Annotated in this window: 61 protein-coding genes and 1 tRNA gene (2 of these 62 cut by a window edge); 34 read left to right on the forward strand and 28 right to left on the reverse strand. The window is 62.1% G+C overall.

Going from position 1 to position 54,755, the window contains the following annotated elements:
• The 5 genes from HGO38_RS01940 to HGO38_RS01960 all read left to right on the forward strand — a co-directional run.
• Positions 1 to 301 carry the 3' portion of a Csu type fimbrial protein gene (locus HGO38_RS01940; protein WP_250954226.1) on the forward strand. 212 nt of this gene lie to the left of the window's left edge, so only the last 301 of its 513 coding nucleotides appear in the window; its start codon lies off the left edge, out of view; it ends in the stop codon at positions 299 to 301.
• Between the two features lie 24 nt (positions 302 to 325).
• The gene (locus HGO38_RS01945; protein ID WP_250954227.1) at positions 326 to 754 is read left to right on the forward strand and encodes a fimbrial biogenesis chaperone; all 429 of its coding nucleotides are present in this window, start codon (positions 326 to 328) and stop codon (positions 752 to 754) included.
• Between the two features lie 8 nt (positions 755 to 762).
• Positions 763 to 3,201, forward strand: coding sequence for a fimbria/pilus outer membrane usher protein (locus HGO38_RS01950; protein ID WP_250954228.1), 2,439 nt, complete (start codon positions 763 to 765; stop codon positions 3,199 to 3,201).
• A 19-nt stretch (positions 3,202 to 3,220) separates the two neighbouring features.
• Complete coding sequence (locus HGO38_RS01955; protein WP_250954229.1) at positions 3,221 to 4,162, forward strand: Csu type fimbrial protein; 942 nt, start codon at positions 3,221 to 3,223, stop codon at positions 4,160 to 4,162.
• 134 nt (positions 4,163 to 4,296) lie between these two features.
• Positions 4,297 to 5,040, forward strand: a complete 744-nt coding sequence (locus HGO38_RS01960; RefSeq protein WP_250954230.1) for a thermonuclease family protein — start codon at positions 4,297 to 4,299, stop codon at positions 5,038 to 5,040.
• 88 nt (positions 5,041 to 5,128) lie between these two features.
• On the opposite strand, the gene HGO38_RS01965 is transcribed toward HGO38_RS01960, so the two are convergent.
• From HGO38_RS01965 to HGO38_RS01995, 7 genes are all read right to left on the reverse strand, one after another.
• Positions 5,129 to 5,902 (reverse strand): amino acid ABC transporter ATP-binding protein, encoded by a 774-nt coding sequence (locus tag HGO38_RS01965; protein ID WP_250954231.1) that lies wholly within the window; start codon positions 5,900 to 5,902, stop codon positions 5,129 to 5,131.
• 15 nt (positions 5,903 to 5,917) lie between these two features.
• On the reverse strand, positions 5,918 to 7,078 hold the full coding sequence (locus tag HGO38_RS01970) for an amino acid ABC transporter permease (protein ID WP_250954232.1): 1,161 nt from the start codon (positions 7,076 to 7,078) through the stop codon (positions 5,918 to 5,920).
• Positions 7,079 to 7,081: 3 nt separating this feature from the next.
• Positions 7,082 to 8,275, reverse strand: coding sequence for an amino acid ABC transporter permease (locus HGO38_RS01975; RefSeq protein WP_250954233.1), 1,194 nt, complete (start codon positions 8,273 to 8,275; stop codon positions 7,082 to 7,084).
• Between the two features lie 101 nt (positions 8,276 to 8,376).
• Positions 8,377 to 9,402, reverse strand: coding sequence for an amino acid ABC transporter substrate-binding protein (locus tag HGO38_RS01980; RefSeq protein WP_250954234.1), 1,026 nt, complete (start codon positions 9,400 to 9,402; stop codon positions 8,377 to 8,379).
• A gap of 129 nt (positions 9,403 to 9,531) precedes the next feature.
• Positions 9,532 to 9,804 (reverse strand): hypothetical protein, encoded by a 273-nt coding sequence (locus tag HGO38_RS01985; protein ID WP_250954235.1) that lies wholly within the window; start codon positions 9,802 to 9,804, stop codon positions 9,532 to 9,534.
• Between the two features lie 85 nt (positions 9,805 to 9,889).
• Entirely contained in the window at positions 9,890 to 11,053 is a 1,164-nt protein-coding gene (locus HGO38_RS01990; protein ID WP_250954236.1) for an FAD-dependent monooxygenase, read from the reverse strand.
• A 28-nt stretch (positions 11,054 to 11,081) separates the two neighbouring features.
• Positions 11,082 to 11,327, reverse strand: coding sequence for a zinc-finger domain-containing protein (locus HGO38_RS01995; protein WP_250954237.1), 246 nt, complete (start codon positions 11,325 to 11,327; stop codon positions 11,082 to 11,084).
• A 184-nt stretch (positions 11,328 to 11,511) separates the two neighbouring features.
• On the opposite strand from HGO38_RS01995, the gene HGO38_RS02000 reads away from it, so the two are divergent.
• A complete protein-coding gene (locus HGO38_RS02000) occupies positions 11,512 to 12,294 on the forward strand; it encodes an alpha/beta fold hydrolase (protein WP_250954238.1) in 783 nt (260 codons plus the stop codon).
• A 47-nt stretch (positions 12,295 to 12,341) separates the two neighbouring features.
• Here HGO38_RS02000 and HGO38_RS02005 read toward each other — a convergent pair whose 3' ends face one another.
• The gene (locus HGO38_RS02005) at positions 12,342 to 13,145 is read right to left on the reverse strand and encodes an enoyl-CoA hydratase-related protein (RefSeq protein WP_250954239.1); all 804 of its coding nucleotides are present in this window, start codon (positions 13,143 to 13,145) and stop codon (positions 12,342 to 12,344) included.
• Between the two features lie 75 nt (positions 13,146 to 13,220).
• Here HGO38_RS02005 and cysE point away from each other — a divergent pair, with 75 nt between their 5' ends.
• The 7 genes from cysE (at position 13,221) to HGO38_RS02040 (ending at position 19,218) form a co-directional block, all read left to right on the forward strand.
• The gene (gene cysE, locus HGO38_RS02010; protein ID WP_250954240.1) at positions 13,221 to 14,039 is read left to right on the forward strand and encodes a serine O-acetyltransferase; all 819 of its coding nucleotides are present in this window, start codon (positions 13,221 to 13,223) and stop codon (positions 14,037 to 14,039) included.
• 107 nt (positions 14,040 to 14,146) lie between these two features.
• Positions 14,147 to 14,350, forward strand: coding sequence for a DUF3126 family protein (locus HGO38_RS02015; protein ID WP_250954241.1), 204 nt, complete (start codon positions 14,147 to 14,149; stop codon positions 14,348 to 14,350).
• 248 nt (positions 14,351 to 14,598) lie between these two features.
• Positions 14,599 to 14,949 (forward strand): phasin family protein, encoded by a 351-nt coding sequence (locus HGO38_RS02020; RefSeq protein WP_250954242.1) that lies wholly within the window; start codon positions 14,599 to 14,601, stop codon positions 14,947 to 14,949.
• Positions 14,950 to 15,201: 252 nt separating this feature from the next.
• Positions 15,202 to 15,549, forward strand: coding sequence for an ATP-dependent Clp protease adapter ClpS (gene clpS / locus HGO38_RS02025; protein ID WP_250954243.1), 348 nt, complete (start codon positions 15,202 to 15,204; stop codon positions 15,547 to 15,549).
• Positions 15,550 to 15,559: 10 nt separating this feature from the next.
• Positions 15,560 to 18,055: an ATP-dependent Clp protease ATP-binding subunit ClpA gene (gene clpA / locus HGO38_RS02030; RefSeq protein ID WP_250954244.1), complete on the forward strand. Its 2,496-nt coding sequence runs from the start codon at positions 15,560 to 15,562 to the stop codon at positions 18,053 to 18,055.
• 72 nt (positions 18,056 to 18,127) lie between these two features.
• Positions 18,128 to 18,880, forward strand: a complete 753-nt coding sequence (locus HGO38_RS02035) for an AzlC family ABC transporter permease (RefSeq protein WP_250954245.1) — start codon at positions 18,128 to 18,130, stop codon at positions 18,878 to 18,880.
• Positions 18,877 to 19,218, forward strand: coding sequence for an AzlD domain-containing protein (locus HGO38_RS02040; RefSeq protein ID WP_250954246.1), 342 nt, complete (start codon positions 18,877 to 18,879; stop codon positions 19,216 to 19,218). The genes HGO38_RS02035 and HGO38_RS02040 overlap by 4 nt, the downstream gene beginning before the upstream one ends.
• A 3-nt stretch (positions 19,219 to 19,221) precedes the next feature.
• On the opposite strand, the gene HGO38_RS02045 is transcribed toward HGO38_RS02040, so the two are convergent.
• The 4 genes from HGO38_RS02045 to HGO38_RS02060 form a co-directional block, all read right to left on the reverse strand.
• The gene (locus HGO38_RS02045) at positions 19,222 to 19,641 is read right to left on the reverse strand and encodes an HIT family protein (RefSeq protein ID WP_250954247.1); all 420 of its coding nucleotides are present in this window, start codon (positions 19,639 to 19,641) and stop codon (positions 19,222 to 19,224) included.
• Positions 19,642 to 19,702: 61 nt separating this feature from the next.
• Positions 19,703 to 20,893 (reverse strand): GNAT family N-acetyltransferase, encoded by a 1,191-nt coding sequence (locus HGO38_RS02050; RefSeq protein WP_250954248.1) that lies wholly within the window; start codon positions 20,891 to 20,893, stop codon positions 19,703 to 19,705.
• Complete coding sequence (locus tag HGO38_RS02055; RefSeq protein WP_250954249.1) at positions 20,890 to 21,621, reverse strand: glycerophosphodiester phosphodiesterase; 732 nt, start codon at positions 21,619 to 21,621, stop codon at positions 20,890 to 20,892. The genes HGO38_RS02050 and HGO38_RS02055 overlap by 4 nt, the downstream gene beginning before the upstream one ends.
• Complete coding sequence (locus HGO38_RS02060) at positions 21,618 to 22,088, reverse strand: RidA family protein (RefSeq protein WP_250954250.1); 471 nt, start codon at positions 22,086 to 22,088, stop codon at positions 21,618 to 21,620. The genes HGO38_RS02055 and HGO38_RS02060 overlap by 4 nt, the downstream gene beginning before the upstream one ends.
• Before the next feature lie 118 nt (positions 22,089 to 22,206).
• Here HGO38_RS02060 and HGO38_RS02065 point away from each other — a divergent pair, with 118 nt between their 5' ends.
• From HGO38_RS02065 to lpxB, 14 genes are all read left to right on the forward strand, one after another.
• Positions 22,207 to 23,034: a cell envelope integrity EipB family protein gene (locus HGO38_RS02065; protein ID WP_250954251.1), complete on the forward strand. Its 828-nt coding sequence runs from the start codon at positions 22,207 to 22,209 to the stop codon at positions 23,032 to 23,034.
• Positions 23,035 to 23,242: 208 nt separating this feature from the next.
• Entirely contained in the window at positions 23,243 to 24,013 is a 771-nt protein-coding gene (rpsB, locus tag HGO38_RS02070; protein WP_250954252.1) for a 30S ribosomal protein S2, read from the forward strand.
• Between the two features lie 265 nt (positions 24,014 to 24,278).
• Positions 24,279 to 25,205 (forward strand): translation elongation factor Ts, encoded by a 927-nt coding sequence (gene tsf, locus HGO38_RS02075; RefSeq protein WP_250954253.1) that lies wholly within the window; start codon positions 24,279 to 24,281, stop codon positions 25,203 to 25,205.
• A 94-nt stretch (positions 25,206 to 25,299) separates the two neighbouring features.
• On the forward strand, positions 25,300 to 26,022 hold the full coding sequence (gene pyrH / locus HGO38_RS02080; protein ID WP_250954254.1) for a UMP kinase: 723 nt from the start codon (positions 25,300 to 25,302) through the stop codon (positions 26,020 to 26,022).
• A gap of 52 nt (positions 26,023 to 26,074) precedes the next feature.
• Positions 26,075 to 26,635, forward strand: coding sequence for a ribosome recycling factor (frr, locus tag HGO38_RS02085; protein WP_250954255.1), 561 nt, complete (start codon positions 26,075 to 26,077; stop codon positions 26,633 to 26,635).
• A gap of 44 nt (positions 26,636 to 26,679) precedes the next feature.
• On the forward strand, positions 26,680 to 27,432 hold the full coding sequence (locus tag HGO38_RS02090) for an isoprenyl transferase (protein WP_250954256.1): 753 nt from the start codon (positions 26,680 to 26,682) through the stop codon (positions 27,430 to 27,432).
• Positions 27,429 to 28,262, forward strand: a complete 834-nt coding sequence (locus HGO38_RS02095) for a phosphatidate cytidylyltransferase (RefSeq protein ID WP_250954257.1) — start codon at positions 27,429 to 27,431, stop codon at positions 28,260 to 28,262. The genes HGO38_RS02090 and HGO38_RS02095 overlap by 4 nt, the downstream gene beginning before the upstream one ends.
• Positions 28,263 to 28,303: 41 nt before the next feature.
• Positions 28,304 to 29,425 carry an RIP metalloprotease RseP gene (rseP, locus tag HGO38_RS02100; RefSeq protein ID WP_250954504.1) on the forward strand — a complete coding sequence of 374 codons (1,122 nt, stop codon included), beginning with the start codon at positions 28,304 to 28,306 and terminating at the stop codon, positions 29,423 to 29,425.
• Positions 29,426 to 29,620: 195 nt separating this feature from the next.
• Positions 29,621 to 31,948, forward strand: a complete 2,328-nt coding sequence (gene bamA / locus HGO38_RS02105; protein ID WP_250954258.1) for an outer membrane protein assembly factor BamA — start codon at positions 29,621 to 29,623, stop codon at positions 31,946 to 31,948.
• Positions 31,949 to 31,998: 50 nt separating this feature from the next.
• A complete protein-coding gene (lpxD, locus tag HGO38_RS02110; protein WP_250954259.1) occupies positions 31,999 to 33,060 on the forward strand; it encodes a UDP-3-O-(3-hydroxymyristoyl)glucosamine N-acyltransferase in 1,062 nt (353 codons plus the stop codon).
• Entirely contained in the window at positions 33,057 to 33,524 is a 468-nt protein-coding gene (fabZ, locus tag HGO38_RS02115) for a 3-hydroxyacyl-ACP dehydratase FabZ (RefSeq protein WP_250954260.1), read from the forward strand. Before lpxD ends, fabZ begins: the two co-directional genes overlap by 4 nt.
• Positions 33,521 to 34,336, forward strand: coding sequence for an acyl-ACP--UDP-N-acetylglucosamine O-acyltransferase (lpxA, locus tag HGO38_RS02120; protein WP_250954261.1), 816 nt, complete (start codon positions 33,521 to 33,523; stop codon positions 34,334 to 34,336). Before fabZ ends, lpxA begins: the two co-directional genes overlap by 4 nt.
• A 4-nt stretch (positions 34,337 to 34,340) precedes the next feature.
• Entirely contained in the window at positions 34,341 to 35,219 is an 879-nt protein-coding gene (locus HGO38_RS02125; RefSeq protein ID WP_352230452.1) for an LpxI family protein, read from the forward strand.
• Positions 35,216 to 36,397: a lipid-A-disaccharide synthase gene (gene lpxB / locus HGO38_RS02130; RefSeq protein ID WP_250954262.1), complete on the forward strand. Its 1,182-nt coding sequence runs from the start codon at positions 35,216 to 35,218 to the stop codon at positions 36,395 to 36,397. The genes HGO38_RS02125 and lpxB overlap by 4 nt, the downstream gene beginning before the upstream one ends.
• A 14-nt stretch (positions 36,398 to 36,411) precedes the next feature.
• Here the strand turns inward: lpxB and fghA are convergent, their stop codons facing one another.
• The 9 genes from fghA to HGO38_RS02175 form a co-directional block, all read right to left on the reverse strand.
• A complete protein-coding gene (gene fghA, locus HGO38_RS02135) occupies positions 36,412 to 37,245 on the reverse strand; it encodes an S-formylglutathione hydrolase (protein ID WP_250954263.1) in 834 nt (277 codons plus the stop codon).
• Positions 37,246 to 37,309: 64 nt separating this feature from the next.
• Positions 37,310 to 37,969, reverse strand: a complete 660-nt coding sequence (locus HGO38_RS02140; RefSeq protein ID WP_502941480.1) for a DUF1345 domain-containing protein — start codon at positions 37,967 to 37,969, stop codon at positions 37,310 to 37,312.
• A gap of 43 nt (positions 37,970 to 38,012) precedes the next feature.
• Positions 38,013 to 38,453, reverse strand: a complete 441-nt coding sequence (locus HGO38_RS02145) for a YaiI/YqxD family protein (protein WP_168472876.1) — start codon at positions 38,451 to 38,453, stop codon at positions 38,013 to 38,015.
• A gap of 53 nt (positions 38,454 to 38,506) precedes the next feature.
• Entirely contained in the window at positions 38,507 to 38,905 is a 399-nt protein-coding gene (locus HGO38_RS02150) for a hypothetical protein (RefSeq protein ID WP_250954264.1), read from the reverse strand.
• 125 nt (positions 38,906 to 39,030) lie between these two features.
• A complete protein-coding gene (locus tag HGO38_RS02155) occupies positions 39,031 to 40,158 on the reverse strand; it encodes an S-(hydroxymethyl)glutathione dehydrogenase/class III alcohol dehydrogenase (protein ID WP_250954265.1) in 1,128 nt (375 codons plus the stop codon).
• A gap of 104 nt (positions 40,159 to 40,262) precedes the next feature.
• Complete coding sequence (locus HGO38_RS02160) at positions 40,263 to 40,880, reverse strand: GNAT family N-acetyltransferase (RefSeq protein WP_250954266.1); 618 nt, start codon at positions 40,878 to 40,880, stop codon at positions 40,263 to 40,265.
• Between the two features lie 56 nt (positions 40,881 to 40,936).
• Complete coding sequence (locus HGO38_RS02165; RefSeq protein WP_250954267.1) at positions 40,937 to 42,208, reverse strand: zinc metalloprotease; 1,272 nt, start codon at positions 42,206 to 42,208, stop codon at positions 40,937 to 40,939.
• A gap of 138 nt (positions 42,209 to 42,346) precedes the next feature.
• Entirely contained in the window at positions 42,347 to 43,054 is a 708-nt protein-coding gene (locus HGO38_RS02170) for a hypothetical protein (RefSeq protein WP_250954268.1), read from the reverse strand.
• Between the two features lie 96 nt (positions 43,055 to 43,150).
• Positions 43,151 to 44,098 carry a DMT family transporter gene (locus HGO38_RS02175; RefSeq protein WP_250954269.1) on the reverse strand — a complete coding sequence of 316 codons (948 nt, stop codon included), beginning with the start codon at positions 44,096 to 44,098 and terminating at the stop codon, positions 43,151 to 43,153.
• Between the two features lie 375 nt (positions 44,099 to 44,473).
• Here HGO38_RS02175 and HGO38_RS02180 point away from each other — a divergent pair, with 375 nt between their 5' ends.
• On the forward strand, positions 44,474 to 44,887 hold the full coding sequence (locus HGO38_RS02180; protein WP_250954270.1) for a helix-turn-helix domain-containing protein: 414 nt from the start codon (positions 44,474 to 44,476) through the stop codon (positions 44,885 to 44,887).
• Between the two features lie 3 nt (positions 44,888 to 44,890).
• Here the strand turns inward: HGO38_RS02180 and lipB are convergent, their stop codons facing one another.
• On the reverse strand, positions 44,891 to 45,613 hold the full coding sequence (gene lipB / locus HGO38_RS02185; RefSeq protein ID WP_250954271.1) for a lipoyl(octanoyl) transferase LipB: 723 nt from the start codon (positions 45,611 to 45,613) through the stop codon (positions 44,891 to 44,893).
• Between the two features lie 191 nt (positions 45,614 to 45,804).
• Between lipB and HGO38_RS02190 the strand changes: the two genes are divergently transcribed.
• Positions 45,805 to 45,889, forward strand: a tRNA-Leu gene (locus HGO38_RS02190).
• A 54-nt stretch (positions 45,890 to 45,943) separates the two neighbouring features.
• Here the strand turns inward: HGO38_RS02190 and HGO38_RS02195 are convergent.
• Positions 45,944 to 46,444: a peptide deformylase gene (locus tag HGO38_RS02195; protein WP_250954507.1), complete on the reverse strand. Its 501-nt coding sequence runs from the start codon at positions 46,442 to 46,444 to the stop codon at positions 45,944 to 45,946.
• Positions 46,445 to 46,672: 228 nt separating this feature from the next.
• Here HGO38_RS02195 and mgtE point away from each other — a divergent pair, with 228 nt between their 5' ends.
• Together mgtE and HGO38_RS02205 are read left to right on the forward strand one after the other, a co-directional pair.
• Positions 46,673 to 48,091 (forward strand): magnesium transporter, encoded by a 1,419-nt coding sequence (gene mgtE / locus HGO38_RS02200; protein ID WP_250954272.1) that lies wholly within the window; start codon positions 46,673 to 46,675, stop codon positions 48,089 to 48,091.
• A gap of 37 nt (positions 48,092 to 48,128) precedes the next feature.
• Positions 48,129 to 48,545 (forward strand): MerR family transcriptional regulator, encoded by a 417-nt coding sequence (locus tag HGO38_RS02205; RefSeq protein ID WP_250954273.1) that lies wholly within the window; start codon positions 48,129 to 48,131, stop codon positions 48,543 to 48,545.
• A gap of 28 nt (positions 48,546 to 48,573) precedes the next feature.
• Here HGO38_RS02205 and HGO38_RS02210 read toward each other — a convergent pair whose 3' ends face one another.
• The 3 genes from HGO38_RS02210 to HGO38_RS02220 form a co-directional block, all read right to left on the reverse strand.
• Entirely contained in the window at positions 48,574 to 49,050 is a 477-nt protein-coding gene (locus HGO38_RS02210) for a methyltransferase family protein (RefSeq protein ID WP_250954274.1), read from the reverse strand.
• Positions 49,051 to 49,062: 12 nt separating this feature from the next.
• On the reverse strand, positions 49,063 to 50,031 hold the full coding sequence (locus tag HGO38_RS02215) for a heparan-alpha-glucosaminide N-acetyltransferase (RefSeq protein WP_250954275.1): 969 nt from the start codon (positions 50,029 to 50,031) through the stop codon (positions 49,063 to 49,065).
• An 87-nt stretch (positions 50,032 to 50,118) separates the two neighbouring features.
• The gene (locus HGO38_RS02220) at positions 50,119 to 50,811 is read right to left on the reverse strand and encodes a DUF599 domain-containing protein (RefSeq protein WP_250954276.1); all 693 of its coding nucleotides are present in this window, start codon (positions 50,809 to 50,811) and stop codon (positions 50,119 to 50,121) included.
• A 22-nt stretch (positions 50,812 to 50,833) separates the two neighbouring features.
• Between HGO38_RS02220 and HGO38_RS02225 the strand changes: the two genes are divergently transcribed.
• The 3 genes from HGO38_RS02225 (at position 50,834) to HGO38_RS02235 (ending at position 53,305) form a co-directional block, all read left to right on the forward strand.
• Positions 50,834 to 51,220: a hypothetical protein gene (locus HGO38_RS02225; RefSeq protein ID WP_250954277.1), complete on the forward strand. Its 387-nt coding sequence runs from the start codon at positions 50,834 to 50,836 to the stop codon at positions 51,218 to 51,220.
• A gap of 185 nt (positions 51,221 to 51,405) precedes the next feature.
• Entirely contained in the window at positions 51,406 to 52,806 is a 1,401-nt protein-coding gene (locus tag HGO38_RS02230) for an L-serine ammonia-lyase (RefSeq protein WP_250954278.1), read from the forward strand.
• A gap of 61 nt (positions 52,807 to 52,867) precedes the next feature.
• Positions 52,868 to 53,305: a DUF1489 family protein gene (locus HGO38_RS02235; RefSeq protein WP_250954279.1), complete on the forward strand. Its 438-nt coding sequence runs from the start codon at positions 52,868 to 52,870 to the stop codon at positions 53,303 to 53,305.
• Positions 53,306 to 53,494: 189 nt separating this feature from the next.
• Here the strand turns inward: HGO38_RS02235 and HGO38_RS02240 are convergent, their stop codons facing one another.
• Both HGO38_RS02240 and HGO38_RS02245 read right to left on the reverse strand, forming a co-directional pair.
• Positions 53,495 to 54,583: an ABC transporter substrate-binding protein gene (locus tag HGO38_RS02240; RefSeq protein WP_250954280.1), complete on the reverse strand. Its 1,089-nt coding sequence runs from the start codon at positions 54,581 to 54,583 to the stop codon at positions 53,495 to 53,497.
• On the reverse strand, positions 54,580 to 54,755 hold the final stretch of the coding sequence (locus tag HGO38_RS02245; RefSeq protein WP_250954281.1) for a sensor histidine kinase. It continues 1,216 nt past the right edge of the window; only the last 176 of its 1,392 coding nucleotides appear in the window; its start codon lies off the right edge, out of view; the stop codon is at positions 54,580 to 54,582. Before HGO38_RS02245 ends, HGO38_RS02240 begins: the two co-directional genes overlap by 4 nt.

Consider the following 54,755-nt stretch of genomic DNA (forward strand, 5'->3'; position numbering starts at 1 on the left):
TGGCTCGGCCTACCAGATCTCGCTTAGCGACGGTGCTGGTGATGGTGCCACAACGGCTGCCCGTTTGCTGACCAACACGGTGACCATCGCCGACACGGCGACCTACTCGCTCTACCAGGATGCCGGTCGTGCCACCTTGTGGGGCAATACCGCCGGTACCAACACGGTCGACAGCGACACTGCAACCGGTGCCGATGAAGTCATCACCGTTTATGGACGGGTCGATTCGGGCCAGAACGTAGCCACCGGTACCTACCAGGATACCGTGGTTGCGACGATCAGCTACGGCACCGGTCTCTAAGCGACCAACGACGAGGATAACACTATGACCTACTTGCGCCTTATTGCTGCAGGCCTGGCCGTGTGCCTGTCGGTGGGTACCGCTGACGCAGCTACGCTGCGTGTTTCACCGATCGGGCTCGACCTGAAAATGGGAGCCTCGGCCTCCACCGTGCGGCTGTGGAACGAAGCGCGTACAGCGACCAGTGTCCAGGTTCGGATTTTCCGCTGGACCAAAGTCAATGGCAAGGAGAGGCTCGATCCGACCCAGGATGTGGTGGCCAGCCCGCCGATCACCAAGCTCGCCCCGGGGACCGAAAACCTCATCCGGGTCGTGCGCGTCAGCAAAACACCGGTCAGCGGTACCGAAGCCTACCGGCTTGTGATCGACGAACTGCCTGATCCCAGCAAGAAAGTCCCAGGTCAGGTCAATGTGATGATCCGGCACTCGATCCCCGTTCGCTTCTCCGAATAGGGCGTCCTGTGACAAGACCAATCGGCCGTGCGCTGGTCATCGGTGCGCTTGCCATGCTCGCCTGGCCGCTTGGCGCAGTGGCGGGATCAGGGACACAATCCCCGGATCCCGCCATCGTGGCGGATCAGGCCCCGGCTGCCACGGCGACCGGGCTCGATCTCTTTCTCGCCGTATCGGTCAACGGGGTCCAAACCGAACTTGTCGCGGCCTTCCATCAGGATGCTGACGGCACCCTTAGCATCGAGGCTACCCAACTGCGCAATGTCGGGATCCTGCCGCAGGCGAATGCCAAGATGGCCAATGGCCATATTCGGATCGACCGTCTGGCGTCGGTGCGTTACGTCTATGATGAACTCAACCAGAGTATTGCCTTTACCGCCGGTGACGGCCAGCGCGCGCCGCGGATTGTCGACGCAAAGGCGCCGAAGCGCGGTGCCGACAAGAAGCAGGCACGGCTGCAAGCCCAGTCCTCCTATGGGGCGCTGATGAATTATTCTCTGCGGGGCACCGTGGATAATTCCGGCAGCGACGAACGTTACGCCGTTTCCGGTGTCAGCGGTACGTTCGAGGCGCGGGCCTTCGGGCCAATGGGCGTGGTCACCAACAGCTTCATCGCCAGCACATCCGACAGTTGGTATTATGATTCCACCCGGCTCGAAAGCACCTGGAGCTATTCCGACGAGTCGTCGATGATCACGTATAATGCCGGGGATATCATTACCGGCGGACTGGGCTGGACGCGCTCCAGCCGCCTCGGTGGCGTGCAGATACAACGCAATTTCGACCTGCGCTCGGATCTGGTGACGTTTCCGGTGCCCTCGATGTCCGGCAGCGCTGCGGTTCCCTCGACGGTCGACGTCTATCTCGACAATGCGCGACGCTTCACGAGCCAGGTCGATTCCGGTCCTTTCGAAGTCACCAACCTACCGATCGTCGATGGCACGGGCACTGCCCGTGTCGTGGTGACCGACGCACAAGGAAATGAAGTCACCACCGAATCCGACTTCATCGCCTCCAATAAACTGCTGTCGCCCGGCCTGCAGGATTTCTCGGCCGAAGTCGGGTTCGCGCGGCTGAACTACGGCGTGAGTTCGAACGACTACGATCAGCGACCCTATGCCTCGGCAACGGCGCGGTCCGGCATCACCCGATGGATGACCCTGGAGGGCCATGCCGAGGGCGGCGAAGATCTGTTGAACGGCGGCTTCGGCGCGGTGTTTGCCTCGCGCTTGCTCGGCGTCGTGTCGATATCTGCCGCCGGCAGCCTCAGCACAGGCGAGCCGGGCAGGCAATTGGGCCTGTCGCTGGAGCGGGATTTCTGGGGCGTCCATCTTAATGCCCGGCTGCAGCGCAGTTTCGGCAATTATCAGGATATCGCCTCCATCACGGCGGATGATCAGGAGGCCGGCTCCCAGAGCCTGTCGAGGTCTTCCGATCCGCCGCGGGCGCTCGAACAGATCTCCGCCTCGGTGCCGTTGAGGTTCGACGAGTCCAATATCAACTTCAGCTATACCCATTACGAATATACCGACGGGGATGAAAGCCGCATTCTCGGCATCTCCTACAACCGCCCGGTCTTCAATGGCAGCACGTTCTCGGTCTCCGCCATCAAGGATTTCGAGGATCAGGGATTTGGGCTCTATGCCAGCCTGATCATTCCCATCGGCGCCAAGGAGACGGCGACAACCTCGGTTTCCAACCAGGATGGCGATCTCTCCATCACCGAGCGGGTAACCCATTCGCAGGGCCAGCAGATCGGCGACTATGGCTGGAGCGTGGCGCGGCAGCAGTCCGACGATGCGCTGACCTCGGCTTCGGCAAGCTACCGGACGCCCGCCGCCAATGTCACGGCGCGGGTCGATGTGCGCGACGATTCAAACCGTGCAACGATCAACATGGATGGCGCCGTGGTCGCCTCGGGAGGCGGGGTGTTCGTTTCCAACCAGATCCACGACGCCTTTGCCGTTGTCGATGCCGGTGCGCCTGGTGTCGAAGTGCAATATGAAAACCGCCCGGTCGGCGTGACGAACAGCGCCGGCAAGCTGCTGCTGCCGCGCCTTCGCTCCTATGAGAGCAACCGTATCTCGATCGATCCGACCAATCTGCCGCTTGATGCGGTGGTCAACAATACCCGCGACGTGGTCATGCCGGCCGACCGGTCCGGCGTTGTCGTCAAGTTCGACGTGGATACCGATGCCAATGCCGCGCTGGTGAGTTTTACCATGCCGAACGGCGAGCCGGTGCAGATGGGGGCCATCGGCAAGATGGCAGCGCAAGCGGAGCCGTTCATCATCGGCTACGACGGCCAGGCGCTGGTCGAAAACCTTGTGGCCGTCAATCATGCCAGCATCACCCTGCGCGATGGCAGCGTCTGCGTCGCGACATTCCGATACAAAGCCGATCCCGGCAAACAAGTGAGTATTCGCGATGCGATATGTCAGCCTTAAACTCCTCAGAGCCGCCGTCATGCTGGCTGCATTGCTGTCGGTCGTCCAGGGGGCGACGATCACCACGGCGGCCGCTGCCAGTTGCAGCGCCAGCATCGATGCGCTGAACTTCGGCAATGTCGATACGCTGGCGGGATCGAGTGCCGACGGCACCGCGCAGGTCACGATTAGTTGCGATGACGTCGATACCTCCGAGACGGTGGTGACGGTGTGCGGCAATTTAGGTGCCGGGAGCGGCGGCGCCTCCGGCAATGTCCGGCATATGCTGTCGGGTGCGGACGAACTCGACTACCAGCTCTATGGCGATAGCGGCCACGGCGCATCCTGGGGGAGCTACAATGATACGACGCTCGGGCAACCGAAGACCATCCAGCTTTCGGCATCCGACGGCACGGCCAGCGGCAGTGTGACGGTCTATGGCGCTGTCAGCGGCGGGCAGACATCCGCCTCGACCGGCTCCTACCTGTCGTCCTTCAGTGGTTCCAATGCGTCCTTCTACTATGCGGAAGGCAGTTCGCTGGATTGTGCCGCACCCACCAGTGGAACCTTGACCCAGGCAGACTTTACCGTGGAGGCCAGGGTGGATGCCAATTGCCTGATCGAGATCGAGGACATCGATTTCGGCACCCATGGCATCATCGACCAGGAGGTGACGGCAACCGGCGGCGTGGATGTCACCTGTACGCCGGGCACCAGCTACTCCGTCTCCATGGACGGCGGGCTGACCGGTGCCACCAATCCGGAACAGCGCCTGATGCAATCGGGCAGCGATACCATCGCCTATGGACTTTATTCCGACGCCAGCCACAGCACGCCGTGGGGCTCGGCCAGCACCGACCTGGTCGCAGGCACGGGAGCCGGCTCCGTGGAATCCCTGCCGGTCTATGGCCGGGTCGAACCGCAATCCGCAGCACCCGGCCAATATAGCGACACCGTCGTCGTGACCATTACCTACAACTGATAGAAAGCCACTTTGCGTGGCTCTCCCTCGGGTCCCGTTCGGCCCTGCCATCGGCGTCGATTATCCACAGGCCGTGCCAACCTTTCGGAAACCCTTTGGCGGTGATAATGGAGGGGTCCGAAAAGGGTTTCTCCATGTCCTCATCCGCCACAGCGAAAAGACGGCCGCGCAAGCGCCGCAAACCGACACCTGCGAAGACCGGCGGCGCCGGGCTGTGGCCCTGGCTGGCGGCGCTGGTCGTGGTGGCGGGCGGTATTGCGATGTACGAGAACCGCGCCGATGTCGCGGCCCTTGTCGCGCAGCACCTGCCGTCTGGCGACCGGAAAGAGCCGGTACGCAGCCGGGTGACCGAGCGATCGGCGGAGCGGCCCGCCAAGCCCGCGACAGCGCCGTCGCCTGTCAAGCCAACGCCGCCGCGGGCCAAGGATCCGGCCGTCGCGGATAAGTCACCCGTGCCGCCAGCGGCAATTGGGCCTGATCAGCCGCGGCCACCTGTGCCGGACGGCCGCCCGGTTGATACGCCGCCGCTCGGTCGCGGTTATACCGCCAAATTCTATTTCTGCGGCACGTCGGGGCTCGACAATTGCGTGGTCGACGGCGACACGTTCTGGCACCAGAAGACCCGGATCGAGCTTGCCGATATCGTGGCGCCAGAGACGGAGCGGGCCAAATGCCAGCAGGAGCGCGACCTCGGCTTTGCCGCCAAGGTGCGGCTGCGCGATCTGCTCAATGCCGGTGCCTTTGAATTGACGGTTCTGAAAGGCCAGGGCGATGCGTCGCAACGGGTCGTGACGCGCGGCGGCCGTTCGCTGGGCGCCATGCTGGTCTCGGAAGGGCTCGCCCATCCGAGACTGGGCAAGCCGCGGCCGTGGTGCTGATCGATACCTATCATCTCCACGAAAAAACCCGCCGCGGCAGGAGCCGGGCGGGCTGATGGTCAAAGCGGCAAAGCCGCACTGCAACAGGTCAGTGCAGGATCTGGCTCAGGAACAGCTTTGTGCGTTCATGCTGCGGATTGTCGAAGAATTCGGCGGGCGAATTCTGTTCGACGATCTGGCCCTGGTCCATGAAGATGACCCGGTTGGCCACCTGGCGGGCAAAGCCCATCTCGTGGGTGACGCAGAGCATGGTCATGCCTTCTTCGGCAAGGCCGACCATGGTGTCGAGCACTTCCTTGATCATTTCCGGATCGAGCGCCGAAGTCGGCTCGTCGAACAGCATGATCTTCGGGTTCATGCAGAGCGAGCGGGCAATCGCCACGCGCTGCTGCTGGCCGCCCGACAGCTGGCCCGGATATTTGTTGGCTTGCTCGGGGATCTTGACGCGCTTCAGGAAGTGCATGGCGATCTCTTCGGCCTGCTTCTTGGGCATCTTGCGCACCCAGATCGGGGCGAGTGTGCAGTTTTCCAGGATGGTCAGGTGCGGGAAGAGGTTGAAGTGCTGGAACACCATGCCGACTTCGCGGCGCACTTCGTCGATCTTCTTCAGGTCGTTGGTCAGTTCGATATTGTCGACGAAGATATTGCCGGACTGGTGTTCCTCCAGCCGGTTGATGCAGCGGATCATCGTCGACTTGCCCGAACCCGAGGGGCCGGCGATGACGATGCGCTCGCCGCGCATGACTTTCAGGTTGATGTCGCGCAGCACGTGGAAGTCGCCGTACCATTTGTTCATGGAGACGATTTCGACAGCCACGTCGGTGTCGGAGACGGTCAGTTTCTTGGGTTGGGCGTCAGCCATGGTTTTCCCCTTGAGTTATCGTTTGTGGCCGGTGTCGAGATGGCGCTCCATGAAGCCCGAATATCGCGACATGCTGAAGCAGAAGATCCAGAAGACGAATCCGGCAAAGACCAGGCCGGTGAGCGGCGTGACCGGAGACGCCCAGCTGGCATCGGTGAAGTTGAGGCGGACAATGCCAAGCAGGTCGAACATGCCGATGATCGACACCAGGGACGTATCCTTGAAGAGGCCGATAAAGGTGTTGACGATGCCGGGAATGACCAGCTTGATGGCCTGCGGCAGCACGATCAGCCGGGTCTTCTGCCAGTAGCCGAGACCGAGCGAATCGGCCCCTTCATACTGCCCCTTGGGGATGGCCTGCAGGCCGCCGCGGATGACCTCGGCCATATAGGCGGAGGCAAACAGGGCGACGCCGACCAGGGCGCGCAGGAAGTTGTCGATCGTCCAGCCGGTCGGCAGGAAGAGCGGCAGCATGACATTGGCCATGAACAGCACGGTGATCAGCGGCACGCCGCGGATGACCTCGATGAACACCACGCAGAGCGTCTTGACCACCGGCATTTGCGAGCGGCGACCGAGCGCCAGCAGGATACCGACCGGCAGCGACACGGCAATCCCGACGAAGGACAGGATCAGCGTCACCATCAGGCCGCCCCACAGCGGGGTTTCCACTTGGGTCAGGCCGAAGACGCCGCCCGACAGCAGGAAGAAGGCGATGATCGGGAAGACAACGAAGAGCAGAAGGGCATTGAGGCCCTTGCGCGGCAGTTTCGGCATCAGCAGTGGCGTCAGAAGCACGACGAACAGGACGGCCACCAGCATGACGCGCCAGCGTTCATCCAGCGGATAGCGACCGAACATGAACTGCTCGAAGCGATCCCCCACGAAGGCCCAGCAGGCGCCGCTCCAGCCTTCCGGCCGGATGCCGCCGCTCTGCACCACCGTGGCGCAGACCGAGCGATCCGAACCGATCCAGGCGGCCTGGATGAACAGCCAGTTGATGGCGCCGGGAAGCGAGGTGGCCAGGATGAAGATAGCAATCACCGTCAGGACGACGTCCTTGGGCGTGGCGAGCAGATTGGTCCTGATCCAGCCGGATACATTGCGGTTGCTCAAGGGAGCCGGCTCGGGTGCCAGCATTTCGGTTCTGACGAAGGAGATTTCCTTGGTTTTCATGGTCTATCTCTCCACCAGGGCCATCTTGGCATTGAACCAGTTCATGAACAGCGACGTGGCGATACTGATGGTCAGATAGACGACCAGCCAGATCGAGACGATCTCGATCGCCTGGCCCGTCTGGTTCATCGTCGTGCCGCCGGTCGATACCAGTTCGGGAAAACCGACCGCAACGCCCAGCGAGGAATTTTTGGTGAGGTTCAGATACTGGCTGGTCAGCGGCGGGATGATGATCCGCATGGCCTGCGGAACCACGACCAGCCGTGTGGTCGCCGTCGGCTGAAGGCCGAGGGCCGAGGCTGCTTCCGTCTGGCCCTTGGACACGCCGCGGATGCCGGCGCGGATGATCTCGGCGATGAAGGCGGCGGTGTAGAAGGACAGCGCCAGATAGAGGGCGACGAATTCCGGCGCGACGACCGATCCGCCGGTCAGGTTGAATTTGCCGGCAATCGGGTAATCGAAGCTGAGCGGTGCGCCGACGGCCAGAAAGGCAACGAGCGGCAGGCCGATGACCAGGGCTGCAACGGTCCAGACCGTATGAAACTGTTGGCCGGTCCTCATCTGGCGCTGCTTGGCCCAGCGGGCGATGGCAACCGAGGCGATGATGGCGACCAGGAGGGCGGCCGGAATGACCCAGCTGTTTTCGCCCCAGATCGGTTTCGGGAAGGCGAAACCGCGATTGTTGAGGAAGGTGTTGAAGGGCAGATGCAGCGAATCGCGCACCTGCGGCAGTGCGGACAGCACGCCGCTATACCAGAAGAAAATCACCAGCAGCGGCGGGATGTTGCGGAAGACCTCGACATAGACCGTGCAGAGCTTGGCGACGAGCCAGTTCTTCGACAGGCGTCCGATGCCGATGATGAAGCCGATGATCGTTGCGGTGATGATGCCGGTCACGGCCACCAGAAGCGTGTTCAGCAGGCCGACGATGATGGCGCGGCCGTAGGTCGAATCGCTGGAATAGGCGATCAGCGAGGTTCCGACATCGAAACCGGCGCGTCCGTTCAGAAAAGCGTAGCCCGATGCGGTGTTCGAGCGGGCGAGGTTGGTCGAGACGTTATGGCTGATCGTCCAGATGGCAAGAACGACCACAATGGCGGTCAGAACCTGGAAGAAGATGCTGCGCACCTTCGGGTCGTATATCAGGGAGCTTCTGGATGCCCCTGGCGACGATGCATGAATGGCATGATCTGTCATGCGTTGCCCTATCCCCTGTGACCACTTTGGGTCTTTTTGTTTTTGTTCCGACGTTTCAGACAAACAAGGCGGCCGAAGCCGCCTTGTTGTCTAACCGATGCTTAGCGGATCGGCGGTGCGTATTGCAGGCCGCCCTTGGACCACAGCGCGTTGAGGCCGCGCTCGATTTTCAGCGGCGTGTTGACGCCGATGTTACGCTCGAAAACTTCGCCGTAATTGCCGACGGCCTTGACGATGTTGTAGGCCCAGTCGTTGGTCAGGCCGAGGTCGGTGCCGATCTTGCTGTCGGCTTCGGCGCCGAGGAAGCGCTTGATGTCCGGGTTGGTCGAGGCCTTCATTTCGTCGACATTGGCCTGGGTGATGCCGAACTCTTCAGCCTGCACCATGGCATACTGCGTCCACGACACGATATCGAACCACTTGTCGTCGCCCTGGCGAACGGCCGGGCCAAGCGGCTCCTTGGAGATGATTTCCGGCAGGATGATATGCTCGTCCGGGTTGGACAGGGTCAGGCGGATCGAATAGAGACCCGACTGGTCGGTGGTGTAGACGTCGCAACGGCCAGCCTGGTAGGCGGCGTTCACTTCTTCGAGCTTTTCGAAGACGACCGGGTTGTACTGCAGGTTGTTGGCCTTGAAGTAGTCGGCAAGGTTCAGTTCGGTCGTGGTGCCGGACTGTACGCACACGGCAGCGCCCGACAGTTCGAGAGCCGACTTTACGTTGAGGCTCTTCGGGACCATGAAGCCCTGGCCGTCATAGTAGTTGACGGTGCGGAAGTTGAAGCCGAGCGCGGTGTCACGGCTGATGGTCCAGGTGGTGTTACGCACCAGAACGTCGACTTCGCCGGACTGAAGAGCCGTGAAACGGCTCTGAGCGGTCGTCGGGGTGTACTTGACCTTGGTTGCGTCGGCGAAGACTGCAGCGGCGATGGCCTTGCAATAGTCAACGTCGAAACCGGTCCAGTTGCCGGAGGCGTCTGGCGATGCGAAGCCGGCAAGACCGGTGTTCACGCCGCATTGTACGAAGCCTTTTGCCTTCACGTCGTCAAGGGTGGCAGCAGATGCAGCCGATGCGCCAAATCCCAGGACCGCAGCGCCCAGGGCGGCTGACAGGAGCTTATTGTTCATTTTTCCCAACCTTTTATCTGTTTTCTTTTCCATCTTACCGGCGGCCATATCGGACATAGTCCGGCCACCCGTCTGCTCGCGGCCCTCCCGGTGCGAGCAGACCTATCACAGTCTGAAATGGCCGCAGGGTCAAGTGTTGATGCCGATAATTGAGGCGAAACGGACAAAATCGGAAAAAGCGATTGAAAAACAGGCAGAAAATATTGGATTGATCACGGCTCTGATTAAAAAAAAGACGTTTGCAAGCGCTTTGGATGGCGTTTCTGTCCGGCCGGGCGGACGCCTTGATGGCGTGACCTGGCCGGAGCGGGCCATCACAAATCGGGGTTCTCCCATTGCCAAAAAAGGCTCTTTGGGACCATTGAAGACAGGAAAAAGGGCAGGGCTCCGTCGGGCGGTCACGTCGGTCTCAATCCGCCTGTCGGGCAAGCCTGCAAGGGCAGCAAGGCCGATCTCGAACGAGGGTTTACCGCCATGCCGTCTGAACTCAGCCCTTGGCCTGATAGCCGTAGAGCCAGTCCAGATCCTGGGCGAGGCTCTGGGGAGCGCGCAGCGACAGGACCAGATCCCGCCCGATCCGAATCGGACCACGGGCATGATAGGCAAATTTGTTAAAGGCGCCGCGGCTGCGCACCCGGGCGGCGCGCGCCTGCCGGATGGTTTCGTAAGCCGCAAGCGCTTGCGGCAGGGGCTGCGTGGCGACAAGCCCGGCAAGTTCGAAGGCATCCTCGATCGCCATGGCGGCACCCTGGGCGGAAAAGGGCATCATGGCATGGGCCGCGTCGCCGATCAGCGCCGTGTCCCGGCCGTTTTGCCAGCGGCCGGCACTGGCCTGATAGAGCGGCCACAGGTTGGGGCGCTCGGCCAGGTCGAGCAGGTCGCGAATCGCCCTGTTCCAACCGGCAAATTGCGCCATCAAGCCGGCGCGCTGGGCCGCAGATCCTTCGGCTAGAAAAGTTTCTCCCGGGCTGATGCCGGCGGCAATCGCCACGATGTTGAAGCCGTCGATTTCCTTCAAGGGATAGCTGACCAGATGGGTCTGCGGGCCGAGAAAGGCGGTGACGCTATGCCTGTCGAGAAAGGCCGGTGCCGTGCTGCCGGGAATGGTGAAACGCCAGGCGATATTGCCGGAAAAGGCAACGCTCGGGCTGCCGGGAATGCGGGCGCGAAGGCCCGACCAGGCGCCATCGGCGCCCACCAGCAGATCGGGCCTGTCCGGCATGGCGGCGAGCAGGTCGTCTGCGGTCGATGTCTCGATGCGGTGCCCGAGCTCCAACCGGCAGAGCGGATTGCGCAGCACAGCCGTCAGCAGGGACTGCTGCAAGGTGGCGCGGTGGACGACACCATAAGGCGCGCCCCAGCGTTGGCGGGCAAAGGCGCCGGAGGGAATGGATGCGAGCGGTTTCAGCGACACGCCGGAGACCAGCTGGATTTCAGCCGGTTCGAGCCAGTGCTGTTCAAGGTCTTCCAAAACCCCTAGCTGGCGCAGGATCCGCGACGCATTGGGGGAGATCTGCAGGCCGGCGCCGACTTCGCCGAGTTGCTGCGCCTGCTCGACAATACGCGATGAAATGCCGTGCCGGGCGAGCGATAGGGCAGCCGTCAGGCCAGCCATGCCGGCCCCGACGATCACCGCAGACTTGATGGACATGATGTTGCCGATCGAAATGGCTTCGGTGTCAGGCGGCCTTGACGTGGAAGATGCAGCCGGGCGGGTTGGTCTGTTCGGCCTTCAGGGTCGCATTGTAGCGATAGAGCGTCGAGCAGTAGGAACAGACCTTCTCGGTGTCGTGGCCAAGGTCGATAAAGATGTGCGGATGGTCGAACGGGGCGGATGCGCCCGTGCACATGAACTCCTTGACGCCGATTTCGATGACCTGGTGCCCGCCGTCGTTCTGGAAGTGGGGAATGGTATGCCCGGCCATAAGTGCGTCTCCGAATGCTTCATTGTTGCGGCGGACATTATCGTCCTTCCTTCAAAATGTGTAGAGCCAAACAGGCGATGAACCCACAGAAAATCGTCAGGTGCGGGGTTTGACCGCAGGGCATCAATCAATATTGTGCCGGCCAAAGCATCCTCTTCCCTCTCTCTGCATGCGGATCGACCTGATGAACCTGACAGCGCCGGCGTTTTCCCTCTTTTATCACGACGGGCTGCAACTGGCCTATTTCGACGAGGGCGACCCGCTCGGCCTGCCGGTGCTGATGATCCATGGGTTCGCCTCGACGGCTTTGGTCAACTGGGTCCATCCGGGTTGGCTGAAGACGCTTGGCGATGCCGGCTACCGGGTGATCGGCATCGACAACCGCGGCCACGGGGCCAGTGACCGGCCGCATGATGCCGAGGCCTATCATCCCTCGTTGATGGCGGCGGATGCGGCAGCCCTCTTGACCCATCTTGGCATCGATCGCGCCCATATCATGGGCTATTCGATGGGGGCCCGCATCTCGGCCTTCATGGCGATGGAGCATCCGCAGCGGATCCGATCCCTTGTATTCGGAGGGCTTGGCATTGGGCTTTGCGACGGGGTCGGCGACTGGGACCCGATCGCCGAGGCGCTGCTGGCGCCGTCGCTTGCCGAGGTGACCCACGAGCGCGGCCGGATGTTCCGGGCCTTTGCCGAACAGACCCGCAGCGACCGCTTCGCGCTGGCCGCCTGCATCCAGACATCGCGGGTTCTGGTCGACCGCGCCGATATCGCCAAGGTCGATCTGCCGACGCTGATTGCCGTCGGCACCAAGGACGATATCGCCGGATCGGGGCAGGAGCTGGCGGCGCTGATGCCGCATGCGACGGCCATCGACATTCCCGACCGCGACCACATGCTGGCCGTCGGCGACCGGGTGTTCAAGAAGGCGGTCCTCGAATTTTACCGGAGCGTCGGCAACTGAGCGGGGCAGGCGACGAACGGTGTTCCGCGCGGTCTGAGGCCAACGGTTCATCGGCCGGTAAAGACTGGTTTTCGACGCTCGGCGAAAGCGGCGCGGCCTTCGGCGTAATCGGCGCTGTCGAAGGTGGCGGCACCGATCACCTCAGCCTCGCGCAGCAGGTCGTCGTCCTGCTGCAGGGCGGCGCGCAGGGCCAGCTTCGAGGCCTGGACCGACAGGGGTGCGTTGCCGGCGATGGTCTCGGCCAAGGAAAAGGCTGCGGCGTCCAGGGCGTCCGCCGCCACCAGTTCCAGCAGGAAGCCGCTGCTGAGCAGTTCCGTCGCCTTCATCGGCTGGCCGGTAAACAGCGCCTTGCGGGTCAGTTGGACGCCCAGCGACTGGATGAAATCCTGGATGGCGTCGGCGGGATAGGCAAGGCCCAGCCTTGCGGCCGGCACGGCGAAGGTGGCGGTGTCGTCGGCAATGCGGATATCGCAGGCGGCGGCCAGCCCGAAACCGCCGCCGTAGCAGATGCCGCGAATGGCGGCGATCACCGGCACGCGGGCATCGCGGATGGCGGCGAAGGCGGCACTGTTCTGCGCCTCATAGAGGCGGGCTGTTGCGGCATCCTTGCGCACGGACGGAAACTCGGAAATGTCGGCGCCGGCGCTGAAATCCTGGCGCCCGGCGCCGGTCAGCACGATGGCGCGGGCCTGGCCCTCAGCTGTCAGCCAGTGGATCGCTTCGGGAATGGCCCGCCACATGGCCGCCGACAGGGCATTCTTGCGCTGCGGATTGTCGATGACCAAAATGCCGCTGCCGTGCTGGCTTGCGGCGCGAAGGGCGCCCGCTGCGAAATCGCGTGTCTGCTCCATTGGCAATTGGCCCATTTATGTTGTTTCAAGGATGCTCTATATAATAGAACCGTTGCGCACTTGAGGAGACCGACGATGGCCGCAAAGACCGAATACATGCTTGGCGAGCACGTCAAGTCGATGGACCCGATCTGGGACAGCCTGAAGAGCGAGGCGCGTGTCGCGGCGGATCGCGACCCGATGCTGGCAGCCTTCTTCCATTCCACCGTGCTCAGTCATCGTTCGCTGGAGGAGTGCGTCGTCTACCGGATCTGCGAGCGTCTCGATCATAGCGACGTTCCGGCGATCGTGCTGCGCCAGGCGTTTGAGGAGATGCTGGCGGACTGGCCGGAGTGGGGCGCCATTTTGCGCGTCGACATCCAGGCGTTCTACGACCGCGATCCGGCCTGCACGCGCTTCCTTGAGCCGGTCCTCTATTTCAAGGGGTTTCATGCCATCCAGACCCATCGGCTGGCCCATTGGCTGTGGAGCCGGGGGAGGCGCGATTTCGCGCTCTACCTGCAGAGCCGCTCGTCGAATGCCTTTCAAACCGACATCAACCCGGCCGCCCATATCGGCAAGGGCATCTTCCTCGACCACGCGACCGGCCTCGTGGTCGGCGAAACGGCGCGCATTGGCGACAATGTCTCGATCCTGCATGGGGTGACGCTCGGTGGGACCGGCAAGGAGGGCAGCGACCGCCACCCGAAGATCGGCGACGGCGTTCTGATCGGCGCCGGTGCCAAAGTCCTCGGGAATATCGAGGTTGGCTGCTGCTCGCGCATCGCCGCCGGCTCCGTAGTGCTGAAACCCGTCCCCAAGGGGTCGACGGTTGCCGGTGTTCCGGCACGGGTGGTGGGCGAGGCCGGCTGTGCCGAGCCGGCCCGGTCGATGGACCAGATCCTGCGGGACTGACCTGACCTGCCGCGCGCTGGAGGGCGAGAATGTCCTTTGCCGTCTTTACAGGCGGGTTTGGCCCATGCGACAAGCGGCGCGATTTGAATCGCGGATGGAGAATTCTCGTGAAACCAGAAGAAATCAAGAAACTCGACGCCTATTTCAAGCGCATGTTCGGTTCGACCATGGTGGTGAAGGCGCGGCCCCGCAAGGACGATTCCGCCGAAGTCTACCTCGGAGAAGAATTCCTCGGCATCGTTTTCCGTGACGATGAAGACGGCGACCTGTCGTTCAATTTCTCGATGGCCATCCTGGACGTCGATCTTTAATTCGGCGCAAGCTGTTCCCGCAAAGCCGCTTCCGATTTTTGCGGGACTTGGGACAGATGCCGGTTGTGTGCGCGTGCTGATATATCTTTTCCATAACAAGGCGGAGGGGCTGGCGCTGTGGTGCCGGCCCTTGATTTTGGTCAAGAATGCAACCTTCGGGTGATGCTGCGCCGCACAAAAACAATTGACATTTCTTGGGCAATTGCTACTTGTATTAGCAACTTCAACTGGGAAGAAGGAGTGCTGGCATGTTCAATTTCGATGAAGCCAATCAGAAGGGCAAGGAAGCCATGGAAACCATGATGAAGAACTATTCCGAGGTGGCCAAAGGTTTTCAGGCGATCGCTGCCGAGGCCACGGACTATTCGAAGAAGTCGTTCCAGAACCTCACGTCTTTCATGGAATCGCTGTCCGGCGTGAAGAGTGTCGAGACGGCGCTGGAATTGCAGTCGGGATTCATGAAATCGTCCTATGAGACCTTCGTATCCGAGGCGACGAAGATGAGCGAAATGTATGCCGATCTCGCCAAGACGGTCTACAAGCCATACGAAGCTCCGATCGCCAAGGCGACCGGCATAACCATGCCGACGGCCGCCTGAGGCTCTAACAGCCACTCATTTCGGCAGAAATGCCGGGGACCGGTCGCGGAAGCGGGGCCGGTCCTTTTATTTTGTGCCGCGTTTCCCGCTGATTTGCGGGCTTTGTCGCGCCATCGGATGCAATTCTGTTTGCACTCCGCCCTGGGGGGCTTAAAATCAGTGAAGAATGGACTACCTTAGTGGACTGAGCGTTCACCTGGGAGAATCGACTTTCATCAACGGCTGGGCTGGACGATTGGAGAATAGACTGAAATGATCGCTAAACCGGTCTTAATGCAGAACCAGCAGGACGGGGACAATGCCAATCGTGGCACCTCCGTCATTACGCGCACGAAGGCCAAGACCAAAAAGCCCAATTTGTACCGCGTTCTGATTCTCAATGACGATTATACGCCGATGGATTTCGTCATCCATATTCTGGAGCGTTTCTTTCAGAAGGATCGAGAGGCGGCGACACGTATCATGCTGCATGTGCACAACCATGGGGTGGGGGAATGCGGTGTGTTTACCTACGAGGTCGCCGAAACAAAGGTAAGCCAAGTCATGGATTTCGCCCGGCAGCACGAGCACCCGCTGCAATGCGTCATGGAAAAGAAATGAGGAATTGACCGTGCCAACATTTTCTCCCAGCCTTGAAAAGGCCCTGCATCAGGCACTCACATACGCCAACGAGCGGCATCACGAATATGCCACGCTCGAACATCTGCTTCTGGCTCTGATCGATGATGCCGATGCGGCTGCGGTCATGGGTGCCTGCAATGTCAATCTCGACTCGCTGCGCAAGACCGTCAGCGACTATGTCGACAACGAACTCGCCAATCTGGTGACCGGCTATGACGAGGATTCCAAGCCGACGTCCGGTTTTCAGAGGGTCATCCAGCGGGCCGTCATCCACGTGCAATCGTCCGGTCGCGAAGAAGTGACCGGTGCGAATGTGCTGGTCGCCATCTTTGCCGAGCGTGAAAGCCATGCGGCCTATTTCCTGCAGGAGCAGGAGATGACCCGCTACGACGCCGTCAACTATATCTCGCACGGCATCGGCAAGCGTCCCGGCACGACCCAGACGCGCACGCCGCGCGGTGCCGAGGAAGGCGAAAGCGACGCCAAGCAGGCCCGCGAACCGGACGAAGGCTCGGCCAAGAAACAGCCGGAAGCCCTGAAGGCCTATTGCGTCAACCTGAACGAAAAAGCCAAATCCGGCCGGATCGATCCGCTGATCGGCCGCCACAACGAGGTCAACCGCACCATCCAGGTGCTGTGCCGTCGTTCGAAGAACAATCCGCTTTATGTCGGCGATCCCGGCGTCGGCAAGACGGCGATCGCCGAAGGTCTGGCCAAGCGCATCGTCGAGGGCAAGGTGCCCGACGCGTTGAAGGATGCGACGATCTTCTCCCTCGACATGGGCACGCTTCTGGCCGGTACCCGCTATCGTGGCGATTTCGAAGAACGCCTGAAGCAGGTGGTCAAGGAACTCGAGGACTATCCGGGCGCCGTGCTGTTCATCGACGAGATCCACACGGTGATCGGTGCCGGTGCGACCTCGGGCGGCGCCATGGATGCGTCCAACCTTTTGAAGCCGGCTCTGTCGTCGGGGGCGATCCGCTGCGTCGGTTCGACCACCTACAAGGAATATCGCCAGTTCTTCGAGAAGGACCGGGCGCTGGTGCGTCGTTTCCAGAAGATCGACGTCAACGAGCCGTCGATCGAGGATGCGATCGAGATCATGAAGGGCCTGAAGCCCTATTTCGAGGACTATCACAAGCTCCGCTATTCCAACGAGGCGATCAAGTCGGCCGTCGAACTGTCGGCCCGCTACATCAACGACCGCAAGCTGCCGGACAAAGCGATCGACGTGATCGACGAGACCGGTGCGGCGCAGATGCTGTTGCCGGCCTCCAAGCGGCGCAAGCTGATCACCGAGCGGGAAATCGAAGCGACGATCGCCACCATGGCCCGGATTCCGGCCAAGACCGTGTCCAAGGACGACGAGATGGTTCTCGCCAACCTGGAGAAGGAATTGCGCTCGGTGGTCTACGGCCAGGACGCGGCGATAGATGCCCTGTCGACATCGATCAAGCTGGCCCGTGCCGGCTTGCGCGAGCCCAACAAGCCGATCGGCTCTTACGTGTTCTCCGGTCCGACCGGCGTCGGCAAGACCGAAGTGGCAAAGCAGCTCGCCGCCTCGCTGGGCGTCGAACTGCAGCGCTTCGACATGTCGGAATATATGGAGCGCCATACGGTGTCGCGTCTGCTTGGGGCACCTCCGGGCTATGTCGGCTTCGACCAGGGCGGCCTGCTGACCGATGGCGTCGATCAGCATCCGCACTCGGTGGTGCTGCTCGATGAAATCGAGAAGGCGCATCCGGATATCTACAATATCCTGCTGCAGGTCATGGACCATGGCTCGCTGACCGACCACAACGGCAAGAAGATCGACTTCCGCAATGTCATCCTGATCATGACGACCAATGCGGGCGCTTCGGAAATGGCGAAATCCGCCATGGGCTTCGGCTCGTCGAAGCGCACCGGCGAAGACGAGGAGGCGCTCAACCGCCTGTTCACGCCGGAATTCCGCAACCGTCTCGATGCGACGATCGCCTTTGCGCCGCTGCCGACCGAGGTGATCCACAAGGTCGTGCAGAAGTTCGTCATGCAGCTGGAAGCGCAGCTGTCCGAGCGCGGCGTCACCTTCGACCTGTCGCCGGAATCGATCGCCTGGCTTGCGGAACGCGGCTATGACGAGAAGATGGGCGCGCGGCCGCTGTCGCGGGTCATCCAGGAGCACATCAAGAAGCCGCTCGCCAACGAGATCCTGTTCGGCAAGCTGAAGAAGGGTGGCCTGGTCAAGGTCGGCGTGGTGACCAAGGATGACGGCACGACGGATCTGCACCTGGAAGCATTTTCCGATGCGCAGCCGGTCAAGCCGAAGCCGGAAGTCGAGCTGCTCGCCGAGGATCATGATGAGCTGACGACCATCACCAAGCCGAAGCGCAAGGCGAAAGCCAAGGCTGCTGCCGTGGTCGAGACGGTCGTCGAAGAACCGAAGGCCGATGTGGAGGCGCCGCGCAAGCGCAGCGCCGTTCCGAAGGTGCCGAAGAAGAAATAAGCCGATAGGCTTTGCAACAACCAGTGCCGGGCCAAAGCCCGGCACTTTCTTTTTGTCCACTGCGGAAATGCAATGTCTGTCGAAATAGAAGAGCGTTCCGCCGGTTTCTGGTTCGTGCGCGGCATGGGAGGAATTTTCTCCCTGCCGGCCCTGATCCTGATGGTCTCGTTTGTCGGCTTCAGCGCCTATGCTTTTGAGGCCGGCCTGACCCGCGGCGAGGCGGTGTTCATGACGGTGACGATCTGGGCGCTGCCGGCCAAGATGATCCTGGTCGGCATGATGGCGAGCGGTGCCAATATCGCCGCCTGCTTTCTCGCCGTCACCCTGTCGTCGATCCGCATGATGCCGATGGTGGCGTCGCTGATGCCGGAGATCCGCACGGAGAAGACCCCGACCTGGGTTCTGCTGTTCCTGTCGCATTTCATCGCCATCACCGCCTGGGTGTTTACCATGCAGCACGTCGGCGCCGTGCCGCGCGAGCGCCGGGTCGCCTATTTTGCAGGTTTCGGGATCACCCTGACGCTCTCCAATACCGCGCTGGTCGCCGTCTGCTACGGCCTGGTGGCGAGTTTTCCGCCGCTGGTCGCCGGCGCGCTGTTTTTCCTGACGCCGGTCTATTTCGTCGCCTCCATCTGGGCGACGGCCCGCCAGACGGCGGTCAGAATTGCCTTTGCCATCGGCATTGTCGCCGGTCCACTGTTTGCTGTGCTGACGCCGGGGCTCGATATCCTGATTGCCGGCATCGGCGGGGGTACGCTGGCCTATCTGATCGACCGATTCGCGATCCGCGGGCGGCGTCGTGCGGTTGCGGAGGATCTGCGATGATGGCGGAGTGGTGGCCCTATATCGTGATCATCGTCGCCGGCTGGCTTGCCACCGATGTCTGGCGCTGGCTGGGGGTGGTGGCCGGCAACCGGCTGCGGGAAGACTCCGAAGCGCTCACCTGGGTCAAGGCGGTCGCCACCGCGCTGGTGATGGCGGTGACGGCCAAGCTCATCGTCTTTCCAAGCGGTACGCTTTCGGCCTCGCCGCTATGGCTGCGGCTGGCGGCGGCGGGTCTTGGCTTTGCGGCCTTCCTGCTGGCCGGCCAGCGCGTCGCGGTCGGCGTCGGGGTCTCGCTGCTGCTGCTGGTCGCCGGGCTTTACGGGCTCGACGTCCAGTAGACCTCAGAGCGCTGCCTTGATCTTCTCGGCATGGGCGGTCAGCACGGCGATGTCTTCCATCGTTCCGGAATGCGGCTTCAACGGCTGACCGTCATGGCGCGGCACGACGTGGAAATGCAGGTGATAGACCGTCTGACCGGCCGCCGGCTCATTGAACTGCGCGACATAGACGCCATCGGCGTCAAAGGCCTCCTTGGCCGCTACCGCCAGCTTCTGCACCACCGGCAGCAGTTTGGCCAGCACCGCCGGATCGGCATCCAGCAGGTTGCGCGAGCCGATCTTGGGAATGACCAAGAGATGGCCGGGCGCCTGGGGCATGACATCCATGAAGGCCAGCGTGTCCTCGTCCTCATAGAGCTTGACGGAGGGGATCTCGCCTTTGAGGATCTTGGCGAAGATGTTGTTGGGGTCGTAGGCGGTCATCACATGTCTCCTCGTTGTCGCGTCTACATACGACTTCCCGCAGGCCTCAATCAAGCGTCCGTCAGTCCTCTTCCTGCTGGCGTTCTCCCTTGCGGAAGGGTGTGTGCTCGCTCAGATATTCGCCGATCTGCTCGACCTCCTGGCGTTCGCGCTGCAGATAATCGGCAACGGCATTGCGCAGGCCGGGATGAGCGATGAAATGGGCGGAATGGGTGGTGACCGGCTGGTAGCCGCGCGCCAGCTTGTGTTCGCCTTGCGCGCCGGCCTCGACGCGCTTCAGGCCTTTTGACAGGGCGAAGTCGATGGCCTGATGGTAGCAGACTTCGAAATGCAGGAAGGGATGGTCCTCGATACAACCCCAATGCCGGCCATAGAGCGCATCGGAGCCGATGAAGTTGATGGCGCCGGCGACATAGCGGCCATTGCGCTTGGCCATCACCAGCAGGATGTCGTCGGCCATGCGCTCGCCGACCAGGGAGTAGAAGGCCCGCGTCAGGTAGGGCTTGCCCCATTTGCGGCTGCCGGTGTCCATGTAGAAGGCGAAGAACTGGTCCCAGATGTCTTCGGTCAGATCCTTGCCGGTCAGCCAGTCGATCGTCAGGCCGTTTTCAAGGGCGGCACGGCGCTCCTTGCGCAGCGCCTTGCGCTTGCGCGACGCCAGCGTTTCGAGGAAGGCCTCGTGATCGGCATAGCCTTCGTTGATGAAATGGAATTGCTGGTCGGTGCGGTGCAGGAAGCCGGCATCCTCGAAAGCGTAGAGCTCGTTGTCGGGCAGGAAGGTGGCATGGGCGGACGAAATCTTCAGCTCGCGCGTCACCTGCTGCAGGCCGGCCGCCAGCAGGGCCTGGGTCGCGTGCAGATCCTGGCCGTCTGCCACCATCAGCCGCGGCCCGGTGGCCGGCGTGAAGGGAATGGAGCATTGCAGTTTTGGATAATAGCTGCCGCCGGCCCGCTCATAGGCATCGGCCCAGCCCTGGTCGAAGACATATTCGCCGCGGCTGTGGTTCTTGAGGTAACAGGGCAGGGCGCCGAGCAACTCGCCCGCCGCACTCTCCATCAGCAGATGATGGCCGAGCCAGCCGGTGTCCAGGGTGGCCGAGCCCGACTCCTCCAGCGCCGACAGATAGGCGTGCGAGTTGAACGGATTGTAGGGCGAGGACGAGCGCTGGGCGGCGCCGGACAGCGTTGCCCAGCGGTCGGCCGGTATGGTCTTGAAGGATCGCTCGATGCGAATGGTGACGTCCTGGCTCATACGGTCGCGATCTGGCTCTCCCTCGGGTCGAAACCCTCGAATGTCATCTGGTCGGCATATTCAAAGGTCCGGGCGCGCATCGGCTCGTCGCGCACGGTCCAGGTGATCACCGGAATGCCGCGGGCACGCTCGGCGGTGATGAAGTCGTTGGGCAGATGGGCCACGGCATAGGAGATAAAGTCGAGCCCGAGCTTCATGGCCTTCTGATGGGCAGAAAAGCTTTCCGCCGTGGCGCCTTCCGCCGTCAATCCGACCGGGTAGGGGCACTCCTGAGCTTTCAGGTCCTTCAGCAGATGGGCATCGAAGCTCATCAGCGCCACCGGCCCCTGATAGCCCTTCAGCACCTCGAGCACGTCTTCGGCAAAGCCTTCGTCGTCGGCGCCGCGGCCCTTGAGCTCAAGCACCAGGGGCACGCGGCCCTTGGTCAGATCCAGCAATTGCTTCAGCGTCGGGATCTTGTCGGCGGTGGCGCCGACCGACAGCAGCTTCAGCTCGCCCGAGGTCTTGGCCCGCACGTCGCCCTTGATGCCGCACAGCCGCTCCAAGTCGTCATCGTGGAAGACGACCGGTACGCCGTCGGAGGCATATTGCAGGTCGCATTCGATGGCAAAGCCGGCATCGATGGCGCGCGAGAAGGCGGAAAGGGTGTTCTCCCAGACGATCTTGTTGCGGTCGTGAAAGCCGCGATGGGCGATCGGCTGGGCTGTCAGCCAGGAGAGGTCGCTCATGGGGCGATCTCGATGATGGCATCGATCTCGACGGCGGCGTTGAGCGGCAGGGCGGCCATGCCGACGGCGGCGCGCGCATGCTTGCCGGCCTCGCCCAGCACATTGGCGATCAGGTTCGAGGCGCCGTTGATGACCAGGTGCTGGTCGGTGAAACCGGGCGCCGAGGCGACGAAGCCGTTCAGCTTGATGACCCGGACGATGCGCTCGAGCTTGCCGTCGAGGGCCGATTTGGCTTGAGCGAGAATATTGATCGCGCACAATTCGGCGGCGCGCTGGGCCGCGGCCAAGTCGACGTCCTGGCCGACGATTCCCTTCACGGCGATGCTGCCGTTTTCCATCGGCAACTGGCCGGACAGGTAGAGCAGATTGCCGCTGATGACGTAGGGAACGTAGTTTGCAGCCGGCGCTGCTGCGACAGGCAGGGTGACGCCCAGCGCGCTCAGACGGCTATCGATGGTATCGGACATTTTCGCATCCTGGATTGATTGTAAAACTGGTAAGAATATTGCATTCAAGGCAATCGCGCCTCGCTTTTGCCCTGACTGTTCATATAGCATCGAAGGCCGAACCAACAGGAGATATTGAATGCTGCGGTCGAGCTTTGCCGCTGTTCTGGCCCTTTCCGCCGGTGCCGTCAGTCCGGCATCCGGGCTTGCAGCTCCTGTTGTGGCGCCGGGTCTGGCGCCGCATCGTGCCATCTATGATATCGAGCTCAAAGAGGCTTCCGAACAGTCCGGCATCGAGAGCATGCGCGGCCGCATGGTCTATGAATTCAACGGTTCGCAATGCACGGGCTATACGACCAGCTTCCGATTCGTCACCGAGATCGAGAGTGGCGAAGAGGTCAGCGTCACCGATCAGCAGATCAAGACGTTCGAGGACCTGGTGACGCGGCGCTTTGATTTCGATTCGAAATCCTACACTGACGACAAGCTCGACAAGGGTGTCCGCGGAGCGGCGGTGGTGGCCGGCAGCGGCATCAAGGTCGAGCTGCAGGAACCGGCGTCGCGCAATGTCGAATTGGCCGATGCCAAATTTCCGGCCGAGCATATGGTCGACCTGATCCGCCAGGCCCGCAACGGCGCGCGCTTCTTCGAGGCGCGCATCTTCGACGGCACGGAAGACGGCGACAAGAGCTATCTGACCACGACGATCGTCGGTCGCTCCGAGGCCGCCAAAGGCGGCGATCATGCCGGCATCGTCGAACAGGCGCTGGCCGAGGCATCCTACTGGCCGGTCTCCATCGCCTATTTCGACGACAAGGCGATCGGCGACCAGCTGCCGGTCTATACTCAGTCGTTCAAGCTCTACGACAATGGCGTGACCCGCGATCTGACGCTCGACTATGGCGACATCGTGCTCAGCGGCCGGCTTGCCAAGCTTGAAATGCTCGAGGCCGCCGGCTGCAATTGATCGCCACCCGGAGTGGTGTTCGGGCCGCAAGGGCGTATTTGTTCGGCATTATGCCTTGATTTCCCGCGGGATTGGTTATATGGCCAGCCGCATTCCACACGTGTGGCTTGGGACTGATCGGGAGAAATCCGATCCGTTCCGCCGGTGGCATCTCGAAAGGATGCTGTTTGTCACGCGGAGGTTCAACCGGAAAATGGAGACTAAAGGCATGTCACTGCCCGATTTTAGCATGCGTCAGCTTCTGGAAGCTGGCGTTCACTTCGGCCACCAGACGCACCGCTGGAACCCGAAGATGAAGCCGTACATCTTCGGCGATCGCAACAACATCCACATCATCGACCTGGCACAGACCGTTCCGATGCTGTCGAAGGCCCTTCAGGTCGTGTCCGACACCGTTGCCCGTGGCGGCCGCGTGCTGTTCGTCGGCACCAAGCGTCAGGCGTCGGAACTGATCGCCGACAGCGCAAAGCGCTCGGCCCAGTATTACGTCAACTCGCGTTGGCTCGGCGGCATGATGACCAACTGGAAGACCATTTCCAATTCGATCCAGCGTCTGCGCAAGCTCGACGAGATCCTGAATTCGGAAGCTTCCGGCTTCACCAAGAAGGAACGCCTCAATCTTGAGCGCGAACGCGAAAAGCTGGACAAGGCTCTTGGCGGTATCCGTGACATGGGCGGCACGCCGGACCTGATGTTCATCATCGACACCAACAAGGAAAAGATCGCGATCGACGAAGCCAAGCGCCTCGGCATCCCGGTCGTTGCCATCATCGACTCGAACTGCGATCCGGATCTCATCGACTATCCGATCCCGGGCAACGACGACGCATCGCGCGCCATCTCGTTCTATTGCGACCTGATTGCCCGCGCTGCCATCGACGGTATCGCCCGCCAGCAGGGCTCTTCCGGTCGTGACATCGGCGGTTCCGCCGAAGCTCCGATCGAGCCTGCGCTCGAAGAAGAAGCAGCAAGCGTCTGATCGCGCTTGGCGGCTGAGCCCTTCGAGGGCTCGCCGCCTTCCCGAAATGGGACCGGGCCGCCCGTCAGTTCTGCTGCCTGGCGGCCCGCTCTTATCGGGGCGTCCCGGCATTTTTGAGTGCCGAACGGGACGATGGAAATTTCCGTGATGGCCGATCTTCATCACGTTGTCACATATCCGGGTACATTTCGTGCCCCAAACAGGAACGCCGGCTGCACCACCCGCTGAGGGCAGGCGTACCGCTTGAAACGACAAGAGGCAAACAATGGCTGAAATCACTGCAGCACTGGTAAAAGAACTGCGCGAAAAGTCCGGCGCAGGCATGATGGATTGCAAGAAGGCTCTGCTGGAGACCAATGGCGACATCGAAGCCGCGATCGACTGGCTGCGCGCCAAGGGCATTGCCAAGGCCGACAAGAAGTCCGGCCGCACCGCTGCCGAAGGCCTGATCGGCATTGCCAGCGCCGGCACCAAGGCGGTTGTCGTTGAAGTCAACTCCGAAACCGATTTCGTGGCCCGTAACGACGCCTTCCAGGACATCGTGCGCGGCATTTCGACGGTTGCCCTGTCCACCGACGGCACTGTTGAGGCCATTGCAGCGGCCACCTATCCGGCGACCGGCAAGTCGGTCACCGACACGATCAAGGATGCCATTGCCACCATCGGCGAGAACATGAACCTGCGTCGTGCCGCCCTTCTGTCGGTCGAAGACGGTGTGGTTGCGACCTACGTCCACAATGCCGCTGCCGAAGGCCTCGGCAAGCTCGGCGTTCTGGTTGCCCTGAAGTCGACCGGCAACAAGGATGTGCTGACCGCCATCGGCCGTCAGGTCGCCATGCACATCGCTGCCACCAACCCGCTCGCCATCCGTTCGGAAGAAGTCGATGCAGCGGTTGCCGAGCGCGAACGCAACGTGTTCATCGAGCAGTCGCGCGCTTCCGGCAAGCCGGATGCCATCATCGAAAAGATGGTCGAAGGCCGCATGCGCAAGTTCTTCGAGGAAGTTGCCCTGCTGAGCCAAGCTTTCGTCGTCAATCCTGAGCTGACGGTCGGCGCTGCGATCAAGGAAGCCGAAAAGGCAGCCGGTGCCCCGATCGAAGTGACCGGCATGGCGCGCCTGCTGCTCGGCGAAGGCATCGAAAAGGAAGAAACCGACTTTGCAGCCGAAGTGGCGGCTGTCGCCAAGGGCTGATCGGCTCTTGTCCTAATGTGGGAAAACTCGGGGCATCGCGTGACAACGCGGTGCCCTTCGTGTATCCGGCATCTAGTTCATTCGAGGAGCCATTATGACTTCAACGCCTCTCTACAAACGCGTGCTTTTGAAAGCCTCTGGCGAGGCACTGATGGGCAGCCAGGGCTTCGGGATCGACGTTACGGTGGCCGACCGGATCGCATCCGACATCGCCGAGGCGCGGGCGATGGGTGTCGAGGTCGGCGTCGTCGTCGGTGGCGGCAACATCTTCCGCGGCGTCGCCGTGGCCTCCAAGGGTGGCGACCGGGTGACCGGCGACCACATGGGCATGCTCGCCACGGTGATCAATGCACTGGCCCTTGCCACGTCGCTGCGCAAGCAGTCGATCGATACGGTCGTGCTGTCGGCGATTGCCATGCCGGAGATCTGCGAGAGCTTTTCGCAGCGCGCCGCATTGCATCACCTGGCCCAGGGGCGCGTGGTGATTTTTGCGGGCGGCACCGGCAACCCGTTCTTCACCACCGATTCGGCTGCAGCGCTACGCGCCGCCGAAATGGGCGCCGAGGCGATCTTCAAGGGCACGCAGGTCGACGGTATCTATACCGCTGATCCGAAGAAGGATCCGACGGCCACCCGTTTCGACCGGTTGACCCATAGCGAAGTGCTCGACAAGGGCTTGGCCGTCATGGACGTCACAGCGGTTGCCCTGGCGCGCGAAAATTCCATTCCGATCATTGTCTTTTCCATTCACGAAAAGGGCGGTTTCGGCGAAATTCTGATGGGCGGTGGCCTCAAGACCATCGTCAGCGACAATTGACAGGCTGCAGGCGCAGGTCTTTGCGACTTCGCGCGGATTACGGGAGAAAGCCATGAGTGCAGGTATCGAACTCAGTGACATCAAACGCCGCATGGATGGTGCCATCAATGCGTTCAAGAGCGATATTGCTTCGCTTCGCACCGGGCGCGCTTCGGCCAACATCCTCGACCCTGTCATGGTCGAGGCCTATGGGTCGCGCGTGCCGCTCAACCAGGTTGCCAATATCACGGTTCCCGAGCCGCGCATGCTCGGCGTCTCGATCTGGGACAAGTCGATGGTGCATGCCGTCGATCGCGGCATTCGCGAGTCCAATCTCGGCCTGAACCCGATCATGGATGGCCAGAACCTGCGCATTCCTCTGCCGGAACTCAACGAGGAGCGCCGTCGCTCGCTGGTCAAGGTTGCCCATGACTATGCCGAGAAGGCCAAGGTGGCGATTCGCCACGTGCGCCGCGATGGCATGGACGACCTGAAGAAAGCCGAGAAGGACGGATCGATCGGCCAGGACGACAGCCGTTCGCTCTCGGAAAAAGTGCAAAAGATGACGGATGAAACGATTTCTGATGTGGATCGCTTGCTCGTCGAAAAGGAAAAGGAAATCATGCAGGTTTAGAGATCCCTCTTCGCCCTGCTGCGATGCCATCGACCGGACCCAATATGAAGACACCTGACAGACAGAGCATACCCGAGCATGTCGCGATCATCATGGATGGCAACGGTCGTTGGGCAAACGAGCGTGGACAAAGCCGCACGGTTGGACATCGCAAGGGCGTGGAATCTGTTCGCACGGTCGTGCGGGCGGCCGGGGATGTCGGTGTCAAGTACCTGACGCTGTTTGCCTTCTCTTCGGAAAACTGGCGTCGCCCGGAAGCCGAGATCAACGATCTGTTCGGTTTGCTGAAAGCTTTCATCCGTCGCGACCTGGCCGAACTGCATGGCCAGAACGTCCGCATCAAGGTGATCGGCGACCGGGTGGCCCTGCGCAGCGACATTCTGCAGCTTCTGCTCGAAGCCGAGGAGACGACCAAGCACAATACCGCCTTGACCCTGGTGATCGCTTTCAACTACGGCGCACGCGACGAAATCGCCCGGGCCGTGGCGAGCCTGGCCCGTGACGTGGAGATCGGCCTTCTGAAGGCGTCGGCGATCGACAGCCAGATGATCGCCGATCGGCTGGATACCGCCGGAATGCCGGATCCCGACCTGATCATCCGCACCAGCGGCGAGGAGCGCCTTTCCAATTTCCTGCTCTGGCAGGCAGCTTATGCGGAACTGATGTTCGTGCCGGAATATTGGCCGGATTTCAGCCGCGAGCTGTTCTTTGCAGCCCTTGAGCGCTACGCCATGCGCAGCCGCCGGTTTGGCGGACTGTCGGCCGCGGCGGTCGCCATGAGGTCGCAACCGGCATGACGCGTGAACTCACGCTCCGCATCTATTCGTCCATCGTCATGATCGCGGTCGTGCTGTCGGCCACCTGGTTCGGCGGGTTGCCGTTTCGGGCGCTGGCCGCGCTGATCGGCCTGCTGATGTTTTATGAATGGTCGTCGATCACGCGCTCCTACGAGCAGAGCCCGCGCGGCAATGCCTGGGGCTGGCTGTCGATCGTGTCGATCTGTGCCAACCTGCTGTTCGGCGATCCGCAATTGACCGTGCCGTTGTTTTCCGGCCTGTTCCTGACCGCCTGCATACCGGCGCTGCTCGGCAAGTGGACGTGGTGGCAGCCTGGCGGAATTTTTTATGCGGGGCTGAGCGCCATCGCGCTCTCGGCCATTCGCGGCGAGGATGCGCTGGGATTTGCCGCCATGCTGTTCGTCTTTGCGATCGTCTGGGGCACCGATATCCTGGCCTATTTCGTCGGCCGGGCGATCGGCGGTCGCAAGCTTGCGCCGCGCATATCGCCGGGCAAGACTTGGTCCGGAGCCATCGGCGGAACGGTTGCCGGCGTCTGTGGCGGCCTGCTCGTCACCCTGTCCTACTTTCCGTCGATCGGATGGTGGATTGCGGCGGTTGCTCTGCTCCTGTCGATTTCGAGCCAGATCGGCGACCTTTTCGAATCCTTCGTGAAGCGCCGATTTGGGGTCAAGGATTCGAGCCATCTGATCCCCGGCCACGGGGGAATCATGGACCGCGTCGACGGGCTTGTTTTCGCCTGCTTTGCGGCGTTCTTTCTTGCTGTGCTGTTTTCCCTGTTCAGCGGCAGCCCGGTTGACTCAATCGGCGGCTTCCTGTTCGGCTTTTGAACCCGCGTTTCGGACCTTAGGATTGTGCGATGGATGGACTGATGGCTGTGTTCGGCTTCCTCACGGGCTATATCGTGCCCTTTGTCCTGGTCCTGTCGCTGCTGGTTTTTGTCCATGAAATGGGCCATTATCTGGTCGGCCGCTGGTCCGGTATCCGGATTTTGGCCTTTTCCATCGGATTCGGGCCTGAACTCGTCGGTTTCAACGATCGCCATGGCACGCGCTGGAAGCTGTCGGCCATTCCGCTCGGTGGCTATGTGCGCTTCTTCGGCGATGCCGATGCGGCCAGCAAGCCCGACGAGGCGGAACTCTCAAGCCTGACGCCGGAGGAGAAGGCACAGACCTTGTCCGGCGCAAAGCTGTGGAAAAGGGCGGCGACCGTGGCAGCCGGCCCGATTGCCAATTTTCTGCTGGCCATCGTGATTTTTTCGGTGATCTTCGCCATCTACGGTCGGCCGCTTGCCGATCCGGTGGTCGCCGAAGTGAAAGCCGATAGTGCGGCGGCGGCCGCCGGCGTCATGCCCGGCGACGTGCTGGTGGCGCTTGACGGCAAATCCGTGTCCACCTTCGACGATGTGGTTCGCTATGTCAGCGTGCGGCCGGAACTGCCGATCGTGGTCACCATCCGGCGCGCCGACATGACGCTCGACCTGCAGATGGTGCCGCGCCGCACCGAAATGACCGACCGTTTCGGCAACAAGATGGAAATCGGCCTGATCGGCATCGTCACCAACCAGCAGAGCGGCAATTTCCGTGTGGAAAAACTGACACCGCTGCAGTCGGTGGGCGAAGGCGCCCGCCAGACCTGGCACGTGGTCACCGGCACCTTCGATTATCTCTCCAATCTGCTGACCGGCCGGATGAACGCCGATCAGCTTGGCGGGCCGGTCCGGGTGGCGCAGGCATCGGGCCAGATGGCGACGCTCGGCATTGCCGCGCTGCTGCAACTGGCAGCGGTTCTCTCTGTATCGATCGGACTTTTAAACCTTATGCCGATTCCAGTGCTTGATGGCGGCCATCTTATCCTTTATGCGCTTGAGGCACTGCGCGGGAAACCGGTCAGTGCCAATGCGCAGGAAATCGCCTTCCGGATCGGTATGGCGATGATCCTGTCGCTGATGGTTTTTGCAACGTGGAATGATATTAGCAGGCTGATCGGGTAGGGCCTTCTTGCAAAGCCGGATAGGATTTGTTTACGATGTTTCAAGTTGATAGTGGCGATTGGGTCACGGGTTGAAACGAAGTAAACAGAAATTAACCGGCAGCCTTGCTTGTAGGGTAAAACCGGTTAAAACCACCAAAGGGCCGGAGTCGGTCTCCTGGACTGACGGACAACGGAAAAAAGGTTAGTAGTTCACATGAAGGCTGGTTCAAGATTTTTGAACGCGGTATCGGCGGTCGCGCTGTCTGCTGGTGTTGTATCTTCGGGCGCTGGCGTCCTGGTCCTCGGATCGGCGGTGGTGGCTCACGCGGCTGTCATCCAGCGTATCGATGTGCGCGGGGCGCAGCGGGTTGGCGTTGAAGCGGTTCGCTCCAACATCACCATTCAGCCGGGCAAGAGTTTCTCCAATACCGATATCGATGAATCCGTGAAGCGTCTCTACGCGACCGGCTTCTTCTCCGATGTCCGCATCTCGGTTTCCGGTGGCAGCCTGGTGGTTTCGGTTTCTGAAAACCAGCTGGTCAATCAGGTCGTGTTCAACGGCAACCGCAAGATCAAGGACGACAAGCTGGCCGCCGCCGTCCAGACCCAGCCGCTCGGTCCCTACAGCGATACGCTGGTCAATGCCGATATCGAGCGCATCCGCGATGCCTATCGGACGATCGGCCGCAGCGACATCGAAGTGACGACGCAGGTCGTGCCGGTTGGCGAAGGCCGCGTGAACCTGGCTTTCGTGATCAACGAAGGCGATCGCACCAAGATTTCGCAGATCAATTTCGTCGGTAACCAGGCCTATGGCGATGGTCGTCTGGCAGCCGTGCTGACCACCAAGAAGTCGAGCCCGCTGTCGTTCCTGACCCGCAAGGACGTTTATAACGAAGACAAGCTGCGCGCCGACGAAGAAGCGCTGCGCCAGTTCTACTACAATCACGGCTACGCCGATTTCCGGGTGATCTCGTCGGATGCGACGATGAACGAGGAAACCAACGAATACGCCATCACCATCACCGTCGATGAAGGTCAGCGCTACAAGTTCGGCAATGTGGCCGTCGAAAGCACGGTCGAGGGTATCGACGGCAAAGAGCTCGGCGGTCTGCTTGAGACCCGCGCCGGTGACACCTACAGCGCCCGCGACGTGCAGAAGTCGATCGAAGCGATCTCGCAGCGGGTTTCGGCGGCAGGTTATCCCTTTGCCCGCGTCGTGCCGCGCGGCGACCGCAATCTTGAGAACAACACGATCGGCGTCACCTACCTGGTTGACCAGGGTGATCGGGCCTATGTCGAGCGCATCGAAATTCGCGGCAACACCCGCACCCGCGATTATGTCATCCGTCGCGAGTTCGACATCAGCGAAGGCGATGCTTTTAACCAGGAAGTCATTTCCCGGGCCAAGCGTCGGCTTGAGGCTCTGGGCTATTTCACCTCGGTCAATATCGGCACGGCTGCCGGTAGCGCTCCCGACCGGGTTGTCATCGTCGTCAATGTCGAGGATCAGTCGACCGGTTCGTTCGGCATCGGTGCCGGCTATTCCGTTGGTGGCGATGGCCTGATGGTCGAAGCCTCTGTCGAGGAAAAGAACTTCCTCGGTCGCGGCCAGTTCATCCGCGTTGCCGCAGGCGCCGGCGACGAAGACAGCCAGACCTACAACTTCTCCTTCACCGAGCCGTATTTCCTCGGTTATCGTCTGGCGGCCGGTTTTGACCTGTTCAAGAGCAATACCAGCAGCAACGACTATTACGATTACGAAGAGCAGGGCGGCACGCTGCGCATCACCGCGCCGATCACCGAAGAGCTGGCGACGACGTTCCGCTATACCTACAAGGAACTGGACTACACGCTCGATGGCGATATCGACAATCTGTCGGCTCCCTATCAGGATCTCGTCAACCAGGGCTCCTTCACCCAGTCTGTGTTCGGTCATTCGATTGTCTATAATACGCTGGACGACCGTATCCTGGCGCGCGAAGGTGTCTATGCCACCTTCACCCATGAATTTGCGGGCCTCGGTGGTGATTCCGAGTTCTACAAGCTCTACGGCAAGGTCAAGTATTATCAGACGCTGTCTGACGAAGCCGATATCATCGGCTCGCTGTCGGGTAGCGCTGGCCATGTCATCGGCACGGGCGACAACCTGAACATCTTCGATCAGTTCATGATCGGCGGCAAGGAAATCCGCGGCTTTGAAAATGGCGGTATCGGTCCGCGCATGGCGAATGGCGATGCACTGGGCGGTACGACCTACTTCACCGCTTCGGCTGAGGCGAGCATGCCGATCCCGGGCGTTCCGCAGGACTTCAACCTGCGCGCCGCGTTCTTTGCGGATGCCGGTACGCTCTATGGCAACGACGTTGCCAATTCGGCCGGTGTTCAGGGCACCGACATGAGCCTGCGCGCTTCGGTCGGCGCCGGCATCATCTGGATCTCACCTTTCGGTCCGCTGCGCTTCGACTATGCTATTCCGGTTATGAAGGAAGACTTCGACGAAACGCAGGAATTCCGGTTCTCCATGGCCAATCAGTTCTGATCTCAGACATCTGAGCCTCAGGCAAGAAAACCGGTCTGGGACGATTGTTTATGGTGCATGATCATTTCTTCCCGCCCCATGAGGGGGTCAGCCTTTCAGCGCTGGCTTCCCATCTTGGGGCGGAACTTGTTGACGAGACCACCGGTGATCGCAGGATCCGCTCGGTTTCGCCCGTTCATCGGGCGAAGGATGGCGATCTCTGCTATATCCTGTCGCGCAAGAACCGCGGCGAACTGGCGACCTGCCAGGCCTCGGCCATTCTCTGCGATGCGTCGCTTCGCTCGCTGGTTCCCGACCACATCCCGGTCCTGTTGACGGCCCATCCGCATGCGGCCTTTGCGATTGCGGGCGCGCTTCTGCATCCGCTCGCCATGCGTCCGGTTGCCATCGTCGATGCCGTCTCCGACATCGCGCCGTCCGCTTTCGTCGATCCATCGGCGCGGCTGGAGCCGGGCGTGGTCATCGAGCCGCTGGCGGTGATCGGGGCGGATGTCGAGATCGGCACGGGCAGCCATATCGGGGCAGGGGCGATTATCGGACGCGGCGTCAGGATCGGCCGCGACTGCTCGATTGCCGCCGGTGCCAGTGTGCTGTCGTCGCTGATCGGCAATGGCGTGATCATTCATAACGGAGCCCGGATTGGCCAGGACGGTTTCGGCTATGCGCCGGGACCGCGCGGCATGCTGAAAATCGTGCAGATCGGCCGCGTCATCCTTCAGGACCATGTCGAGATCGGCGCCAATACCACGATCGACCGCGGCACCATGGATGACACTGTCATCGGCGAGGGCACCAAGATCGACAACCAGGTGCAGATTGCCCACAACGTGCGGATCGGCCGCCACTGTGCCATTGTCAGCCAGGTCGGCATTGCCGGCAGCACGGTGATCGGCGACGGCGTGCAGATCGGCGGGGCGACCGCTGTCAACGGCCATATCCAGATCGGCGCCGGCGTACAGATCGCCGCCATGAGCGGCGTCGTCGCCAGCATTCCGGCCGGCGAACGCTATGGCGGCATCCCGGCCCGTCCGATGAAAGACTTCCTGCGCGACATCGCTGAAATCGCCAGTCGCGCCGACAACCGCGCCAAAGCCAGAAGGGGGGATACATGACCGTCGAGCCAAAAGAAGCACTGGGTGCTGCCGACATTCTCGAGATCATGCGGCTCCTTCCCCATCGCTATCCCTTTCTGCTGGTCGATCGCATCATCGACATCGATGGCGACGATTCCGCCATCGGCATCAAGAATGTCACGGCCAACGAGCCGTGCTTCACGGGGCATTTCCCGGAACAGCCGATCATGCCGGGTGTGCTGCTTGTCGAGGGCATGGCCCAGACGGCAGGCGCCATCTGTGCCCGCAAGCAGGGCGACGGTGGCAACCTGGTCTATTTCATGACCATCGACAATGCCCGCTTCCGCAAGCCGGTGGTGCCCGGCGACCGGGTGGAGTATCATGTCACCAAGCAGAAACAGCGCGGCAATATCTGGAAGTTCCATTGTGACGCGAAGGTCGATGGTGTTCTGGTGGCCGAAGCGGATATCGGCGCGATGATCGCCAACAAGGACAAGAAATGAGTTCGATAGCGTCCAGCGCAAGAATTCACCCCCTTTCGGTGGTGGAAGACGGAGCCGTGATCGGCGAGAACGTGTCGATCGGCCCGTTCTGCCATGTCGGCCCGAAGGTGGAGCTGAAGGACGGCGTGACCCTCCTGTCGCATGTCGTGGTCACCGGCCGCACGGTGATCGGCAAGGGCTGCACGATGTTTCCCAATGCGGTCATCGGCGGCGATCCGCAGAGCATTCATCATGCTGGCGAAGAGACGACCTTGAGCGTCGGCGACCATTGCACGATGCGCGAAGGCGTGACGATGAACACCGGTACCACCGAGGGCGGTGGCAAGACGGTGGTCGGCAGCAACAACCTGTTTCTGGCCAATTCCCATGTCGCCCATGATTGCCAGCTCGGCAATCACATCATCCTGTCGAACAATGTCATGCTGGCCGGCCATGTGTCGATTGCCGATCGGGCCATTCTCGGCGGCGGCTGCGCCGTGCACCAGTTCACGCGCATCGGCCGCCAGGCCTTTATCGGCGGGCTGTCGGCCGTCAGCTACGATGTCATCCCCTATGGCATGCTGAACGGCAATCCGGGCCTGCTCGGCGGGTTGAACGTGGTCGGCATGACCCGGGCCGGCATCGAGCGCTCGGTCATTCACCAGGTGCGCCGGGTCTACAAGCATATTTTCGAAGAAGAAGGCGCGATCCGCGCCAAGGCGGCAGCCATTCGCGACGAGCATGCCGATTGCCCGCAGGCCATGGAAATCCTCGATTTCATCGCCGCCGACAGCGATCGCGCCCTGTCGTCGCCCTTCCGGGGCAAGAGCTAAGCGCGTGGCGGAGACGGCCGCCAGGCGAACGGGCCGGTTGGCGGTCATTGCCGGCAGCGGCATGCTGCCGGTCTTCGTGGCGGAGGCGGCCCGCGCGGCGGGCGAAAATCCGTTCGTCTTCCGGCTGAAGGACGAAGCCGACCAGCGCTTCGAGGCGTTCGACGGCGTGTCGATCGGCGTCGGCGATATGGCCGGACTGTCGGCCTTGCTGAAGGCCAAGGGGATTGGTCGGGTGGTGATGTCGGGCGGTGTCCGCCGGCGGCCGCATTTCGGCGAGATCCATGTCAACCTTCGCTCGATCCTGAAACTGCCATCGGCGCTGCGCACGCTGTTGGCCGGCGGTGACGATGCCGTCTTGACCATGGTCATCAAGCTGATCGAGGCGCAGGGCGTCGACGTGGTGGGGGCGCAGGAGATCGCGCCGGGCCTGCTGGCGACCACCGGGCCGCTGGGTGCGCATCGTCCGGGCGACGACGATCGGCGCGATATCCAGACCGCGGCAAAGGCGGCCGAGGTGCTGGGCCGTCTGGATGTCGGGCAGGGGGCGGTCAGCGTTGGCGGACGCATCGTCGCGCTGGAAGGGGTCGAGGGCACGGACCGCATGCTGAAGCGGGTGGCGGAGTTGCGCGCCGAGGGCCGGATATCCAGCCGCCGCAAGGGAGTTCTGGTCAAGCTGTGCAAGCCGCAGCAGGATGTCCGCGCCGATCTGCCGACCGTCGGTCTCTCGACCGTTGCCGAGGCGTCCCATGCCGGCCTGGCCGGCATTGCGGTGGAGTCCGGCCGGGCGCTGATCATCGAGCGCGAGGCCATGCTGGCGGCGGCCGATGAGGCCGGCCTGTTCGTGTGCGGCGTCGATCTTGGCCTACCGGGAGACCTGATGTGAGCGCCAGGGCCCTGAAGGTTGCCGTCATTGCCGGCGAAGTGTCGGGCGATCTGCTCGGGGCGGATCTGATCGTTGCGCTGAAGGTTCAATCCGGGCGGGATATCGAGCTGGTCGGTGTCGGCGGCGAGGCGCTGGAGGCGCAAGGGCTACGCTCGCTGTTCGATTTTTCCGAATTGTCGGTGATGGGCATCACCCAGGTGCTGGCGCGTCTGCCGCGCTTCATCCGGCTGATTGGCGAGACGGCCAGGGCCATCGTCGACGCCAAGCCAGACCTGCTGCTGATCGTCGACAGCCCGGATTTTACCCATCGGGTGGCGCGCAAGGTGCGGGCGGCCCTTCCGAATCTTGTGGTGGTCAATTACGTCTGCCCGAGCGTCTGGGCGTGGAAGGAATACCGCGCCAAGCAGATGCTCTCCTATGTCGACGAAGTCTTGGCCGTGCTGCCCTTCGAACCGGAGGCGATGCAGCGGCTTGGCGGGCCTGAAACCCATTTCGTCGGCCACCGGCTGACCACCGTGCCGCAATTGCTCGAGACGCGGGCCAAACGGGCGGCCAGAGGGGCGCCTGCGGCGGGTACGCCCAAGACCATCATGCTGCTGCCGGGGTCGCGCCGCGCCGAGATTTCATCGCTGCTGCCGGTCTTCGGTGAGGCCGTGCAGGATTTCGTCGCCCGCAATGGTGAAGCCCGCTTTGTGCTTCCCACCGTGCCGCGCCAGGAAAAGACCGTTCGGGAGATTGTCGCGGCCTGGCCGGTGAAGCCCGAGCTGTTGATCGGCGATGCCGCCAAGTGGCAGGGCTTTGCCGAGGCCGATGCGGCGCTGGCAGCATCCGGCACGGTGCTTCTGGAGCTGGCGCTGGCCGGCGTGCCGGTTGTCTCGGCCTACAAGACCGATTGGCTGATCAAGCTGCTCAATTTCAAGATCCGCATCTGGACGGCAGCTCTGCCCAACCTGATCGCCGATTATCCTGTGGTGCCGGAATATTTCAACGATTCGGTCCGGGCCGGCGCTCTGTCGCGTTGGCTGGACAGGCTGTCGTCCGACACGCTGCAGCGCCGCGCCATGCTGGAGGGCTTTGACCGCGTCTGGCAGACCCTGCAGACGCAAAACCCCTCCGGTGAGGAAGGGGCTCGGCTGGTTCTGGACCTGCTGCGGCGGAAGATGCCTGGGCTGGTCTGACGGTTGCGGCAGCTCTATCCCAGCCGCTCGGCATGCCATTTCAGATGGTCGTCCATGAAGGTCGAGATGAAGAAGTAGGAGTGGTCGTAGCGCTCGTGCAGGCGAAGCGTCAGGGCGATATCGGTGTCCTTGACCGCCTCTTCGAACAGCCAGGGCCGCAGGCCCGTATCCAAAAAGCTGTCGGCTCTGCCCTGGTCGATCAGGAATTCGGGGAAACGGGCACCATCCTTGACCAATGCACAGGCGTCATAGGGGCGCCATGCTGACGTGTCGGCGCCGAGATATTTTTCAAAGGCGTCCTGCGTCCAGTCGGCGGTGCTGGGCTCGACGATCGGTGCGAAGGCCGAGCAGCTCTTGAAGCGCTCGGGGTTCTTCAGCGCAATCGTCATGGCGCCATGGCCGCCCATGGAATGGCCGAAAATGCCCTGGCGCGCCATGTCGGCGCGGAACTGTTCGCCGATCAGGGCCGGCAGTTCCTCGGTGATATAGCTGTACATCCGGAAATGCTCAGACCACGGCTGCTCGGTGGCATCGAGATACATGCCGGCGCCCTTGCCCATTTTCCAGTTGGTGAGTTCGTCGGGCACGTCATTACCGCGCGGGCTGGTATCGGGGCAGACGATGATCAGCCCGAGCTCGGCGGCCATGCGGCGATACTCGCCCTTGTCCATGACATTGGCATGGGTGCAGGTGAGGCCCGAGAGATACCACAGCACCGGCCGCTTCTCGGCGATCGCCTGGGGCGGGACAAAGACCGCAAAGGTCATGTCGCACTGGCAGGTCTCGGAGGCGTGGGAGAAGACGCCCTGCATGCCGCCAAATGCGGTGTTCTGGGAAATGACATTCATCGGGATTTCCTTGTCGTGAAATTTGGGTCGTGAAATTCGGGTCTTGAAGCTTGGGGTGTTGAGGTCAGGCTGCCAGCGACACCGCGGCGTTGACGGCGGCGGCGATCAGCACGGTGTTGAAGAAATAGGAGACGGTGGCGTGCACCAGGTTGAGCTTGCGCATCGCCGTGGTGGTGATCTGCACGTCCGAGGTCTGGGCGGTCATGCCGATGACGAAGGAGAAGTAGACGAAATCGTAGCCCGACGGTTCCGGCGTGCCGGGAAATTCGAGCCCGCCGCGATGCTGTCGCTTGCCGTCTACCGGCTTGCCGACCGGCTTCCAGAACACATGGGCATAATGCATGGCCGCCATGGTATGGATGGCCAGCCAACCGAACAGCACCGAGCCGAAGGCCAGCAGCAGCTCGAACACACCGCCGGTCACATCTCGGTTCAGTGCCAGGAAGAGCGAGCCGATGGCGGCGACGATCGCCAGTGCGGTGGCAACGAAGATCATGAAGGCCGGCGCATCGGCCGCATCGGCGTGCACCTTCAGATAGGCCGGCGTCAACCGCTTGAGCCTTAACCAGGACAGCAGCAGGTAAACGGTGAAGAACAACAGCGCCGGGCCTTCGATGGCAATGTCGGGCGCCCAATAGGCAATCACCGGCACGGCCAGCAGCGCCAGTCCACCGGCGGCCATGAAGGAGCGGTAGCGGTGATCGAGAATCCAGTTCAGGGTCATGCTTTCACCCGGCATCGGCCATTCAGAGCCCGGACGGGCGCGGTCATTTCTTGACGCGGCGGCACAGCCTGTCAAGGGTTTCCAGGAAGGCGGAGCGGTCGCGCGGCGAAAAGGCGGCATTGTAGCCCTTGCTCTCGCCGGTCTCGCGCAAATGGGCGCCAAGGTCGCGCATGGCGGTTGCCATGCCGATATTGGCCTGATCAAAGACACGGCCGGTCGGGCCGGTGACCGATGCGCCGGCCCCGACGCAACGACCGGCCAGCGGCACATCGGCCGTCACGACGATGTCGCCCGGTCCGGCGCGCTCGGCGATCCAGTCATCGGCGGCATCGAAGCCACTGGAGACGATGACATTCTTCACCATCGGATCACGCGACGGGCGCAGGCCGGAATTGGCGACCAGGGTCACCTCCATGCCATGGCGCTCGGCGACTTTGAGGATTTCCGGTTTGACCGGGCAGGCGTCTGCGTCGACATAGATCACGGAGTCTCGTGCCTTCCTTGCTCGCGAACGCCTGCTCCTTTGCCTGACAAATGCTAGCGCGTCCAGTTCTCGGCGATCACCTTTTCCGAACCGCCATAGGTCCAGACACCCTGCCAGCTGCCGTCCGGCTGCTCGAAATACATGGCGATGCCGAAATTCTCCTTGGAGACATAGCCGACCGAGATGGCCGTGTCATCGTCGGACGCCGGACCCATTTCGAAACGGTCGCCGATGAATTTGGCGCCAAGGCCGGTTCCGACGAATTCATCGCCGGCAATCGTCCAGTAGACCGCATAGGTCTGTCCGGTGCGGACCACTTTCACGGTGCCGGTATATTCCTCGGTCGCATCCTCGTTGCTGCCGGTCACTTTGAAGGTGCCGGTCGGGTCGGCGAAGGCTGCCGCCGGAACCAGGATCAATGCGCATGCTGTCAAAAGTGCCCGTATGGACATAGGTCTACCCCCCTCAAGAATCGTTGAATGCCAACGGCGTTACATTAGCATCCGATCGACTGTCTGGGGCGCTGGCGCGGCCGATCCGGGCTGACTTTTACCGGGTCAACCGCGCCTTCGATCGATCAATAGATCACGACGCCGCGGATGCTTTCGCCCTTGTGCATCATGTCGAAACCCTTGTTGATGTCGTCGAGCGGCATGGTGTGGGTGATCATCGGGTCGATCTGGATCTTGCCGGCCATGTACCAGTCAACGATCTTCGGCACGTCGGTGCGGCCGCGGGCGCCGCCAAACGCCGTGCCCATCCAGTTGCGGCCGGTGACCAGCTGGAACGGACGGGTGGAGATTTCCTGGCCGGCGCCGGCCACCCCGATGATGATCGACTTGCCCCAGCCGCGATGGGAGGCTTCCAGCGCCTGGCGCATCACCTTGGTATTGCCGGTGCAGTCGAAGGTGTAGTCGGCGCCGCCGATCAGGTCGCCATTGCGCTTGGTCAGGTTGACGAGGTACGGCACGATGTCGTCGCCGACCTCCTTCGGATTGACGAAATGCGTCATGCCGAACTTTTCGCCCCATTCCTTGCGGTCATTGTTGATGTCGACGCCGATGATCATGTCGGCACCGGCCAGCCGCAGGCCCTGCAGCACGTTCAGCCCGATGCCGCCAAGCCCGAAGACGATGGCCGTCGCGCCGATCTCGACCTTGGCGGTGTTGATGACGGCACCGATGCCGGTGGTCACGCCGCAGCCGATATAGCAGATCTTGTCGAAGGGGGCGTCGGGGTTGACCTTGGCGACCGCAATTTCCGGCAGCACGGTGAAATTCGAAAAGGTCGAGCAGCCCATGTAATGGTGGATCTTGTCCTTGCCGATCGAGAACCGCGAGGTGCCATCCGGCATCAGGCCCTGGCCTTGCGTCGAGCGGATGGCGGTGCAGAGATTGGTCTTGCGGCTAAGGCAGGAATAGCACTCGCGGCATTCGGGCGTATAGAGCGGGATGACATGGTCGCCCTTCTTCACCGACGTCACGCCGGGGCCGATGTCGACGACGATGCCAGCGCCCTCATGGCCGAGAATGGCCGGAAACAGGCCTTCGGGGTCGGCACCCGACAGGGTGAAATCGTCGGTATGGCAGATGCCCGTCGCCTTGACCTCGATCAGCACCTCGCCGGCCCGCGGGCCTTCGAGTTGAACGGTCATGATTTCAAGTGGTTTTCCGGCCTGCACGGCAACGGCGGCGCGAACGTCCATGGTGCTTACTCCTCGATTGATGGGTTGGGGCGACTTTTGCACGGTGAGGCGTTCCGGCTCAACCCGGAAAACGGCCCGCCGATGTCGCAATCCGGCAGGGATGGTCAGGGCTCGATCAATGGCACATGCGGCGCCGCCTGGCGGGGCATCACACCTTTCAGGCGGGGATCGTCAATGACTTCGACCAGGGTGGCAAAGGGGACAAAGCCGGACCGGCAATAGAACGGCAAGGCGGCCTGCGAATCATGGGTGCAGGTATGCACCCAGAACCGCCGGATCGGCCGGCTCCAGGCCAGCTCGATCGCATGGCTCATCATCAGGCGTCCCGCACCCTTGCCGATGGCATCGGAGACCAGGCCGAAAAAGGCCAGTTCGCATTCGCCGTCGTGCCGGAAATCCAGCTCCAGCAGGCCGATTGCCCGGTTATCGTCCATCAAGCGGTATATCTCAACGCGCGGCTCAGCAAGGATCGCAGCGAGCCTGTCGTCGGCCATGACCAGTCGCGACACCCACATCCAGTTCTGGCCGACAGCGCGGAACAGCGCCCGATAATCGGCGAGGGTCGGCGCTTCCCAGCGGTGCAGGGACAGCGAGGCGGCGGCGGGAGGCGGCGCTTTCGCAGCCGGTCTTGCCAGCATCTCGAGACGCGTTTCGACATTGGCGATCTTGCCGGGCGGCACCGGCGAATAGCCGGGAAGGAGCGGGGGATTGCGATTTTCCATGAGCGATCTTGAAACAATCCAGGGCACGCCTGTCAAGCCGTGGATCCGTGTTGCCCTCAGCGGATCAGGTGATCGCAGGCATAGATGACGGCATAGGCGTGGATGGACACGGCCGCGTAGAGGCCGAAGCCGGCCATCAGCCGTTCCGGGTTGGTCATTTCGACGAGCTTGTGGCGCGGCTTGATGCCGACCGCGGCCATCAGGCTCATCAGGGTGAAAACCGACAGGGCGGCCAGCAGGGCGGTGGTCGGCACGCCGATTCGCCATCCGGTCCACAGGATGACCGCGGTGATGCCGAAACTGCCGGCCGCAAGCGCGCCGCGGCTTGGAAAGATCTGGCGCAGGACCTGGCCACCATCGAAACGGTACATCGGCAGCAGATTGAGCAGATTGAAAGCGCCGAGGATGAGCAGGAAGACCAGCAAGTGGCCGTCGACAGCCGGCGGCAGAAGGTGGACGCCGACGGATTGCTCGGCGGCAATCAGGATCGGGACCAGGAAGGCCGAGATGCCGGGTCCCATCAGGGCGCAGGTCGCGACCTCGAAATGGCTGTTATAGGGCCGTCCGCCGATCGCAATGCCGCCCAGCAGCGGCACGAAGACCATGCGTGTGCTGCGGTGACCGAAGGCGCGATAGGCAGTCATATGGCCGAGTTCATGCAGGATGATCACCACGGTCAGCATGGTCGAGATCATCAGCCCGTTGCGGGTCAGGCCGAAAAACGGCCAGAGCATCAGGGTGGAGGCGACCGCCAGCAGGACGGTGACGGCCGGATGTTCCAGCCAGCCGGTGCTTGCCCGCTGGCCGCTGTCGAGAAAGCGCTCCAGGGCGCCGATTTCGCGATACAGCGTCAGATAGCGGTAGAGGTAGAAGGCCATGCCGCGATAGTGGTCGGTCTGCGCGACGGTCAGGCGGGCGCCTTGGCCGGCCGGCGTCACGGTTCGGCGATCGCGAAACTCCTTCCAGAAGGCCATGTCGAGACTGCTGTCGGCGACGACCCGTGAATCGACCCGGTAGACGCCACCCTCCGGCTTTTCCTCGATATCGACGGCCAGGGTTCGTTTGATCGGCTGTCGGTGGCGATCCGGCTGGCGCAGGGATTGCTGTAGCCGGTCGGCGGAGGGGTTCGGCATGCGCTCTGCCGTGATCGAGGGGTGCCAGTCTGCGATACCGCCGGCCGGTCGGATGGCGTTCCACAGATCGAGCGGACTGGCCCGCATGGTGCGGGTGAGCGAAATGGTCCGCCGGCCGAGCGGGGCGGCCATCAGCAGCCAGAGCAAGCCGATATTGATCGCGAGCAATAATAGCGCCGGGGCCATCGTCTGCATTCCCATTCCTTCCGGACAGAGCCGGTTTCTGCTGGATGGAGCTTAGCAGGACCTGCCTATCGGGAAGGTTTCCAAGCGATGTTGCATTTTAGCAAAAATCAACAGGTGGGCCGGCTGGCGGGCCGGCCCGTCCTCGGCTCAAGCCGCGGCTTCGTCGAGCAGGAATGCGTCGCTGACCCGCAGCCAGCGTGACCGGACGGGCTCGACCGGTTGCGGTGCCAGCGTTCCGAGCGAGGCGGTGAAGGCGTGCCAGTCGGGATGGCTGCTGCCGTGAACGGCAGCCCGGTCGATGCGCTGGATGGCACTGGCCTGTTCCGGGCTCAGAGCACCAATGTCCGGGCCGCAGCCACCGCGCAGCACGCGAAGCACATAGTTAAGGTCGCCGGCCAGCATGCGTGCACCTCGATGGCCGCGGATGAGATGATAGGCGCCCATGCCGTTGCTCAGCGCCAGGCGCACCTGGTCAAGCGCCAGCACCGACAGGCTGGCCGGCACACGGGATGCAACCTCGATGATATGCAGCACGAGTTCCAGTTCCAGCGGCGAATTGATGACGCCATCGGTGGTGAACATCAGCCGGATCCAACCGGCATTGATGTCGTCGAGCGTGCCCTGGGGATAGCATTGATGGACGATGTAATGGGTGAGGGTCTCGACAAAAAAGGTCGACCACTCCTCGCATTTCTCAGGACAGGAATTGTTGAGCGCCAGCATGGTGACGACATCGACGGAAGTCTGGATGCCATACGGAAAGGTATATTTGCGCAGAAGTATGACGTCGTCGGCATTGAGCCTGTTTTTCCCGGCGATAACACATGCCGGAAAAGAGAGACGGAATTCGCTCATCTTTTATCCCCAGTTTCATCATGAAACTGGGCGTTTTTCTAGGTCAGAAATATTGCGATTTTGACAAGGAATGCGGTTGACGAACTCTACACGGCCTCAGTCGCTTTTTACGCTTCTGACGTGGTTCTGCTCGCGCCAGAGGATGAAAAGGCCGGAGCCGACAATGATTGCGATGCCCGACCATTTCGACAGGGTCGGGAAGTCGCCGAACAGGGCGTAACCCAGCACGGTTGCGGCGATGATCTCGAAATACTGGAACGGGGCCAGCACCGAGAGCGGCGCCATGCGGAAGGCCCGCACCACCAGCAGGTGGATATAGCCGGAGATTGAGCCGAGCAGCAGCAGCAGCGCCAGGCCAAGGCCTGAGGCCGGCAGCGACATCTCAAAATCGCCGCTGCCAAAGCTGCTGCCGGCCATCAGCGCCAGCCCCATGAAGGCCGTGCCGCCAAGGCCTGCCATGGTCTGCATGGTCATCGGCGTATCGGCTTCGCCAAGCGCCCGGTTGAGGAACATGTAGAGCGCGAACAGGAAGGCGCAGGCAACCGGCAGCAGCGCCGTCCAGCCGAAGATGGCATAACTCGGCTGGATGACGATCATCGCGCCGCCGAAGCCGACCAGGATGGCAAGCCAGCGTCGCCAGCCGACGCGATCACCGAGGAAAAGCGCCGACAGCGCGGTCAGGATGAAGGGTTCGACGAAATAGATGGCGAAGACGTCGGCCAGCGGCATGTATTTGACGGCGGCGAAAAACATCAGGCTGGCGGCGCCATGCAGCGCGCCGCGCAACAGGTTCAGCCCCGGCCGGCGGGCAGAAAAGGCCTGTCGCCCCTGCAGCAGGACGAGGACGGGTAGGGTGCAGACCAGCTGAAAGAAGAAACGATAGAAGGTGATCTGGCCCGGCGACATGCCTTCGACATTCGCCATGTATTTGGCAATCGCATCCATGCCCGGCAGAACCAGCATGCAGCCCGCCATCAGCGCCATGCCGCGCAGCGGATTTGACGCCGTGGGATGGGGGGACGTGCTGAGCTTGGGATCGGACATCGAGTCGGGCTTTCGTGAAAAACCTATCAAGCACGCGGTTCGATGCAGTTCAAGAACACTCGACGGATGTCGTGATCGACATCCAGCACGCGCTTCCGGTCGCCTGTCCTATGGGCATTTGCCGCTAGTGCACCTGGAGTTCTGCCGAAGTTTTCATCGTAAGTCGCATGAAAGCGCGGTTTTCGGCGCTTTCGGGGTGGCCCATCCCGTCCCATGTTCCTATGATAGGGCTCTGCCGAATGACCGGCCGGACCATTCCGGGACCGTCCGAAGCGCCATCGCTTCTTTCGTCCCGGTCGATGATCAACGCTATGCGCCTTGCGATCCGGTGTCCGTTACCGGGCACCGACCCCGCGCCAAGCAGAGGAGAGCATCATGGCTCTACGACATAACAGCGCCCTTATTCCCGATGCCAGCGACGATACGCTTGGCGGACGTCTCTCGGCGGCCCGCGACGCGGTCGGCATTGACCTGAACACGCTCGCCAACCGGCTCGGCGTCAAGGATGAGACCCTGCATGCCTGGGAATCCGACCGATCCGAGCCGCGGCCGTCGCGCCTCGTCAATCTGGCCGGCATTCTCGGCGTTTCACCGATGTGGCTGATGACCGGCAATGGCGAGGGGCCGGCGGAGAGTGACGGGCAATTGCCGGTCGAGGCCATGCGCCACCAACTGCTGCGGCTCAACGAATTGCATCAGGAGACCGGCCGGCTGATGACGGTGCTGTCCAGGCAGATCGAACGGTTCGAGACCGAACGTGGCAACGGGGCCTTCAGCAGCCGGGCCTGATCCTCACGGGCGCGGTGCGTCCGCCGTTGCGCCAAAGACCTGCTCGAAGGCGTCCCGCAGCCGCATGTCGACATCGGCCATCATGACCGGCAGGCCGAGATCGACCAGGCTGGTGACGCCATAGGCCGAGATGCCGCATGGCACGATGCCGCCGTAATGGCTGAGATCCGGATCGACATTGAGCGACAGGCCGTGGAAGCTGACCCAGCGGCGCAGGCGAATGCCAAGGGCGGCGATCTTGTCCTCGGCCATGCTGCCATCCGGCAGCAGGGGCTTTTCGGGACGGCGCACCCAGACGCCGACCCGATCCTCGCGCCGCTCGCCGCGCACGTTCATCAGGTCGAGCGTGCGGATGATGACGTCTTCGAGGGCCGCCACATAGGCGCGCACATCAGGGCGGCGGCGCTTGAGGTCGAGCATGACATAGGCGATGCGCTGGCCGGGACCATGATAGGTGTATTCGCCGCCGCGGCCGGTCGCAAACACCGGAAAACGGTCGATGTCGATCAGGCCGTCCGGCTTGGCGCTGGTGCCGCCGGTATAGAGCGGCGGATGCTCCAGCAGCCAGACCAGTTCATCGGCGCTGCCGTCCGCAATGGCGGCCACTTCCGCCTCCATCTCCGCGACCGCCGTCTCGTAAGGAACGAGGCCTTCGGAGATTCGCCACCGGACCGGCGGCGAGCCGGGTATGGGCAGCATTTCGGTCTGAATATCGGTGCGCAGCATGGTCATGACTTCCTTTGTCTCTAATTGGCAAGAAAGCCGAGACACTTCAAGTGCGGCGGTTTGCAACGTGTTCGCAGCGGCCCCGATCGGCGGGTCGGCGAATTATCAAAAATCTGTCATGGTGGCCTTGTGCACCCCAATCGCTTTTGCTACATGCAGCCCCGCCGGAGCAGTTCGGCATCTACCACGATGCGGTCGTGGCGGAATTGGTAGACGCGCAGCGTTGAGGTCGCTGTGGGGCAACCCGTGGAAGTTCGAGTCTTCTCGACCGCACCAGATAAACCCGCTTCGGCGGGTTTTTTCGTTTTCGGGATGCTGCAGATTTTCGCTTCAAGCGCCCTGCCGCTGCGACTTTTCCCATTTGCGCACCAGCCGGTCGCGCTTCAGCTTGGACAGGCGCTTCAGCCAGAACATGCCGTCGAGCTGATCCACCTCGTGCTGCATGCAGATCGCCGCAAAATCCTCCATCCGCTCTTCGATCGCCTGTCCATCGAGGTCCTGATAGCGCACGGTGATCGCCTTGGGACGGGTGACGGTCTCGGTGGCACCGGGCATGGAGATGCTGCCCTCGGTATGGCTCATCAGGTCGGGCGAAAACCAGGTGATGTCGGGATTGACATAGGTTCGCCGGCCGCCCAGTTCGGGCAAATCGAGCACCACCAGCCGTGAGGCTATGCCGATATGGGCGGCAGTGATGCCGACGCCCGGTGCGGCACGCAGCGTGTCGTAAAGATCATCGGCGAGATCGCGCAGCGCCTGGTCAAAACTTGTCATCGCTATGCAGGGACGGCTCAGGGCGGCATCGGGAAAATAGACGATCTGGCGCTTCATCGCGATGCCTTTCGGGGGTGGCCCGCCTTGCTGCATGGGTCTTGCTTTGCCGGCTGGCCACCATTGCTGGACCTGATAGGACGAATGGGGTAGCAGGGGCATGTCGGCATTTGCAATAGCGTCACTCAAAGACGCTAGAGGATTGTTGACAATGGGCTTTCAGGCGCCATTCTCCAACTCGGCCGATCAGTCCCTGCGGCTGTCGGGTTCATCAAGGCGGGAGCGGAAATGACCAATATCGGCGATGATATCCGCCTGCGCGCCGCCCCTGATGACCGTCAGGCCGACATCTATGGCGAAGACGGCTCGATCCGCTCCGATTTTCTGGCCATGGTGGGGGCCGCAATCGCCGACCGCGATGTGCTGTTCCTGCGCCAGAGCGTGGCGCGCCTGCACGAATCGGAAATGGGTGACCTGATCGAATCGATCCAGCCCGAGCAGCGCTATGCGCTGGTGCGGCTGCTCGGCGATGATTTCGACATGACGGCGCTGACGGAAGTCGACGAGACGATCCGCCTGCAGATCGTCGAGCAGATGTCGAATGCGCAGATCGCCGCGGCGATCGGCGATCTTGATTCGGACGATGCCGTCTACATTCTCGAAGACCTCGACCATGCCGACCGGGAAGAAATCCTGGCGCAATTGCCGTTTACCGAACGGGTGCGGCTGCGCCGGGCGCTCGACTATCCGGAAAGCTCGGCCGGCCGGCGCATGCAGACCGAATTCGTCGCCGTGCCGCCATTCTGGACGGTCGGCCAGACGATCGACTACATGCGCGACGAGGAGGGCCTGCCGGAGACGTTCACGCAGATCTTCGTCATCGATCCGACCTTCAAGCTGCTCGGCACCATCGATCTCGACCGCATTCTGCGCGCCAAGCGGCAGGTGAAGATCGAGACCATCATGCGCGAAACCAATCACCCGATCCCGGCCGAGATGGACCAGGAAGAGGCGGCGCAGGTGTTCGAGCAATACGACTTGCTGTCGGCGGCCGTGGTCGACGAGAACGGCCGGCTGGTCGGCGTGCTGACGATCGACGACGTCGTCGACGTGATCCAGGAAGAAGCCGAGGAAGACCTGATGCGCCTCGGCGGCGTCGGCGATGAAGAACTGTCGGACAGCGTGCGCGAGACCTCACGGTCGCGCGTGCCGTGGCTGCTGGTCAATCTGGTGACGGCCTTTTTGTCGGCCTCCGTCATTTCTATGTTCGAGGCCACCATCGAGGAGGTCGTTGCCCTGGCCATCCTGATGCCGATCGTCGCCGGGATGGGCGGCAATGCCGGATCGCAGACCATGACGGTGACCGTGCGGGCCCTGGCGACCCGCAATCTCGACATCCACAATGCCTGGCGCGTCGCCCGGCGCGAGGCGGGCGTCGGGCTGATCAACGGCGTGCTGATCGGCACCCTGGTCGGCACGGTTGCGGGCTTCTGGTTCCAGGATTACCATATCGGCGGTCTGATCGCGACGGCGATGCTGATCAACATGTTTGCCGCCGCCATGGCCGGCATTCTCATTCCGCTGCTGCTCGACCGGGCAGGGGCCGATCCGGCGGTGTCCTCGGCGGTTTTCGTGACCGCGATCACCGATACGACCGGATTTTTCAGCTTCCTGGGACTTGCCACCTGGTGGTTCATGTCCGGCTGAGGGGCAAAAAATTGACTTTTACGTAACAGTCAATATTATGAGCGTTCAATACGGAAACGGAACGCTTGTGACGAAATTTTTCAGCATTACAGAATTGACACGCGAGTTCGGAGTGTCGACCCGCACGCTTCGTTTTTACGAGGACGAGGGTCTGATCCATCCCGAACGCCGCGGTCGTACGCGCCTCTACAGGGCCGCAGATCGACGGCTGATCCAGGAAATCCTGCGCGGCCGGCGCATCGGCTTCACGATCGCCGAAATCCGCGAAGTGATTCATGTCTACAAGGAGCCGCCCGGCGAGATCGGCCAGCTGAAGCTGCTGATGAAGCGAATCGACGAGAAGCGCGAAGAACTGCGGCAGAAACGCAAGGATATCGACGAGACTCTGGCCGAACTCGACCATGTGGAGGAAGCCTGCCTGACCCGGCTGGTGGAAATCGGCGTCGGAACCTGAGGTCCGATCGGCAGGTCACGCCGAGGGGTCAGACCCAGCGCCGGGTTCGCCGGCAATAGCGTTCGAAATCGACGCCGAAGCGGGCGAGCAGGTGCATTTCCTCGCAGCGGATCGCCAGAAGCGTCGTGGCGATCGCTGCGGCCGGTGCTGCGATAAAGAACCAGGGATTACTGGTCAGAAGGCCAAGGGCGATCATCATCAAGGTATAGCCGAGATAGATCGGGTTGCGGGTGAACCGAAAGGGTCCGCTGGTCACCAGCCGGCAGGCGCAGCGGTGCGGCATGACGGTGGTGTGGAACAGCATCAGGGTACGCACCGCCCAGATGTCGAGCGCTAAGGCGAAGCTGGCGGTCAGTCCACCCACGATCCAGGGCAGGGGTCCGGTCATCGTCGTCGCCGGCATTCGCCCGACCAAGTGGTCAAGCAGAATGGCGGCCAGGAAGGCGGCCCCGTAGAGCACGGGTGGCCAGGGGAAGTTCAGAGGCCTCAGGCGATAGGCGTTCATCGATATGTCCGATCATTGGCTTGCTGCTGTGCATTCGCGCGCGATCTTCAATATCCTTTCATCGTGCTCCGCCTGGATTGCGCCAGACTGGAGCGGTTCGAACAGCTGCGCCTGCTGCAGGCTGGTTAGGGTGCAGCCGCAGAAACGGGTGCAGACCGCGGCCTCGGAGCCCTGCGCCGCGCAGGAGGCCTCGCAACTGCGCATGTAGCCGGCCAGCGGGTCCGGCGGCGGCGGTGGCGCCAGCAGGCTGGCCAGATAGACCAGCGCGATCAGCACCGGCTGGTGCAGCAGATAGACGAGAAGGCTGTGCCGGCCGGCCAGGCGCAGTAGGCCCGGCCCCTTCGGCAAGGCCGCCAGCGCGTCGAGCCAGCCGAACCGCCTTGCGATCCGCATCGCGGCAAGTCCCAGCAGCACGGGCGCAAACCATGGCAGCAACGGCACGTAGTCGTTGGAGCGCGGCAGGTTTTCCGACAGGCCGAGCCACCAGAACCACGGCGCGTCGAAGATCGGCGAATGAAGATAGATCGGCACGACGATGCTGACGACCGCAGCCAGCACGGCAAAGACGATCGGCAATCGCAGGAAGGGCAGCGCCAGCAGGCTGGTCAGGGCAATGCAGTGCAGGATGCCGAAGAAGATCATGCCCTGCGGCATGGCAATGGCCGTGGCAACCGTAATGGCGGCCGCGGCTCCGGCGACCACGGCAAAGCGCTTGCCGAACGAGCGCCAGCGAATGGCCGGCTCGTGGGCAAGCGCCAGACTGGCGCCGGCCAGAAACAGGAAAGTGCCGGCAATTAGCCGGGCATAGATCTTCCACCAGCCATGGGTGGCGGTGCCGGGTTCGATATAACCGAAGAATTCCAGATCCCAGGTGAAGTGGTAGGAGGCCATGGCGATCAGCGCCAGCCCGCGGGCCGCATCCAACAGGCCGATCCGCGGGGTGGGCGTGGCGGTAGTCGGCAAGAGCGAGGGACTGGACACGGGAAAATTCCTATCGGGTCTGGTTGAGCCTTGAATGGGCGGCCTGGATCAACGGCAACCCCGCCAAACCGCTCAATCGCGGCCTTTTCATGACCTGTCGGTCTCCATGACGGCCAGGCGGGCTTCGGAGAAGAACTGCCGGCGGACCAGCACGAAAAACACGAAGAGCGTCGACACCATGAAAACCGGGGCGCTGACGAACCAGCCGAGATAGCCGATCGACAGGAAGATCGCTCGAAGGCCGGCATTGAAATGTTTGGCGGCGATGATGTTCATCTGCACGACGGTTTCGACGGCTCGCTCGGCCGCCTGCGGATCGCGGCGCGCCTCCTCCATCATCGGCATGGCGCCGAACAGGATGGTGCAATAGTTGAACAGGCGGTAGGACCAGCCGAATTTGAAGAAGGAATAGCCGAAAATGGCGATCAGGCCGCAGACCTTGAGTTCAAAGGCGGCTCGGCCACCCTGGGCGAAGAAGGGCAGGTCACGGAACACGGCATCGACCTGTTCGGTGGCCCCCAGCATGGCAAAGCAGCCGCCGATCGCAAAAATCGAGGTCGAGGCGAAGAAGGCCGTGCCGTTTTGAAGGCCGGCCAGGATCTGCGTGTCGATCATCTTGAGGTCGCGGTTCAATGAATTGCGGAACCATTCGCGGCGCCGCTCGGCCATGGCCTGGGTCAGGCTGACACGCGGAAAGATGCGCGCGCCACCGGTCACCCAGGAAAACAGCAGCCAGAGGCAGGCAAATAGCGCGAGGGCGGCGAGGTCCAACAGGGTCATAGGCGAATCCGAGCTTGCGGCGATGCCGGCATTGTTAGATTCGCCGGAGCCTGTGGACAACTGTTTTAACGAAAGGAAACGCATTGGTCGAAATTGCGGCACATCTTATGCGGCGCTTTGTTCAAAAAAGTCCGGTAAGTTGCTGAAAGACAAGTGTTCCATGCGCTTGTCACATGGCTGTCATGTCTTCACCGCCACCTTTCTGCCGTTTTTGCAGTTGCGAAGAGCCTCGAATTTTAATAGATCAGGGGAAGCGAAGGGCGGTCGGGGGATAGCCTTTCGCCAAGAGTTGAACATCGGAGATATCATGGAAGATAGCATCCAGAAGTCTTGCTGGGGTGTCACATTGCGCGCCCTGGCAGGATTTGTCGGTATTTTGGCCATCGCCTATCTGTTTGGAAAAATCTGACACCTGACACTGGTACAATCCTGATTGGCAGCGTGGCCCGAAAGAGCCACGCTGCTTTTTTATTGGGGCGGATGTGAGCGTGTCGCATGGATGAAAGCGAATGTCGGTGGGTCACCGGGTTCGAATCCTGTGATAGCTTAGCTTCATGGCCAAGGTTCAGGGCTCCACGCAAAGGCGCGATTTCAATGTTTCTTTCGGTTTTCGATGTCTTCAAGATCGGCGTAGGCCCGTCGAGTTCCCATACGATGGGGCCGATGTCGGCGGGCAAGCGGTTTCTCGACCTCATCCTGTCCGATGAATGGCCGCGCCCGGCCGGTGCTGCCGTCGCCTCGCTCAAGGTCAGCCTGCATGGCTCGCTGGCCTATACCGGCATCGGTCACGGCACCGATCGCGCGGTGATTATCGGCCTGACCGGCGGCACGCCGGACCGGGTCGATCCCGATCAGATGGATACGCTGATCGCCGAGGTCTCGGTCAGCGGCACGGTCTGTCCGCCCGGCCATCCGGTCTATCGGTTCCATCCGGGCGAAGACCTGATCTTCGACAAGAAGACGCCCCTGCCGGGTCATGCCAACGGCATGCGCTTTTCCGCCTTCGATCGTGACGGCAGGCTGCTCTTGACCACCGTCTATTACTCGATCGGCGGCGGGTTCGTCGTGACGGATACCGAACTTTCGGCGATGCAGAAGAACAAGAAGGCGGCGTCGTCCATCAAGGTGCCTTACCCCTTTGCCACGGCGCGGCAGATGCTCGACATGGCGCAGGCCTCCGGCCTGTCGATCGCCCAGATGAAGCGCGCCAATGAAGAGGCGACGATGACGGGCGAGGCGCTCGATGCCGGTCTCGACGGCATCTGGGATGCCATGAGCGGCTGCATCGACCGTGGCCTGCGCCATGACGGCACGCTTCCGGGCGGCCTGAACGTGCGGCGCCGGGCGCGCTCCATCCACGACCAGCTGCAGGAGGAATGGCGCAGCAATCGCGCCAATCCGCTGCTCGCCAATGACTGGCTGTCGGTCTACGCCATGGCGGTCAACGAGGAAAATGCCGGCGGTGGCCGGGTCGTGACCGCGCCGACCAATGGGGCGGCCGGGGTCATCCCGGCGACGATCCGCTATTACCTGCATTTTCATCCCGATGCCGACCAGGATGGCATCCGCGACTATCTTCTGACTGCCGCGGCTGTCGGCGGGCTGATCAAGCACAATGCCTCGATCTCCGGTGCCGAAGTCGGCTGCCAGGGTGAGGTAGGGTCGGCGGCTGCCATGGCGGCGGCTGGACTTGCGGCCGTCATGGGTGGTTCGCCGGAGCAGATCGAGAATGCGGCCGAGATTGCGCTCGAGCATCACCTGGGCATGACCTGCGATCCGGTCGGCGGGCTTGTGCAGGTTCCCTGCATCGAGCGCAATGCGCTGGGCGCGGTCAAGGCGGTCACCGCGGCGTCCCTGGCGCTGAAGGGCGACGGCCAGCATTTCGTGCCGCTGGACGCCTGTATCGAGACCATGCGCCAGACCGGTAACGATATGAGCGAGAAATACAAGGAGACCTCGCTCGGCGGTCTGGCCGTGAACGTGGTCGAATGCTGAGGCCTGTGAACCGTCTGCGCCAAGGCTTGACCCTGGTCGCCAAACGACCGACATAGGCGGCATGGCTTTGCATCTCATCAAACTCTGCGTCGGCGCGGACTCGATCGACGATCTCCGGGAATGGGTCGCCGAACGGTCCCTGACGGCGATGGCTGCCGGTCTGGAACCCCATAGTTCGCATGTCACCCGCATGGCGCCGAAGCGGGCGGCGGAACTGCTGGATGGCGGCTCGCTCTACTGGATCATCAAGGGCCAGGTCGCGGCGCGTCAGAAACTGCTCGACCTGTCGATCTTCACCGGCGGCGATGGCATCTCCCGATGCGAGCTGATTCTCGGACCCGAGGTCATCGAAACCGTGCCTGCGCCGCGGCGCCCGTTCCAGGGCTGGCGCTATCTCGATGCGGCCTCGGCGCCGCGTGATCTGTCCGAGGCCGGTAGCGATCTCGGCTCCATGCCCGAGGATCTCAAGCGGGAACTGGCGGAGCTTGGCCTGCTTTAAAACAGGGACCCGTCAATACAATTCGTGTTGAATATCATTTATTTGTCAGGAAAAGTTTATCCTGTTTGGAAGCGCTCTGGCTGTGGCATAGGCATGAACCAGCTGGGCGGCCTTGGCACTGACCGCTTCGTCTTTGCCTCGGACGGCATCCAGGCGTTGGCATCCCGGATGCCGTTTTATGTTTTCTGGTCAGGGCTGCGGATGGGCGATCAGGGCCATCCAGTCGTCGATAAATCGCTGGCGCTGCACTTCGTCCTGGGCGGCCAGAAGGGCCGGGCCGATGCGGATCGGGCGGCCGATGCCGGACTCCATCAGGGCCGCCGGCCCGTCGACGCCGGGCGGCAGGGGACCATCTTCCGAGAAGAAGAACGATTTCTCCCGGGCCACCGCCTGACCGCGATCGGACAGAAGGTAATCGAGAAACCGCTCGGCCAGCACACGATTGGCACTCTGGGCCGGAATGAGTGCGCCGCGCGACAGGATCAGCGTATAGTCGCGGGGTATGACGATCTTGATATCGGGATTGAGGCGCGACGCGGCATAGGCGTAGGAGCCGAGAATGTTATAGGCGATGCGCACGTTGCCGCTGGCAATTTCGCCCAGCACTTCACTGTTGCAGCAGCGAATGACGGTGTCCGACCGACTGAGGCTCTCGATCAGCCGGCCATAGACCGTCGGTGCCTGGCGGGCATCGTTGAAGGCCAGCAGATAACCGACGCCGGAGGCCTGGATATCGTAGGTGCCGATCCGGCCGCGATAAAGGTCCGGCTTGCGGCGCAGCAGGTCGGCCAGCGCGTCGTGGGTGCGCGGCACGTCTTCCGGCGGAACGCGGGCGCCGTCATAGACGAAAACCGCCGGCTCGAACGCAAAGCCATAGACCTCTTCACGCCAATTGGCCCAGTCCGGCACCTTCTGCGCCTCCACGGAATGATGCGGAGATGCGCAGCCGTCATTGGCAAGCTTCACCAATTGGTCGACGGAGGACGAGAGCAGGATATCGCCGTGCGGCCGTCCCTCGCGGCAGGCGAGTTCCGATTCCCGAAACAGGTCGTTGCTGACGTAGTCGACAAAGACGACCGCAACATTCGGCGCCGTCTGCTGAAAGTCGAGGAGTATCGGCCGTATGGCATTGAAATCCCAGACACCGTGAACGGTCAGTCTTTCCGTTTCTACCTGCAAGGCCGGCAGGAAGGATTGCTCGCCTTCGACCGCCAGGACTGGACTTGCCCATGACAGGCCAAGCACGACAAGCGATGCCGTCAATGCGGACACTTTCATGATTTATCCTCCTGATGGAGCGGAAGTTCCAGAACGACCGCGAAGCTTTGGGCCTCGGTCTTTTCACGAAACGTCAGGGTGCCGCCGAGCACGGTGGCGACTTCGCAGGCGATCGCAAAGCCGAGACCGGAACTGCCTTCGCCCGATTTGGACGAGACAAAGCGCTTGGTCA

It is taken from the genome of Rhizobium sp. CG5, from assembly GCF_023701945.1.
GTDB lineage: Bacteria > Pseudomonadota > Alphaproteobacteria > Rhizobiales > Rhizobiaceae > Allorhizobium.

Excerpts from the sequence above, each read along its gene's own strand:
- HGO38_RS02040 (WP_250954246.1), top strand. The coding sequence starts at position 18,877 with ATGATGGCGGAGTGGTGGCCCTATATCGTGATCATCGTCGCCGGCTGG.
- HGO38_RS02205 (WP_250954273.1), top strand. The coding sequence starts at position 48,129 with ATGAGCGTTCAATACGGAAACGGAACGCTTGTGACGAAATTTTTCAGC.
- HGO38_RS02230 (WP_250954278.1), top strand. The coding sequence starts at position 51,406 with ATGTTTCTTTCGGTTTTCGATGTCTTCAAGATCGGCGTAGGCCCGTCG.
- HGO38_RS01965 (WP_250954231.1), bottom strand. The coding sequence starts at position 5,902 with ATGGCTGACGCCCAACCCAAGAAACTGACCGTCTCCGACACCGACGTG.
- HGO38_RS02165 (WP_250954267.1), bottom strand. The coding sequence starts at position 42,208 with ATGCAGACGATGGCCCCGGCGCTATTATTGCTCGCGATCAATATCGGC.
- lipB (WP_250954271.1), bottom strand. The coding sequence starts at position 45,613 with ATGCTGCGCACCGATATTCAGACCGAAATGCTGCCCATACCCGGCTCG.
- HGO38_RS01960 (WP_250954230.1), top strand. The coding sequence starts at position 4,297 with ATGTCCTCATCCGCCACAGCGAAAAGACGGCCGCGCAAGCGCCGCAAA.
- tsf (WP_250954253.1), top strand. The coding sequence starts at position 24,279 with ATGGCTGAAATCACTGCAGCACTGGTAAAAGAACTGCGCGAAAAGTCC.
- HGO38_RS02095 (WP_250954257.1), top strand. The coding sequence starts at position 27,429 with ATGACGCGTGAACTCACGCTCCGCATCTATTCGTCCATCGTCATGATC.
- frr (WP_250954255.1), top strand. The coding sequence starts at position 26,075 with ATGAGTGCAGGTATCGAACTCAGTGACATCAAACGCCGCATGGATGGT.
- HGO38_RS02210 (WP_250954274.1), bottom strand. The coding sequence starts at position 49,050 with ATGAACGCCTATCGCCTGAGGCCTCTGAACTTCCCCTGGCCACCCGTG.
- HGO38_RS01945 (WP_250954227.1), top strand. The coding sequence starts at position 326 with ATGACCTACTTGCGCCTTATTGCTGCAGGCCTGGCCGTGTGCCTGTCG.
- clpS (WP_250954243.1), top strand. The coding sequence starts at position 15,202 with ATGATCGCTAAACCGGTCTTAATGCAGAACCAGCAGGACGGGGACAAT.
- HGO38_RS02150 (WP_250954264.1), bottom strand. The coding sequence starts at position 38,905 with ATGTCCATACGGGCACTTTTGACAGCATGCGCATTGATCCTGGTTCCG.
- HGO38_RS01955 (WP_250954229.1), top strand. The coding sequence starts at position 3,221 with ATGCTGGCTGCATTGCTGTCGGTCGTCCAGGGGGCGACGATCACCACG.
- HGO38_RS02020 (WP_250954242.1), top strand. The coding sequence starts at position 14,599 with ATGTTCAATTTCGATGAAGCCAATCAGAAGGGCAAGGAAGCCATGGAA.
- HGO38_RS01990 (WP_250954236.1), bottom strand. The coding sequence starts at position 11,053 with ATGTCCATCAAGTCTGCGGTGATCGTCGGGGCCGGCATGGCTGGCCTG.
- HGO38_RS02060 (WP_250954250.1), bottom strand. The coding sequence starts at position 22,088 with ATGTCCGATACCATCGATAGCCGTCTGAGCGCGCTGGGCGTCACCCTG.
- HGO38_RS02175 (WP_250954269.1), bottom strand. The coding sequence starts at position 44,098 with ATGTCCGATCCCAAGCTCAGCACGTCCCCCCATCCCACGGCGTCAAAT.
- fghA (WP_250954263.1), bottom strand. The coding sequence starts at position 37,245 with ATGAATGTCATTTCCCAGAACACCGCATTTGGCGGCATGCAGGGCGTC.
- HGO38_RS01970 (WP_250954232.1), bottom strand. The coding sequence starts at position 7,078 with ATGAAAACCAAGGAAATCTCCTTCGTCAGAACCGAAATGCTGGCACCC.
- bamA (WP_250954258.1), top strand. The coding sequence starts at position 29,621 with ATGAAGGCTGGTTCAAGATTTTTGAACGCGGTATCGGCGGTCGCGCTG.
- rpsB (WP_250954252.1), top strand. The coding sequence starts at position 23,243 with ATGTCACTGCCCGATTTTAGCATGCGTCAGCTTCTGGAAGCTGGCGTT.
- HGO38_RS02005 (WP_250954239.1), bottom strand. The coding sequence starts at position 13,145 with ATGGAGCAGACACGCGATTTCGCAGCGGGCGCCCTTCGCGCCGCAAGC.
- HGO38_RS02180 (WP_250954270.1), top strand. The coding sequence starts at position 44,474 with ATGGCTCTACGACATAACAGCGCCCTTATTCCCGATGCCAGCGACGAT.
- HGO38_RS02220 (WP_250954276.1), bottom strand. The coding sequence starts at position 50,811 with ATGACCCTGTTGGACCTCGCCGCCCTCGCGCTATTTGCCTGCCTCTGG.
- HGO38_RS02035 (WP_250954245.1), top strand. The coding sequence starts at position 18,128 with ATGTCTGTCGAAATAGAAGAGCGTTCCGCCGGTTTCTGGTTCGTGCGC.
- HGO38_RS02140 (WP_502941480.1), bottom strand. The coding sequence starts at position 37,969 with ATGACCCTGAACTGGATTCTCGATCACCGCTACCGCTCCTTCATGGCC.
- HGO38_RS02155 (WP_250954265.1), bottom strand. The coding sequence starts at position 40,158 with ATGGACGTTCGCGCCGCCGTTGCCGTGCAGGCCGGAAAACCACTTGAA.
- HGO38_RS02050 (WP_250954248.1), bottom strand. The coding sequence starts at position 20,893 with ATGAGCCAGGACGTCACCATTCGCATCGAGCGATCCTTCAAGACCATA.
- fabZ (WP_250954260.1), top strand. The coding sequence starts at position 33,057 with ATGACCGTCGAGCCAAAAGAAGCACTGGGTGCTGCCGACATTCTCGAG.
- HGO38_RS01995 (WP_250954237.1), bottom strand. The coding sequence starts at position 11,327 with ATGGCCGGGCATACCATTCCCCACTTCCAGAACGACGGCGGGCACCAG.
- pyrH (WP_250954254.1), top strand. The coding sequence starts at position 25,300 with ATGACTTCAACGCCTCTCTACAAACGCGTGCTTTTGAAAGCCTCTGGC.
- HGO38_RS02055 (WP_250954249.1), bottom strand. The coding sequence starts at position 21,621 with ATGAGCGACCTCTCCTGGCTGACAGCCCAGCCGATCGCCCATCGCGGC.
- HGO38_RS02170 (WP_250954268.1), bottom strand. The coding sequence starts at position 43,054 with ATGAGCGAATTCCGTCTCTCTTTTCCGGCATGTGTTATCGCCGGGAAA.
- HGO38_RS02090 (WP_250954256.1), top strand. The coding sequence starts at position 26,680 with ATGAAGACACCTGACAGACAGAGCATACCCGAGCATGTCGCGATCATC.
- lpxA (WP_250954261.1), top strand. The coding sequence starts at position 33,521 with ATGAGTTCGATAGCGTCCAGCGCAAGAATTCACCCCCTTTCGGTGGTG.
- rseP (WP_250954504.1), top strand. The coding sequence starts at position 28,304 with ATGGCTGTGTTCGGCTTCCTCACGGGCTATATCGTGCCCTTTGTCCTG.
- lpxD (WP_250954259.1), top strand. The coding sequence starts at position 31,999 with ATGGTGCATGATCATTTCTTCCCGCCCCATGAGGGGGTCAGCCTTTCA.
- HGO38_RS02000 (WP_250954238.1), top strand. The coding sequence starts at position 11,512 with ATGAACCTGACAGCGCCGGCGTTTTCCCTCTTTTATCACGACGGGCTG.
- HGO38_RS02235 (WP_250954279.1), top strand. The coding sequence starts at position 52,868 with ATGGCTTTGCATCTCATCAAACTCTGCGTCGGCGCGGACTCGATCGAC.
- HGO38_RS02240 (WP_250954280.1), bottom strand. The coding sequence starts at position 54,583 with ATGAAAGTGTCCGCATTGACGGCATCGCTTGTCGTGCTTGGCCTGTCA.
- HGO38_RS01975 (WP_250954233.1), bottom strand. The coding sequence starts at position 8,275 with ATGACAGATCATGCCATTCATGCATCGTCGCCAGGGGCATCCAGAAGC.
- HGO38_RS02225 (WP_250954277.1), top strand. The coding sequence starts at position 50,834 with ATGCCGGCATTGTTAGATTCGCCGGAGCCTGTGGACAACTGTTTTAAC.
- HGO38_RS02160 (WP_250954266.1), bottom strand. The coding sequence starts at position 40,880 with ATGGAAAATCGCAATCCCCCGCTCCTTCCCGGCTATTCGCCGGTGCCG.
- cysE (WP_250954240.1), top strand. The coding sequence starts at position 13,221 with ATGGCCGCAAAGACCGAATACATGCTTGGCGAGCACGTCAAGTCGATG.
- HGO38_RS02045 (WP_250954247.1), bottom strand. The coding sequence starts at position 19,641 with ATGACCGCCTACGACCCCAACAACATCTTCGCCAAGATCCTCAAAGGC.
- mgtE (WP_250954272.1), top strand. The coding sequence starts at position 46,673 with ATGACCAATATCGGCGATGATATCCGCCTGCGCGCCGCCCCTGATGAC.
- HGO38_RS02065 (WP_250954251.1), top strand. The coding sequence starts at position 22,207 with ATGCTGCGGTCGAGCTTTGCCGCTGTTCTGGCCCTTTCCGCCGGTGCC.
- HGO38_RS02195 (WP_250954507.1), bottom strand. The coding sequence starts at position 46,444 with ATGAAGCGCCAGATCGTCTATTTTCCCGATGCCGCCCTGAGCCGTCCC.
- HGO38_RS01980 (WP_250954234.1), bottom strand. The coding sequence starts at position 9,402 with ATGAACAATAAGCTCCTGTCAGCCGCCCTGGGCGCTGCGGTCCTGGGA.